We start from the raw sequence: 57,671 nt of genomic DNA, 5'->3' as shown, positions 1-57,671 counted from the left end.
ACATCAGCGACCGCTCCGGCGAGGTTTCCGTGCATGTGCAGAGCAAGGCAAAGCAGCTCGGCACTTGGCGGATTTCCAACTACACACCGGAATACAGAGAGACCAGCGGCGTCGGCAAGCGAAAGCTGCTGACGATGGATGAGGTCTTGCGGCTGCCGATCAGCAAGGCGCTCATCATTATTCGAGGCCGCAAGCTATTGCAGGTAGACAAATGCGATTACACAGAGCACCCGGAAAGCAAAAAGATGATCTCCTGCAAGGCTTCTGCACATATACCTGAGTGGCAAAAACAGCAACCGAAGGAGGTGGAAGAAGTATCGCCTGCGCCGATCAAAAAACCGGGCAGAAAGAAAAAAACGCCGGCATCCAATGTGGTGCCGACCGACAAAGACAGTATCATGTCCAAAAACTAAAGGAGGAACAACCTATGCCTAAGAAAAAAGAAGAGCCGGAAGTTGCCGCTGCGGTGGAAACGACCGAAAGCGCTGCGGAGGTGACCGATATTGAGCCCGTTCCCGTCGAACCTGCCGCCGAAGTATCTGCCGAGCCGATCGAGCCGGCAGCTGAAGAGCCACCGAAGCCCAAACGCACCCGCAAAAAGAAAACGGATGCCGTGGATGAGGAAGCTTTACCCGAGCCTCAACCGGCTGCCCCCAAGGAGACCGCCGCAAAGAAAAAAGAAACCGCCGCAGCGGATCGGCAGAATAAGCCGAAGGCAGATCCTATTCTGACGCTGGAAGTCGGCGGTGAAGTTACGACCGAGACACATGAGATGGACGCCGCATGGCACGAGATCCTGACTTCCAACCGCTCGCACCGCATCCTGACCGGAATGCTCGGCGGCGTGGAAGAAACGGAAGCCGGGAAAACGCTCGCCGTTGTAGATTACAAGGGCTTTCGTGTAGTCATCCCGCTAAAGGAAATGCTTGTGAAGCTGGAAAAGAACCTCAAAGGCACAGAGTATACCGAAATGATCCGCCGCCAGAACAAGCTGCTCAGCAATATGTTGGGCTGCGAGATCGACTTCATTGTAAAGGGCGTGGATCAGAAGACACGCACCGTTGTGGCAAGCCGCAAGGAAGCGATGCTCAAAAAGCGGCAGGTCTTTTACATGAATCAGGATACCTCCGGCGCATACCGCATCTATGAGGGACGCACCGTGCAGGCCCGTGTGATTGCCGTGGCGGAAAAGGCAGTACGCATCGAAGCCTTCGGCGTGGAGTGCTCGATCATGGCACGGGACCTGTCCTGGGATTGGATCGGGGATGCCAACGACCGTTTTTCTGTCGGGGATCAGATCCTCGTCCGTATTCTGGAGGTCAACCGTGATAGCTTGGAGGAGCTTTCCATCCGTGCCGATGTAAAAAGTGTATCCGAGAACACCAACCGCACCTATCTGAAGCAGTGTCGGGTGCAAAGCAAGTATGCCGGCAAGGTGACAGATGTGCATAAGGGCGTGGTGTATGTCCGACTGAATAACGGAGCCAACGCCATTGCTCACACCTGCCTCGACCGGCGCACGCCCGGCAAGAAAGACGATGTTTCTTTTGCCGTGACGCACATTGATGAAGACCGTGGCGTGGCGGTCGGAATCATCACCCGTATTATCAAGCAGCATCTGTAGTCTGTTGAAAAACGGTGAGCGCAGGTCGTATAAAAAGAGCAAGGCGGAAATTTCCGAACAAGGAGGGGCTTTTTATGCGTAAAATCATCTTCGTCTTGCTCGCTTTGCTGCTGACTCTTGCAGGCTGCGGCAAAGAGGCTTTGCCGGAAACATCCTCTGTACCTTCGGAGGATACTCATATCACATCTCCCACTGAGGAAAAAACGGAACAAAGCACGGTGCCCTCTTCCGAGCCTGCCAAAACTACCGAAGTGCCGGAAGAAACCGCTGTATCCAAGGCGGAAAGCGGTACTTCCGACAGTTCCGTAAAGGAGCCGAAACAAAACACACCTTCCGGCGGACCGACTGAGCCTACTGAAAAGACGGCTCCGGCAGAAAACACATCGCCAACAGAGCCGACGGAAACGACACCGACCGTGCCCAATGCTTCGGCTTCCGATGCCGGAGCAATCGCAGAGCTGGTCGCACAGTATCTGAACGACTACCGCACGGCGCAAGGCACTGCTGCCGTCACCCGGCTGTCCGGTCTCACAGGATATGCCGAATACCGCAGCCGCCAGATTATCTCGGACTTCTCACACAACACCATGGATGAACGGGCGGCGGCAACGGCACTGTCCTACGGGTTGTATGTGGATCCTTCTGCATACGGAATGGATGGAGAACCATATTATACCGCCTGCGCGGGCGAAGCGATCGCCAAGGCCGGATATGCGGGCACTGTCGATTATGTAGCAAGCTCTTTGGCTCGCCTGATACGAAACAGCCCCGATCACTGGTCTTACATAGGAAGCGGCGAATATCGGTATATCGGTGTCGGCATCACCTACGAAAGCGGAATGTGGTACTGCGATGTGGCGCTCACCAAAGACAACTACGGATAAAACAGAATAATCAAAGCCAAAAGACTTCATTGCCTATGCGATGGAGTCTTTTCTCTTTCAAGAAAGGAAAGAACCATCATGACAAAGAAAAAGCTTAGCTTCAAAAAATGGCTGTCCATGCTTTTGACCGCCGTAATGCTGGTGGCCGCTTTGCCCATCAGTGCCTTTGCGGCGCCCGCTTCGGGAATCCCGGCGAATATGCTGGATAATGTCTATCTGGATGCCCTCGCCTATACCGGCTACAATGTTCAGGCCCAAAAGGACGATGGCACGATCTTTATAAAGACCGGCAGCTCGGTGTCCGCCTCAATTCGTTCGGGTATCGGCTACGGCACAGGCCCGTCCGGCTTTGAAACCAATTCCGGCGGCGTACCGGATATTGCCAGATTCCGTTCACACGGACTCTGCTGTGCCTCCTATGTCAGCTATGTTTATTACAACTATATGCCGAATGTGGCGCATATCAATACCGCCACTGTGCCTTGCCCATCCAACCCGAGATCGGCAACCGCCTATAACACTGCGGCGAACGGCTGGGTAGACAGCGGCAAGGCCAGACGCATCAGCTTTACGCAAAGCTCGGACGGAAGTAACTTCAATCCTTCCGAGGAAATCCCCATCGGGTCGTTGATCGTCTTCAAGCATATCCCGACGGGCAGCATTGCCCATGTGGCAATCTATGCAGGCTATTATAACGGCAAACACTTCGTCACCCATGTCGGCAATGACCGAGGCCCTGAATTTTCTACCATCGTCGGTATGAGCAAGGGCGATTACCCCGAGGCGGTCGTGCAGGTCGTCGTACCGGAATTTGTAGAGGCCTACGGGTCCATTGAAGTGCAGAAAAACGATACCAACGGCAAAGGCCTTGCCGGAGCCTACTTCGTTGCAACATCACAGAAAGACGGCACACAGTATCTGATCGGCCCGACCGACGCCGGCGGTCACGGCTCCAGCATCGAGCGCATCCCCTATGGGCAGTACACGGTAAAGGAAACGGTATTCCCGGCAAACTACCGTGCCTACGGGCAGACCGAGTGGACAGTCACTGTCAGCGCCGCCAATAACGGCGTTGTCAAATTTACCGCTGTGAATGAGGAAATTCCCGGAAATGTGAAGATCGTCAAGGAGTCCGAGGACGGCAAGATCAGCGGTATCCGGCTGAATATCTCCGGCAATGGCGTGAACGAGGATGTTGTCACCGGCTCTGACGGCGGCATTACCGTAAAGAACCTGAAGCCTGGCACCTATACCGTGTCCGAATACGAATATGAGGGCTATGTGCCGCAGCCGCCGCAGGCCGTCACCGTCGTTTCCGGCGGCACTTCCATCGTAACCTTCAGCAATCTTCTGCAGCGTGGCAATCTTGTTGTGACGAAAACATCCGAGGATGGCTTGGTCGAGGGCCATGAGTTCCGCTTGTACGGGACTTCTACTACGGGACAGCAGGTGGATATGTACGCTGTTTCTGACAGCAGCGGAAAGGCAACCTTCAAGGATGTGCCCGTAGGTACCTACACACTTTCCGAAGAAAACACGGCTGCCCGCTATGTTATTCCGGAGGATCAGACCGTAACGGTCACATGGAAAGAAACAGCCGAAGCCGCCGTAGACAACACCTTGAAAAAATGGCGTGCGGATATTTACAAGCTGGATGCCGAACACGCTGACTGCAACGACCAATCGGCAATGCCGAAGCTGATGGCAGCCGATGATTACGAATACAAAAGCGCGGAAGATCTCGGCTATCCCTACGGTTACACCCGCGGAGACGCTACGCTTGAGGGCGCTGTTTACGGCGTGTATCAAAACGGCGAGCTGGTGAAGACCTACACGACCGATAAAGACGGATATATCCTGACCGACTATTTCCCCTGCGGAGACGGCTGGACGATCCGTGAGATCACACCGAGCGAAGGCTATTTGCTGGATGATACGATCTACCCGGTGGGCGCCTATCCCGAAAAGTATTCCGTCGAGTATAACACGCTGACGATGGATTTGTATGAAACACCCATTAAAAGCAATATCGTGCTTGTGAAGCATTCGGACAATGGCGACACGCAGATCGAAACGCCGGAAGCGGGCGCACAGTTTAAGATCTGGCTCAAATCGTCCGGCTCCTATGATGCCGCCGATGAAACGGAGCGTGATCTCATTACCATTGACGCGCACGGCTTCGGCGTATCCAGGGACCTGCCCTACGGCACCTATATCGTAGAACAGATCTCCGGCAAAGAAGGTGCGGAGCTGCTGCCCGCCTTTGAAGTCTACATCAAGACTCATGCGGATATTTACAGCTATATCATCAACAACGCACCCATCACCGCCCTGATCGATGTGGTGAAAAAGGACGCCACGACCGGCAAGGTGATCCCCGCCGCCGGTATCGGCTTTAAGCTCCGTGACCTGCAAAGCGGTGATTTCATCACCCAGCGGATCAACTACCCCACGCCGATGGATATTGATGTCTTCTATACGGATAACACGGGACGCCTGCGCCTGCCCGAACCCCTTAGCTACGGCGAATATGAGCTGATCGAGCAGACCGTCGGCGGCGCGGAAGGCTATGTGCTGGACAGCACACCCGTGAAATTCAAGGTGGACGGCTCCGCCGAAGTAGTCGTTGTGGAAAAATACAACCAGCCGCAGATGGGAACGATCACGATTCTGAAGCGCGGCGAGGTGTTCTCCACAGTCACCGAGCAGGACGGCATTTATACTCCGCATTATGAAATGCAGGGCTTGACCGGCGCTGTGTTCGGCGTATATGCAGTGGAGGATACCTATACCTTAGACGGCACAAAGCGTTATTCCGCCGGAGAAAAGGTGGCGACTCTCACCACTGCGGCAGACGGCACGGCAACGAGTGAGCCGCTGTTCCTCGGAAAGTTTGAGCTGCGTGAGGAAAAGGCGCCTTACGGTATGGTGCTCTTAAAGGAGCCGGTACAAACGGAGCTTACCTATGCCGGTGAACAGGTTAAGATCACGACTGTTTCCGAAACCGCCGTCAATGAACGGCAGAAGGTCGTGATCAGCCTGCTTAAAAAGCTGGAATCCGATGATACCTACGGTGTCGGACTCGGTGAGGAATACAAGAACATTCGCTTCGGATTGTATGCTGTCGAAACCCTGACCGCTGCGGACGGCACGGAGATCCCGCAGGACGGATTGCTTGAGATCGTGGGCATCGACGAAAACGGACTTGCCGTATTTACGGTGGATGTTCCGGCCGGTGCCAAGCTCTATGTCAAGGAAGTGGCTACAGACGCACACTATCTTCTGTCGGATGCGGTCTATCCCGTTGCCTTTGATTACGAAGACGCTTCCGTTGCGGTCATTCAGTTGGTTATCAACAACGGTGAGGTGATCGAAAATACCATCATCCGAGGCAGCATTCACGGCTTAAAGGTGGATGAGGATCATACGCCCGTGTCCGGAGCTGTGTTCGGACTCTTCAAGGCGAATGAGACCGAGTTCACAGAGGAAAATGCGCTGGCAACGGCAACATCCGGTGAGGACGGTGTGTTCGTCTTTGAAAATATCCCCTATGGCGATTGGATCGTCCGTGAGCTGTCCTGCCCGGCGCATCTGGTGCTTTCAGAGGAAGCTTACAAGGTAACGGTATCCGAGATGGATCAGATCATCGAGATCACGGTCGTCAACAAATTCTTGACCGGCAAGGTGCAGGTCAGGAAGGTCAGCAGCAAGGATCACGATAAGCTGCTCAGCAGCGCAGAATTTGTGCTCTATCTGGATGTAAACGGCAACAAGGCCTATGATCCGGACATTGACACACTGTACGGCGAGCTTTCCGAGGCTGATACCGGCGTATATGAGATTGGCGGTCTGAAGCACGGCGGCTATCTGCTGCTCGAAACGAAGGCCCCCGACGGCTTTACAAAGGATGACCGCTACTTCTATTTCCGGATCCAAAAAGACGGTGAAACGGTCATCGTGGAAAATGAAATCGGCGTGGGCTTTACCAATGAACCGATTCCGACTCCGACACCCGAATACCCTGACTCTCCCAAAACCGGCGACGATTCAAAGCTTTGGCTTTGGATCCTGCTGGCAAGCGGGTCTTTGACCGTGCTCATTACCGTGAGCATTGTAAGCAGAAAAAAGCGGAAAGCGCTTTGACTTAACCGGCGGCAGACATCCTAAGCGGTGTCTGCCGCTTTTGCTTTATCTACCCTCCAGGGGGATCTTTATTGGAAAGTAGTATATTGAAAGCGAGGACACAAATATGCAGAATTCAAAAACACTATATCAGTTCCTGCAATCAACGCAGGGCTCATGGCGAAATGCCTTTTATGTAGATTGTATCGAGTGCCCCTATGGCCGAACCGATTGCGGCGGTCATCTGCTCACTGCCGATGCCGAGGGAACTCCGCTTCTTTTGCCGGTCTTGCTCTTTGAAAAGATGACCGGCGACAAGGTAGATAAGTTTGAGTGCGCTGCCATCATCGCAAAAGAGGCATTTGAAAAGCTGTTTCATAGCTGGCTGGTCTGGAATGTGACTGACCCGAACACCTGCAGCATTTTACAGACCATTCCGGAGGATCAGGGTACCTAATGCGTGTTATGTCCGCAAAAAGAAAGTATTGGAGGTTGAACCGAATGAAAAAGAAACAAATCCACTGTCCCTATTGCGGTGCCAAAGCATCGCTTCGCCCTGCTTCCGCAGTTTACGGCACGGCAACAAAGGTGCCGGACAGCTACCTGTATGTATGCGACCGCTATCCCCGCTGCGATTCCTATGTAGGCGCCCATAAGCGCACAAAGGAGCCGATGGGGACGCTCGCCAACGGTGATCTGCGCAACAAACGGATCCAGGCACACAAAGCGTTCGACTGGATGTGGAAGTCCGGGCTTATGACAAAGTGGCAGGCTTACAAGTGGATGCAGGGCAAGCTGGCACTGACGGATGAGCAGGCGCATATCGCTAAATTCAGCGAGTATATGTGTGACCGCCTGATCATTGAGTGCAACAGGGCACTGGAAAACCAAAGAATCGCCGCTTGAAAGGAGTGAGAGTCCAAATGAAAAACCTGACTCTAAACAGCCGACAGCAACGGCTTGTGGAGGAAAATCTAAGCGTCGTCCGGCACGCTATCCACAAAAACATCATCGTCAACGACAGCCTTTACGGCTTTGAATATGACGATCTGTACCAGGAGGGCTGCATCTGGCTGTGCAAGGCGGCCATCAGCTTTGATGAAACACGCAACATCAAATTTGCGACCTACGCCGAAAAGGTCGTTACCAACGGACTTCGTACATACTGCCGCCTGATGTGCGGCAAGCAAAAGCATCATATTTCACTTCCGGTCCAAAGTGAGCCGGAGGAGGACGGGCTTTCCATGGAGCAGTTGTCGAGTGCGGACGATACGCTGGACAGGTTGCTTGAGGAGCAGGACATCTGTATGCTGCTGCAAAACTGCAAGCGGCAGTATGCCGGCACTGCCCGCCTCGGTATTGAAGCGATCGAATGGAAGGTCAAGGGCTTGTCCGGTGCAGAGATCGCCAAAATGTATGGGGTCAAGCCGAATCTTGTGGGTGCGTGGATCTCCAGAGCTGCCGGACGGTTAAAGCAAAACCGTGATTTCATGCAGTATTTTGACCGCCCTGTTGAAATGGACAGCTCGTAAGTCGTATAAGAAGAATAAACGGAAAAATGAGGTGGTTTCATGAAGAAATTATATACCGCAGTCGGACGGATGCAGTTCAAAGGAAGAAACCGGGATATGCGCTGCCCGATGGTGCTTCTGAATAACAAGGAATACATTCTGGACATCCAGGAAATGATGATTTGGTCAATTCTGAACTGGCGTATCCTCTCTGATGATGAGATCAAAACGCTGTATGAAAACAAAGCACAGGAAACCGGCTATATGACGCACCGTTCTGCTGCGGAATGTATGCAGCGGCTGGTACGGCGCGGCCTGGTTGCCGAGGGCGAAGGCGAGCTCGGTGCGGACGCACTGTTCAATTTGCTTTCCGGCCTGTATGTTGTGCCGATTTCGGAAAGCCCGATCCTGCGGCTGATCTCCTTTATTCGACTGACGGTGTTTGAGCATATCCCGTATGCTGTCACCAAGCAGATCTTCCGCAGAGATAAGCGGAACAGTGATGAACAGAAGGTCATGCTGCTTGCAAACCAAGCGATGCTTTCCACGGCGGAAATGATCAAGTGTGCGGAGTTAAACACCTTTGCGTTCGACAGCGAGGATGAATTGATCGATACGCTTTATCACGACGAATACACGACAAGCGAAAACATCGCCCACAGCGTTCGCTTCCTGCCCCAGTGCCGTCCAGTCATCACTTCCGTAGCCAACCTGTACCTGCGAAAACAAATCATTTTTGAAAGGATGTAAGTCATGGGTCAAATAAAAGGCGCACCGGCGCCGCTCAAGCGGAAGCTGTTCCTTACCGGGATCATCGGAGCCGGATGCCTGCTGATTGGTGTTTCAATGTGTTTCATACTGAAGGACCGGATCATGCTGTTTCTGAGCCTTGCGGTATTTGTGGCCAGCGCCGGCAGGGCGCTGAGCTATTACCGCATCATCACCGATAAAAGCTACGAGACCGTCGAGGGCGTCTGCGTTTCGGTCGTCCCTAAGCCGCTGCGCAAATACCGTAAGATCAAAATTATGGACGGCGACGGTAACGAGTCTACTATGCTGCTCGGTAAGCAATCAAAGGTGAAGATCGGCTATCGATATCGGTTCTATTTCAAGGAAACGCAGCATATTTCTCTCGGCAGCGAGTATCTCAATTCCGCTATGTCCTCAGATCATTTCCTCGGGTATGAGGAGTTGGGTGAGTTTACGGCCGAAGCAACTGAATAATACCACGGAGGCGCTTCTGTAATAGCATTGACACATTTAGAAGCGCCTCATTTGAATGTTATATTAAAACCGCAAATTCGACTCAAAATATCAAGTTTCGCACCGATTGTATTGTTCTTTTTATCTTGACATCTACTTTGATCTCTGCTATAATGTTGACATGATATAGTAGGAACGGAGGAATCTTTTGTGAGCTATATGGATGTTAAGACTGCAGCTGACCGTTGGGAATTGACCGAAAGAAGAATTACCACGCTCTGCAGAGACGGACGCATTGCGGGTGCGAAAAAGGAAGGAGGCTTATGGCTTATTCCTGACGACGCTGAAAAACCAGCGGACGGCCGCAGAAATAAGTCTTCACGAGCTATGAAAACAACCGCCAAATTACCTTTACCCATTGGTGTGTCCGATTTCAAGGAATTGGTTTCGGGATACTATTATGTGGATAAGACCCTGATGCTCAAGGAGTTTATCGATTCCAAGCCCAAGGTTTCTCTTTTTACCCGTCCAAGACGCTTCGGAAAAACATTGGCAATGGATATGCTGAAAACCTTCTTCGAGGTTAGCGACACGGATACCTCCAAGTATTTCAAGAATAAAAAGATTTGGAGCTGCGGCGAGGAGTACCGTCGTGAGCAAGGAAAATACCCGGTCATCTTCGTTACCTTTAAGGATATTAAGTTTGCAACATGGGAACAGACCTATACGGCGATTCGTGAGATCATTGCAAATGAGTATCTGCGCCACGATGTTTTGCTGACGAGTGACAAGTGCAATGATTTTGAAAAGGACTATTTCCGTAAGGTCGTTGACGGAACGATCACGGAAGTCAGTATGGCAAGAGCTTTCCTGGAGCTTTCGCACATGCTCAATAAGCATTATGGCCGTCCCGCTGTCATTATCATTGATGAATATGATACGCCTATCCAGCAGGGCTACACGGAAGGATACTACGAACAGATCACCGGCTTTATGCGTAATCTTCTGTCCGGCGCCTTCAAAGATAACTCGAACCTTTCCTATGGATTCCTAACTGGCATTCTTCGTGTGGCAAAGGAAAGCATTTTCAGCGGTCTCAACAACTTGAAGGTAAACTCCATTCTCGAAGACCGCTACAGTGAATATTTCGGCTTTACCAAAGACGAGATCCGAGACATCATGGAGTATTACGGCCGAACGGATAAGTATGAGGAGATCTGCGAGTGGTATGACGGCTATCGCTTTGGCGATACGGACATTTTCAATCCCTGGTCCGTTCTCAATTATATGGATGAGAATTGCTCGGCAAAAGCCTATTGGCAATCCACGGGAGATAACAGCATCATCCGACAGATCGTTGCGGAGGCAGACGATGAGACTGCAGACAATCTCCGCAAATTGATGCAGGGACAAATGGTTTCCTCTTATGTGGACACCTCTGTTATCTATCCCGAAATCAGGAATAATCCGACAACGATCTACAGCTTCCTGCTTTCTGCCGGCTATCTGAAGGTCGTAAAAAAGGATGAACTGCACGATGGAAATGCCATCTGCGACATTGCCATACCGAATAAAGAGATTTTCTATGTCTATGAAAAGGAGATCCTTTCTGCACTGACGAATGTGATCTCCCAGTCAACCGCTATTGCGATCCAGCAGGCCATTATAAAGCAGGATGTTCCGAAACTGCAGGATAATCTGCAGAAGCTGCTGCTGAATTCCATCAGTTCCTTTGACTATGCCCATGAGAATTTCTATCACGGACTTATCCTCGGGATCTGTGCAATCATGAATAACCTCTATCGTGTGGACTCCAACAGAGAATCTGGCCACGGCAGATACGACATTCAGCTAAGACCTTACGACAAGAAAATGCCGGGTATTATCATAGAACTCAAGGTGTTAAAGGACGGCGTTGCCGAATCTCGCATTGACAGTGAGCTTGAAGCTTCCGCCAAGGAGGCCCTGGCACAGATTGAAAGACAGCAATATGTTACGGCGATGAAGCAGCAAGGCATTACCCATTTCTTCAAGGTTGGTGTTTCCTTCTACAAGAAGCATGTCAAATTGCTGAGCGACACCGAATAAGCTACGCGATTGACTTCCATGCTTAATTTATCTTTCAGAATAAGCGTGGAAGTCAATTTTGCGTATAAAGAATACTTCGGTGTGCCCCGACGCATGGGAATAACCGGTAGTTTCAAGCATATCAAAACCCGAAATATCTATATATAGACTTTACAGACTTGACAATCACAATATATAGTGGTATAATACCCTTGTAATTGATTTTTGTGCGTTTCTCCGTAAGGAGTATCGTGGTACAGTGCCACATTGCACAGAGCGTTAAGTTTGTAATTCAGTGCCGACAGTACGGTTCTGCCCTTATGGGCGAAGGAATCGTTTGCCGGCACTTTTTTATATAGATATTTCAGCCGTAAGGCAGAAAGGAGAAGAATGGCACAGGTAAATGTTATCGGTCGGATAACTGCCGATCTGGAGCTGAAGACCAGTGAAAAGAGCAACCCGTATGTACGCTTTGACATTGCCGAGAATATCGGCAGCCGTCAGGCCCTGCATACACAATATTTTCAGGTTTGTGCATGGGGTGAGGACGCCAACAGGCTGATGAAAGCCCATGCAAAAAAAGGAAGCCTTATCTGGGTGACAGGCTCGCTGGAGCTTGAGCCGTACACCAAGCGTGACGGTATTTCCATAGATAAGCGTATGAAAATATTGCTCGATAACTGGGGCTTTGTTCCCGTCGGCAGAGCCGGATCCTCAAAGCAGGAGCCGACACCGCCCGAGCCGAAAATACCGCCAAAACAGGAATATGACGGTATTGACGGAGAAAGAGACGCATTGCCGGGATAATTTCCGGCGCCGAGAGGAATCGTTGTGTTTTTAGGAAGAAAATGCAGCGGTTCCTCTTTTTTTATTTTCAGAGAGAACAACAAAGAAAGGATGAACCGAATGAGAAAAAAGAAAAACCTATGGTCCGGCGTTTCGATACTTATTGTCGCAGTGCTGGTCATCACAGCCTTTATCCGTGGAAATGCGCAGGCGTGGCTTCTTGCCGCAGCCTTTGTCATTTGGGCGGTATGGGCAACCTGCTATTTCCTTGTTCCGTATATCAAGGAGGAGTTCCACAGGCGGGAGGCAAAGCGCATCCGCAGAAAATGCGAAAAGCAGGATGCGGCCTTCGACCGATTCATTATCCCCGAAGTGTCCGACCCTGTGGAGCAGGTACTGCTTCGCCATGCCAATTATCGCATTTCAGCCTATCTGCAATCGGTATACCCCAACGCAACCTGGGAGTGGCGTGAGGAATTCCCGGAACGGATCATAGCAAAGGGCGGCACCGGACGAGTCAAGCTGTTCGGGGTGGACGGTTATAATTTTGCTGATGTGACATTTGACCAGAATGGCGGTATCAACTGTGCGCTTGTGAATATCGTACCGTTGAAGCAGCCGAATGCCCCACACCCCTCTGTGTCCGATACTGAGGATACCGCTGAAGCTCCGGCAGCTATGCCGAAGCAGCCGGATCCGGTCGATCCGCAGGTGTGGTATGAGGTACAGGGCCGCAAGGTGCTGGAAGCCTTGATTACCGACCTTCATTCCCGGGGATATAACAGCCTGACCATTCGTGAAAACGGCGATATTGCGATTCAGCAGGCCGACAGCGAAAAGGTCAGGACTGCCTTTGAAAGCGTCCCGGAAAAGCCCTATTGGGCAAGGCTTTGCAAGGTCTTTGAGCGTGAAGGTATGGCGGCAAATATTACAGATGGCGGCATCCTGCTTTCTTGGTAATGCAGGATACAGCCACGGAAAGGAGTGAATGAGCATGAAAGCGGGATTGACGATCGAAGAATTGGCAACCGAGGTCATGCGTCAGAAAGATGCCAAAGCAGACTACATCGTAAACACTTCCATGCTTGCAATGGAGCATTGCGGTACGGAGCTTGTTCTGCGTGTGCTGGATGACAGTCATATTGACCGCATTGAGCCGCTGGATATTGCAGATACTGCCCATCGCCAGATCGGCACCCGTCTCGGTATCCCGGCGAAATACTACGGAAAAATGCTGACCGAGCATCCCGACCTGCTGGTAACCAATGTGAACGCATGGTTTGAACGGGAGCCGACCGAGCGTATGCTGAGAGTCCTTGACGGGAAGGTGCGTGCCTATCTGAGCAACAGCTATATGCGAATGGATCACTATGAAATATTCGCCTCTGTGCTTCCCGTTATCGGTGAGATACCCGATGTACAATTCGTCAGCTGCCACATTACGGACAACCGTATGTATATCAAAGCAGTTGATCCGCATTTGACGGCAGAGGTCGCACCAGGCGACACCGTGAAAGCGGGTGTTGTGATCAGCAACAGCGAAGTGGGACTCGGCTCTGTCAGTGTGCAGCCGCTGATTTATCGTGAGCTTGACGGCAACGGTATCGCAGTGGCCGGAGCAACGACAAAACGGATTCATCGAGGAAGAGTCAATTCTGCGGAAGAACATTTTATGTTGGCTTCACAAGAAGTCTTGACCGAAGCAGACCGCACTTTTCTGACCGAACTGCAGGAAACTGTCCGTTCGGCAACCGATGAAGAACAGTTCTCGCAGATCGTCACACTGATGCAAAGCGCAAAGCATCAAGCGATGAACACCGCCGATATTCCGGCTGTCGTACATACGGCAGGCCGCGACTTCGGTATCACCGATACCGAGCAAAACGGTGTTTTGCAGCGCCTCATTGAAAGTGACGATTTGAGTCTTTACGGGCTCGCAAATGCAGTGACACGGCACAGTCAGGATGTTGAAAGCTATGACCGTGCCACAGACTTGGAGGGCATCGGATTTAACATCTTATCCATGCCGCCGAGACAATGGACCAGGATCAACCAGATAGCCGCATAAGGCTGTCCGGCTCCGCATATCAAAAAAATTTAGGAGGAACGAATTTATGACTTACAACAATGAAAACGCCATGATGGAGACCAAAAAGGATTTCATTCTGCCCGCTATGGTCGAGGACGACTGTATCTCCGTGGATGTATCCGAGGATTACGAGGGGCTTCGTTTGAGCTTCCCACGTGTGAAGATTCCTGGAGGCGGCAGCCTGCAGTTTGAGATCCCCAGCGATGACCCGGAGAACCCCGACTATACCAAGTATATCGAGGGCGTGATCCTCTACAATCATGACACCTGCGCCTACTGGCCGGAGGGATCGGAGTATGACGACAATGTAACGCCACTTTGTTCGTCCGTTGACGGCAAGACGGGTTACGGTGCCCCCGGCGGTGTTTGTGCGACCTGTGCGCTCAACCAGTACGGCTCCGTGGAGAAAGGAAAAGGCAAGGCCTGCAAGAATATGCGCAATCTGTATATTCTTCGCAGCGGTGAGCACATGCCTATGCTGCTCTCTCTTCCGCCTACGAGCCTTCGCCCCTATTCCGATTTCATCACGGCTGCCTTTGCGACCCGCCGCCGTCCGATTTACAGCGGTGTGGTGCAGATCGGCCTCAAGCGTGTGGACAACGGAAGCAACACCTACAGTGTGGCTACCTTCCGCCTGGTGCAGAGATTTGAGGGCAACGACCTTCTGCAGATCAAACAGTATGCGGACGGTTTCCGTGAGCAGATCAAAGCCATGAATCAACAGCGTGCAATGGAAGCAGAGCTCGGCAACAACGAGCCGATCTGCGATGCGGTGGACAGCAGCTATCACTCGACCGATGACGGCGAGCATTTCTGTATCACCGAAGCACCTATTGACGGCGATCACGAGGATCTGCCGATGTAAGAATGACGCCCACGGCCTGCCGTGAGCCAAGAGTTTAGGGATACTGTCGGCAAAACGCCGGCGGTATCCCTCTTTTTTGCGAAAGGAGGATCGTATGAAATGGATATACGACCATTAACGAAAGAACAACGCCGATTTGCAGAGGAAAACCATCACCTGGTCTTTACATTTTTGAATCAAAAGGATCTGCCGGAGTCGGCGTTTTATGATGTTGTGATCTTCGGCTACCTGAAGGCCGTGCAGGAATACTGCGAGGTGCAGGCTCTGCACCGCTTTAAGTTCTCCACGCTTGCTTTTCAGCGTATGCGCAGCTCACTGTCAAACTACTATAAGTGTCTTTCCAGACCCAAACGAAACGCCCCAGTTGTCAGCTTTAGCGAGCTGATCGGAGACGAGGGCGGTCTGTACTGGGAGGAGGTTATCAGCCGACAGGATGAGTTGTTTCAGCGTTTGGAGGCAGAGATGTGCCTGCACGCTTTGACGGCTCGACTGCCACGCCGTGAAATGCGGATCATTCGTATGAAGGTCCGAGGCGACCGTATGCACGACATTGCAAAGCGTGAGCGAATGACCTTCCGCCAGATCAATCAGGCGCTGGAGCGCTGCTATCCGACGGTCATCAGCGTATTATGGGGGTAATTCTTATGGCTTGTAAAAATGATTTTGAACGCTATCTGGAATGTAAGGGTGACGAGATCGACAACGCAGCCTATGCCCTCGCTGTGGCGCTTCTGCGCACACATCCCGATCAGACCGATGAAGAGGTCTTGCCCTGGGATATGGCAATCATTGCGCCGATTATTGAGTCGGCACAAGAAGAATTGGAGCGCAGCGGCAAACAGACCTGTTGGCCTTATTTATTATGAGGAAGAGGCTCAGTGCAACCGCACAAGAAGCTGTAAAAACAAGCGATGCTATTTTTCGGAAGACAAAGGAGGATCAGATACCGTATGAAAAAAGAAGTGAGCATAAACGGTCGGATCGTGTTTCCGCTGGAGGAAGGCTACCGAGCCGTTATTTTAACCGACAACAGACTCATCTATACTTCGCTTGTCGTTGAGATTATGGAAGAAAGAACGGATTACGCCTGCTTTGAGACATTGAACTCGGTTTATAAGGTGCGCCTTCAACCGGTTCCTGCCCGTGTAACGCTCCCGACCTTTCTAAAAATGTGTGCATAAGATTTTTGGGACATCGTAGCGGTTTGCTGCGGTGTCCCTGTTTACAGGAGGAATGTTTTATGGAACGAAGCTGCGTAAACTGCGCTGTAAAAAGCACCTGTTTGAAACGCTCTATGAGCATATTCGTGCGCTATATCCAAACCGGTCGTTCAAATGAACTGACTGCGGAAATAAAAGAGAATTTCAACTGTGCAGGCGACTCCACTAATTGGAAACGAAAAAAGGAGGATGATTAAATGGCAATACAATTTCTTACCGCTGACCAGGTGGCTGAAGCGATTGGCGTTTCCCGCTCAACAGCGTATCGAATCATTAAACGGCTGAATCAGGAACTTGAAAACAAAGGCTATATTACCGTATCGGGAAAGGTCAGCAAGAAATATTTTGCGGATCGTTTTTATGGCGGTGCGGAGCTGATGAAGCCGCAACCGTATGTATTGAACGAACGGAGGGTTGCGTAGTGCAGCTTTTTAGAAATGCCGTGCTGGTCACGAATCGCCAGCCAATCGCATTCAAGTGCCGTGCTTGCGGCGTCTGCTGCAAAAATGTACGGGACAGTATCGTGCTGGAGCCGTTGGATGCTTACCGCATTGTTCGGGATAAGCAGAAAAACGGCTGCACCGATTCTGCCGATGATATTCTTTGGAATATGGCTGAGCTGAAGGAACTATCTCCCGGCTTCCATGTATTCGTGCTGAGAACAGTCAATGACAGCGGTATGTGCGGTATGCTGCGGGATGATCGGTGTACGATCTATTCCGTGCGCCCGCACACCTGCAGACTGTACCCATTTACGGCGGAGCCTTGCCCGGAGGAGCATCGTATCAAGTGGTATTTGTGTACGGAGCAGCCCCATCACTTTGGCTTAGGCTCCGTCACTGCACGGGAATGGCAAAGAAAAAATATGTCCGATGAAGATGAGGCTTTCTGGTTTGACGAATGCCGTATATTGCCGGAGCTCGGCAAGCTGCTGCGAAGTGTGCCGGAAAACAATTTTCAGCGTGCCGAACAGCTGATTGTGGCGTATCGTTATCTGGCCTACGACTTTGATCAGCCGTTTCTGCCGCAGTACAGGGACAATATGCTGTTTTTGAAGGCAATGCTGGAAAAGCTGGCTTAGCAAATCACCCGCATCGCTGCGATCAGCAAAGACCATACATAGGAAAGGAAGAACAGAATGGCAAATATCACAGAAAAGATTGAACGCCAAATCACTGCCCTGGAAGGCAAAATAGACGCCCTCAGCGGGAATTATCTGACAAACACATGGAAGCGCCAGCGTGAACAGCAGGAACGAGACAGAAAAAAGGAAATGTATCACTCGCAGATTCAGGTATTGCAGTTTTTGAAACAGAAATCGGAAACCGATACGCTGACGCTGCTTGAGCAGAACCTGACAGTTGCTGCCTTTTATGAGGATATGCGCTGTTTTTCTGCCTCTAAGAAATATTGCAAGGACAATCCCTACTGCAAATTTCAGTATCCCAAGCCCGATGATGTCCGCACGAAGCGTTTGCAAAAGGCAGGCATCACCGATACCGACGAACTGGCCGCAGCGGTCGAGTGCTTTGATACGCTCCTGCAATCGGCTGTTATACCGCCGGATCCGAATGCGATCCGTTTACGGGATATGCTTTATCGGGCGAAGATGTATCAAAAGGGAGATATTCAGTTCACGCCCCCGGAGCTGGCAAAAGAGCTTGTGGCGCTGGCCGGTGTCCGTAAAGACAGCCGTGTGCTGGAGCCGGAGGCCGGGATCGGCAACATTGCCGACGTCGCAAAGGAAGTAACGGACCATGTGGACTGCATTGAGCGTATGACAGACTTTTGCGAGATCCTGAAGCTGAAAAAGCACAATGTGATCGGAAACGATTTGTTGACGGCTGAAACAGCACCGATCTATGACGCTGTTGTGATGAATCCGCCGTTCAGCGAAGAATGTGAGCATATTAAAAGGGCATTTGACTTCCTTCGCCCCGGCGGCAGTCTTGTGGCGGTCTGTTCAAGCAGTATTCAGTGGAAAAGCACACGCAAGTATGAGCAATTCCGTGATTGGCTGTCAGAACATACCCACTCCATTGACGAATGCGGTGCCAAATTTGAAATGACCGGTGTACATACGGTTGTCCTGGTTGTGGATAAAGCGGCCTGACAGAATCAGAATATTCTGAAGAAAGGAGTGACTTGCACATGATGAAGAAAAGTAATATTGAATGGTGCGATTTCACTTGGGACCCGGTTACCGGATGCAGAAATGATTGCTCATTTTGCGAGAGCAGAAAGCGGCTTTCTCATTTCAAGGGGGATATACGCTTTCATCTCAGCGATGAGCGTATTCATATAGATGAAGAACGCAGCCTGTATGTGATAACAACGCCGCTTGCCAAAAACGGCTCATCTGTTCCTGCACCCACAGGTTTTTATCCCACATTACATCCGTACCGTTTGCAGCAGGTCATACAGAAGATCAAGCCGGCAAATATTTGGGTCTGCCATTCCGGTGACTTGTTTGGCGAATGGATACCGACCGAGTGGATCTTGCAGGTGTTTGAAGCGGCAAAGCAGGCACCGTGGCACAATTATATGTTTTTGACGATGAATCCTAACCGTTATGAAGAACTGCTTGAAACAGGAGTGCTGATGCCGACGGATAACTTCTGGTATGGCACTCGCCTGACCGAGCGGGGCAATGTGTTTACTGCTGACGGGTATCATACATTTCTTTGCATTGAACCAATGCGGTTATTTGCAGAGAGAATGGAGATTCCAAATGTGGAATGGATCCTACTCGGCGGGTACGGTAAACTAAAACGCAGTTGGATTGAAAGTGTTATGGAACGAAAAGGAAACATCCCTGTATTTATGATCGGAAGCAAACTATTCAAGGATGTTTGGCGTGCTCCGCTCATACAGGAATATCCGCCGTTGCTTTACCGCCCTGCAGAAAAGACGCTGCCGCATTGCAGCGAATGCAAGTATTGCTATTCGGTGCGGCAAGGAAAACGAGGACTGTGGAGAGCTTGCCGACATTATAAAATTGTTCGTCAGGATAAGGATTCCGGCGGACGGCATATACCAGGACGCTATGCCGCAGTTTCGCCGCAGTGGTGTCCAAAGCGACCGGAAACGAATTGGAGGTTCACGAAGCGTGTATAAGTGCCTTTACACTAATCCGGAAACTCACGGCTATCTGACAGAGGCAAAAATCTGCCATTCAGACTCAAATCGTTAAAAGGGAAAGACAGCCGGAATGGATCAGATCCATTCCGGCTGTTGTTATGTTATTATGCTATTATGCTATTCTACTTTGCACTCCGTGTTTACCGATAATCGAACTATGAGCCATTATCGGCATGAGTAAAACCCACACCGGGTCATTCCTGTGCAAGCAGTAGAAAACTTCGCAGAAGTATGCTATAATATCCTAAAATCAGAACTTTAAACTGGAGATAATCGGAATATTATGAACAGCACAAAGCGAGCAATACAAACCACTTTTATTGATCTCTACCGTAAAAAAAGCTATGACCAAATGAATGTTAAGGAGCTGTGTGTGCAGACACCGGTAGCTCGGACAACATTTTATGAATACTATGACAATCTCGGTACGCTGAAAGCGGAAATCGAGGACGAGTTGATTGGTGGCATTCTAAAAATTGCAAAAGCAACCGCCGGAGGCAGTTTTGTGGAGATGAATCTGAATGTGTTCTTCGCTCAGACATTGGACTATATCAAGTCCCATTGGGAGGAAAACTATGCCTTTCTGGTGGCACAGCCGAATCTTGCCTATATCGCCAAATGGAAGGATGCCATCAAATATCACTTCAGGCTCCGGTTCCCAGAGAAAGATGCTGTGCCAAACCGCGGGCTTATCATGGAAGTCATCGCCTCGGCAGTTATTGGTGCGTATACCTATGTGTTGGTGGGCGACTACTATGTGCCGGACTTGAAGCTGCCGGAGGAACGCCGACCTATTGGGCATTGGGGACGCTTGCACCAGTCCTATCTGAAATTGCACCGTCCCATGCTTTACAACGAGCTAATTTTGTCCGGCAGCCTCCACACCGTCGTTGCCGATCTGAACGAGCAGGCGGCAGACAGGCTGGACTTGATTATCCGGCAGATGATGAAAGCCGAGGGCGTGACCGAAGCCATGAAAGCGGAAAATCAGATGTTATGGGTGCAGTCAATGAACTCCATCCGCTGCCGGGCAGAGGAAATCATCAAGACGGAACTAATCTACTGTTGAGAGAGGTAAAGCTATGATTTTGGAAGCCATGTATAATGGGGAGTTTTATCCCTGCGAGACAGTTGTACCTACATCACCGGAATACCGAAAGGCAGTCATAGCCTGTGAAAAGCTCATGGAGCAGTTGTCCCAGCGGCTCAGCAAAGAGGACTATGAGCTGGTGCAGGAACTCCGGGCGCAGACAGCAATCGCCCAATGTGAAGAAAGTGAAAGTCACTTCAAGTATGGCTTTTCCGCTGGGCTGATGTTCAGCAGGAAGCCCATGAACAAGTGCAGCAGAAGAAAGAAAAATAGATGAAGAAAGCCGCCTGAGCAGAAAGAAACTGTTCGGGCGGTTTCAGCATTCGCCAGTAGATTTATTCACACTCTTGTGATAAAATTTACTACAATAAAGAGCGTGATAGCACTAATTTTATGGGGGGATGCTTAATGAATAGAATTTTGAAAAAATTTTTACAGCGGGGTGTCGATTTAAGTCCTGTGGGAGTTGAACTCCGTGAGGATAATACAAATTATTTTTGTACCCCAAAAGGGGCATCGGTTTTTGGATGGGCAGGGATAGATGGTATCCACTTCTGTTTCATTCGTGGATTTGGAGAGATGGTTTTCTCTGTCAGCCCCATGAATACTTCTCCTGATTATGTTCATCCAGTAGCTGAAAATTTTACCGACTTTCTGCGGCTTATACTGGCTTGTGGTGATGTGGCGGCAGTGGAACAAGCGTGGATGTGGAACGAAGCACAGTTTGAAGCCTTTCTCAATGAAAACCCTACAACCCAGGAACAACAGCAAACTTTATCGGAAATTTCAGAGAAGATGAATTTGTTGCCTATGGAACAACCGTGGACATATATCAAAAACCTGCAATCTTCCTTTGATTACAGTCAGATTAAATACACAGAAGATTATTACGATAATGATATGACTTCAGAAGCAGAATTGGTTGCCCCTGAATGGAAGGTCTATTTTGATGGAGATTTCTGGGGACATCGAGGTAAAGACCGTGCCGGAAAAGAGATCAAGCTGGATAAACAATTCGATTGGGCTGGATATCATTGGGTAATTCCGGCAGCTTATTCATGTAGCAAAGGACTTGTCGTTGATTTTTGTATGCGAGTTGATTCAGAAAGCATCCGTGACTTCATGAAAAAATGGAATCTGGACTGGGAAAATGACTCATGTGAAAATTTTACCCGTGAGCAACAGATGCAGATGGAATGGGAAAACCCACTTTGTTTTAACTTCAAACCTTGCTTGAAGTTAAACGAGAAAATATTACAGACAACCCATGGCTGCGCTGTGAGCTTTAATCCTTGTCTGCCAGATGGCGTTATCAATGAGTTGGAAGCAAAATGGGCAATCGACCATTATGGGCTGGATAGTACTTATGGCTGGGTCATATGCAGAGACGTATTTCCTTGGGGAACCAAGCATCACCCTGAAATCAATAAACTTTTTCTTACAATGGAGCAGCAACCAGGACAAGTTCCAGGCTCACATTTCAAAGTTCACGCACCCGGAGATTCATTTATGTTTTCCCATCCTGTTAGCGGAATAACCCATACACTGACCGTGCAGGAAATAGAACAGCAGACAGTTCCTCAAAATAGTTTTGGTTCTGATCGCTGGATTTATCCGACACATTATATTGCCATGAGTTATACACTTACCCCTGAACCGATGGAGAACATTTCGGTTTTTGACTGTGATGAAGGCGATAGACCGATAGAAGTTACACCAGACGATCATTCGTTCCGTCCAGTTGGCAGTAGTTCCTGTTTTGTTGTTGGTGTTATTGGTGGTGCAGATGGTCCGACAGCAGTTATATATGGAACAAATTCACAAGAAAAACTTCATGCTGCTTGTTCTGCTCTGCACTTTGAACCGGTTGGTGATGATGTCGAGTGGCGTATCGTGTTCAATGTTACGCAGTTTGACAAAGAAACATTCCCAATTATCTAAAAATACCCTTAGAACTCTAAGGGCGCACTTCTATACTCTCCTATCGGGAGTATCGTGCGTCCTGCGGAGCTTCATTCTCCGTCAGCAGAAGAAAACTGCTTGACCGAGAATGTTGCGTCACTTCGTTCCGTCAAGGTGGCTACACCCCCTTGCGCCGCTAAAGCGGCTATCCCTTGTGGACTTGCCGTCCGCAAACAGCATAAAATGCTGTTCGCCGCCAGCAAGTTTGAAAAACTGAATACCGAAAAACTGACCGTTGACTGGTCGCACTATGCGAAAAGTTGACGGTCTTTTTTTATCCCAAAAATCAAAAAAGGAGGTCAATCACAATGACAAAACCGAAAACCCTTGAACAGCTCCGAGCCGAAAAGGAACGAGCCGAGACGCAGCTTGCACAGGAGAAGCACAAGCTCAACCGTCTTGAGAACAGAAAGAAATATCTGGAGAAAGGCGAAAGGCAGAAACGCACCCATCGTCTTTGCAATCTGGGCGGCACGATTGAGAGCCTTGCCCCGGAGGTCAAAGATCTCACACGCACCGAAATGACAGAGCTGATGGAGTACATCTTTTCTCTGTCCGAAGTCCAGCGAGCCGTCCGTCACATGGCGATTACTCACACCAACCAAGCGAACAGAGAAAAGGAGTTGAAAGCCGATGGCACTATTTCATCTGAGCGTCACGCAGACTAAGCGAAGCGCAGGACAGTCCGCTATTGCTTCTGCCGCCTACCGTGCCGGGGAGCGATTGTATAGCGAGTATTACGGCGAATACAGCGACTACACCCGCAAGGGCGGCGTGATCTGCTCTGACATTCTCTTGCCGTCCCATGCACCGCCAGAATACGCAGACCGCCAGACCCTATGGAACGCCGTGGAAAAAGCCGAGCGTGGAAAGAACGCCCAGCTTGCATACAGCTTTGACATTGCCTTGCAGAATGAATTTTCCCTTGAGGAAAACATCGCTCTTGCAAGGCGATTTTTATTGGAGAACTTTGTGAGCCGTGGCATGGTGGTTGACTTCGCCGTACACCAGCCAGACCGGGAGGACGGCGGCATACCAAACCCACACTTCCATGTGCTTTGTCCCATCCGCCCCATCGAGCAGGACGGTAAATGGGGGCTAAAGCAACGACGAGTGTACGAGCTGGACGAGGACGGAAATCGTATCAGAGACCAGAACGGCGAGTATGTTTTCAATGCCGTTCCCACTACCGACTGGGGCAGTCCCGAAACGCTGGAACATTGGCGGCAGACATGGGCGGAACTATGCAACGCCAAGTTTGCGGAGAAAGGGCTTGATGTTCGTATCGACCACCGAAGCTATGAGCGTCAGGGCGTGGAGCTTCTTCCCACCGTCCATGAGGGCGCAACCGTCCGGGCAATGGAGAAGAAAGGCATACGCACCGAGAAAGGCGAGTTCAACCGCTGGATCAGAGCAACCAATGCCGTTATCCGGGACATCAAGAAGAAAATCGCTCTCCTGTTTGATTGGATTGCCGTACTGGATGGAGCATCCTGATGAGGTGGACACGCAAAAGCTGGCGGACATCAGTGTGCAGATGCTCTCCTCCGTAGAACAGATCATCTAAAAAAGCTGCGGCAGTGCCGCAGCTTTTTTGCGTCCAAGCCCGGACACTTTTTGAAAATGTGTCGTTCCATCTATCCGCTGTCTCTTGTATGATGGAATCAAATCAGAGACAAGGAGAGATGTATGATGGCAGAGATCAAAATTCATGTGTTCCACACCGGCGAGGCATGCGTAGCACCGGATCTGCCCTTTGGCGGCGAGCATTGCAGCACGATCAAGGCATCCGGCGCGTTTGCAAAGAAATCGGAACGGTTGTGGCTGCCTGTGTCAGCCTATCTTATTGAGTGCAGCCACGGGAAGATAATCTTTGACTGCGGATGGCATCGGAATATGAGCCCCGATGGTGTGTTTGATAAAAAAGCGCAGATCAAGTCCCTCGGTTCGCTGCCGCTGTATGTAACAAATCAAGGACGAATTGAAAAAGGCTTAGCCATCGACGAGCAGTTGGCGGCGCTGGGCATTCATCCTGCCGACTTGGATTTGGTGCTGCTGTCCCATCTGGATTGCGACCACACCAACGGTCTGAATCTGGTGGCCGACGCAAAGCAGATCCTTGTGTCGAAAGACGAGCTGCTTTTTGCGGAGAACAAAACGCCCGTCAACCGCATCCGCTACAATGCGGATTGGTGGCGCAGCACGAAAATGCAGACCTTCGACTGGAACGGTACGGAAGGCCTTGCGGGAAAATCCTACGATGTATTTGGGGATGAAAGCCTCGTTATGGTCAATATCCCTGGTCATTCCAAAGGGCTATGTGCGCTAAAGATTACTGGTTCTGACGGGCGGTTCATACTACTTCTACGCCGATGGCGGTTACGCCCGAAAATCGTGGGAGCAGCTGATCACATCCGGCATTGCAGATGACAAGGCGGCACAGAAAAAGTCACTGGAATGGATACGAGAGCAAAGCCTAAACGCAAACTGCGTAGAGTCTCTTGCCAACCACGACCCCGATGTGCAGCCGCACATCATCGAATTGTGAGGTGGCTAATATGAGAAAAACAGTACTTATCACCGGCGCATCCGGCGGACTGGGTTTGGAGTTTGCCAGAATATACGCAAGAGAGGGTTTTGATCTTGTTGTAGTTGCCCGCAGCGAGGGGAAGCTCTATAAGCTGAAAAGCGAGCTGGAGACGCAGTATGACTGTCATGTATGGGTGCTGGCGCAGGACTTGTCTCAGCCAGACGCCGCCTATGAAGTATTCAATTACACCTTAGAGAAGAATATCACCATTGATGCACTGGTCAACAACGCCGGGTTCGGTGACTTCGGCAACTTCTGGGAGGTGGACGCCCAGCGGCAGACCGATCTCCTGCAAGTCAACATCATGACGCTGGTGCAGCTTACGCGGTATTTTCTGCCCGGTATGGTGGAGCGCAGACATGGCAGTGTGCTGAATCTATCTTCGGTCGCAGCATTCAGTGCCGGGCCGAGGATGTGCCTATACTATGCCTCTAAGGAATTTGTACGCAGCTTCAGCGAAGCCGTTGCCGAGGAGGTGCGCAGTACGGGCGTTACAGTGACTGCGCTTTGCCCCGGCCCAACTGCCACGGGATTTGAACAGGCCGCACAGATGAAAAACTCCCATATGTTCTCCATGTTTAAGCCTGCCAGCGCAGCGGCTGTTGCAGAGGCAGGTTTCCGTGCTGCACAGAAGGGAAAAACTCTTCGCTATTGTGGCTGGCCAACTCACACGGTGAGCATCGCTGCACGGCTGCTGCCAAGAAGTGTGTGCAGAAGATTTATGATGAAGGTCAATGGATAATGAGTGCAATCGCTGTTTGCTCTAATCAGTAGCTTAATCATCTATCAACCACCAGGGAGCAATCCCCGGTGGTATTTTTATGCTCGTAGAAGGAAACAGCCGGAATATTCCGGCTGTTGTTATATAGCAATATCACATATTCTGCTGTTTCGGTAGCACAACAGTAAAGGTCGTTGTTCCGCTTTCGCTTTTTGCCGATACCGCACCGCCGTGCAACTCACATACTTTTTTCACGACGGCAAGACCAATGCCGTTTCCTTCCGACGAATGTGACTCATCCGCCTGATAGAACTTATTGAAGATATGGGCAATACGGTCCTTTGGGATGTCTTTGCCGTGGTTGGAAACAGAGATTGAAAGGCATTCGCTCCCGTCGGAAATATCGACAGATACCGTGCCGTTCGGATCCGAAAACTTGATTGCATTATCCAGCAGATTGATCCATACCTGCTTCAGCAGTTCTTCATTTGCACATATCATATGCTCACCGAACTGCATATCCATATACAGGTTCTTGGGCGTCCATTTTTCTGCAAGCAGCAGGACGGCTCCACGAATCTGTTCAGAAAGGTTAAATCTTGTAACCTCTGTCAGGATCGTCTGGTTTTCCACCCGAGTCAAATTCAATACATTGTTTGCCATGGCAGAAAGCCGAAGCGATTCCTCTTCAATGACTTCAAGGTATTCTTCTTTTTGTTCGTCCGTAAGGTTTCCGCGACGCAAAAGCTTTGCAAAGCCTGCGATAGAAACGATCGGTGTCTTAAATTCATGAGAGAAGTTGTTGATAAAATCACTGCGCAGCATTTCTGTGTAATCCAGTTCTTCTGCCGCCCGATTGAAACTTTTTTCTACCTGCTTGAAGGTGGGATGGTCGGCAATAGGCTTGCCGAAATGCAGTCTCGTCTTGAAGTCGCCGCTTGCCAGCCGGTCAAGCTGATCGATAATACGCTTGATTGGTTTTAGAATGATTTTTCCTGTCAAAGAGGCGAGAAGAAATCCAATAACCAGACTGGTGTAAAAGAAGAACCTCAAAAGCTCCGGTAATCCTACCTGTCCTCCGGTCGTTTCAATGACTCCGAGTCGGGCCAGTCCATAGATAGCTACGATCGTCAGCAGCATAGCGATCGTGTTGGTAAGAAAAACAATGCCGGAGATCAGCAGTGCCAAAGCGATCCGCCCTGTTCGCTTCCTTTTATTCATACCTTCTTCACCGCCTTATAACCAAGCCCACGAACAGCAACGATCTCAAATTCATTCCATCCTTCAAAGCGTTTGCGTAAGCGCCCGACATGAACGGTGACGGTTTCCCAACCGGTTTCGCTATCCGTCCCCCATATCTCATCCATCAGCTGAATACGGGTGAAAATTTGACCGGGATAAGAAAGCAGCTTATACAGGAGCATAAATTCCTTCTGCGGTAGCTCCTGCGTTTCACCATTTTTTGTGACCGTAAAGGCATTGTAGTCCAAAACAACATCACCAATCGTGATTTTCTGTTCGCTGACGATCTGCGCACGCCGAAGCAATGCTTTGATACGCAAAAGCAGCTTTTCCTCGTCGATCGGTTTTGTGATATAATCGTCGGTTCCCACAAGGAATCCCTTTTTCTCATCTGCCGGTAAATGCTTTGCCGTTACCATCAATATAGGCAGCGCATTATCTGTTTCCCGAACAAACCGTGTAAATTCATATCCGTCCATTTTCGGCATCATAATGTCCAGTACAACCAGATCAATATGCTCTTTGTCCAGAGCCTCCAGCGCTTCTTCTCCGTTGGTTGCCGTTGTTACGGTGTAATGGGCATTTTCCAACACGGCACGGAGCAGCTTCCTGGTATGCTTATCGTCATCTACAACGAGAATGTGAAACATAAATATCCTCCTCGGCTAAATTATCTCCCATAGAATAATGCTGCAAAATCAACTGAAAATAAACTTATTCCTTTTTCGCAGGTTTGTTGATGCTGTATCTAAGATCGACAGGCCTTTTCAAATCCTTCGGAATCATATAAGAATGTCCGAAACGCAGCACCCCGTCTATCCGGTTTTCCTTACAGAGCTTTTGCACCCAGCGCTGCGAAACCTGCCACTGCTCGGCAGCTTCCTTTACAGAGATATAATCCATACATTTCCTCCGCTTGTATTCGTTTCTGCGAACTATATATATTTTACAGTATCACGCCCGACGTGTCAATGCCGGCTGAAATGTTCCTCGCATAATGAAAAAAGCGGCTGCCGACGCTTTTTGTGCATCGGCAGCCGCCCATTGGTTCTGTATTTTTTACTCGATGAGTCCGCTTTCTCTCAGCAGGATCTCGATATCTGTGCCCTTAACCTTTTTCAGGACCACCTTGAGCATTTCCTTCTCCTTGAAGGACAGCGGTGCCTCACTGATCGGCTTCTTGTCGATGGCGTAGTAGCAGGCACGCAGGATCTCACGCACATCGTACTTGCTGCCCCAGACCTCCGGCACGCCGCGGTCGATGTCAAGCAGCGTGTAGACCGACTCCATACCGGTACGCATGGAATACTCGGTGGTGAAGATGGTGTCACGGGGCGTCTCGGCAAATTGACCGATGAAGGCGAAGTTCACAGCGCCATCGGGCACGACCTTCGGACGGTCAGACTCCTTACGAGGCTGGAAGAAGGAATTGATATACGGCATAAAGCAGGTGGTGGTGTTGCAGGCATCGTGTGCCAGCGCATCGATCTTTTCGGTCGGCATGCCGATGTGGTACAGCCACTCACGGCAGACCTCCTCGCCAGTGCAGTCCCGCATGGCCTTCTTTACATAGTTGCCTTCCTTATTGGTGTTCAGAGAATACAACCACACAAGCACCATGTTCTTATCTTGGGACTTGAACTGCGGCTGGCGGTTAATGGTCCAGGAGAGATACCAGTTGTCGGTGCTGTCCTTGACGGTGACAATGCCGCCGGTGGTTACCTTGCCGGAGCGCGGGTCACGCTTGCAAACATTCATAATGTGCTGAATGATCTCTTCATTGGAAGTGGCGACGGTAGCGCTCATCCAGTTGGTGGCATCCACATCGGAGCAGAATTTGTCCGGGTTGCCGTACTCGCCGTGCTCGGCCTGAGCAGCGATAGCTTTCCACATATCCCAGGAATCGCCCTTGCCGTTTTCAATGCCGGACAGATCGGGTGCATGAGTCTGGTCGCCATAGCAGGAGGTATCGGTGCAGCAGCCGTTGGTGATGAACACCAGATCGTCCTCGATGAGGTCGATAGAGATTTTTCCCTTTCCGTGTTTCATAGTACCATTATCGTATATTCAAATTCTAAACTGAAACGAAACTTTTGAAAATCCGGGCAGTTTCGTTTCAGTTTAGAATTGCTTGCTACACTCTCCGCAGAAAATGTCGAAATAACGGTTTTTAAGGGAGTGACAGACTTGAACTATGAAATAGCCTATTACAGTTTATCAGGCAATACAGAAAAGCTGGCATACGGCATTGCAAAGCGTCTTCCGGAAAATCAAGCTTTTTTGACGAACCTGCAAGAGGAAGAAGTTACCCTTGCGGCCGATGTGTATTTAGTAGGATTCGGCATAAACAACGGTACAGTCCCGCTAAAAGTCATGGACGCATTGGACCGGCTGGCCGGAAAGAAGATATTCCTGTTTGTGACCTGCGGCATAGAGCCAAGTGAGGAATACAAGCGGCTTATCGAGCGCAAGATCGAACCTTTTCTGCCGGACGAATGCGACTATTGCGGCATTTTGCTGTGTCGAGGTCAGATAGCGGAGGAGGTGCTGAGCAAAATCCAAAGACAGTTCGCACAGCAACCAGACGATCCTGCCATCAAAAAAATGATCTCCGAGGCAAAATTGTCCGAGGGGCATCCCGATGAAACGGATGCGGAAAACGCAGTGAGGTTTATCCGGGAAAAGCTTGATTCTTTCTAACCGGCAAGCAGCATTTCAAAGATTCATTACATAAAAAGGAGTTTTTACCATGAGAAAAGTTAAGATCATCACCGATTCCTGCGCAGACCTGAGCGCAGAGCAACTCGAAAAATACGACATCGACTACGCCAGAATGTCCACGATCGAGGATGGCAAAGAGTCTCCGGCGCTTCTCACATGGACACCCGCAGAAGCACACAGACTTTACGAGACGATCCGTGGCGGAAAGCGTATCACGACAGCGCAGGTTTCCGTTGAAGAATTCAAAAGCTGTTTGAAAAATATCTGGGGCTTTATCAGTTAGGGGCTGTCTATACAGGCCTTTTTGCTGTTCTTGGACATGCCTATCCGATCTGGTACGGCTTCAAAGGCGGCAAAGGATTTCTCGTCAGTCTTTCAACGATTTGGGTAACAGACTGGCGGGTCGGTCTGATCGTGACCGGAATGATGGTTGTACTGCTGCTTACCACAAAATATATGTCGCTTGCTACTGTTGCTGCGACGCTCTGCAGCCCATTGCTTCTGCTGCTGTTCAAAGCACCTGTATCCGTAATTTTGATAGACGCTGCAATCGTTATTTTTGTGGCGCTGCGGCATAAGGAAAACTTCAGGCGCTTGAAAGCCGGAACAGAATCAAAGTTTACATTAAGCACGCACTGATAAATTTACAGAACAGGGACGATGCTTCGAGGAGGTAATGAACTTATGTCTGAAAAATATATTCTTTATAATCCCTGTGCAGGCGGTCCGGAGACCGAGAAAGCCGTAAAAGCCTTGCAGGATGCCAATGAAGGGGCTGTGGCGATCAATATTTGCCGCATCATCAGTTATAAGACTTTTTTTAACGGATTAGACCCGAATGACACTGTGATCTTATGCGGCGGAGACGGCACCCTGAATCGTTTTGTCAACGATGTTAACGGAATGAACATTCCCAATAAGCTCTACTACTACCCCACGGGAACCGGCAACGATTTTGCGAGGGATGTCGGGCAAAAACCGTTTTCGGATCCAACGGTTTGCCTCAACCCATATTTTGAACGGCTACCTCGTGTAAGCGTTAAAGGAAAGTCTGAATTGTTCCTGAACAATGTCGGTTTCGGCATTGACGGTTATTGTTGTGAGGTTGGAGAAAAGCTCCGAGAGGAAAACAAGAAGAGGAAAAAGCCCAAGCCGGTAAATTATACGAAGATCGCCATCACCGGGTTGCTGTTTCACTATAAGCCCAAGAATGTGACCGTCGTTGTTGACGGCAAACGCTATCAATATAAAAAAGTGTGGCTTGCCTCTGTCATGAACGGCAGGTTCTATGGCGGGGGTATGATGCCGACGCCGGAGCAGTACAGATTACGTGAAGACGGAAAGGTATCCATTCTGATATTCCACGATGTCGGCAAACTGCGTGGACTAATGATCTTTCCGTCGATTTTCAGCGGCAAGCATCTGAAGTATACGAATCAGATGACGATTCTGGAAGGAAAGACCATTCAAGTGAAATATAATGAGCCGGCACCGCTTCAGATCGACGGCGAAGTTGTACCGGAAGTCATGGAATATACGGTTCGGTCATGCGTTTCACCGGCAGAAAAAGCAAAACAGGACAGTGAAATGGCAGCTGTATAAATGCGAAGATAAACGATATTATAATGGCGACAGGCCGATGGGAGATATTACATATGCATAGGATATTCAGAAAAGATCAGGTATTGACGATACCGAATTTATTAAGTGTGATACGCTTGGCGCTGATTCCGCTGATCGTGTGGCTATATATAGGAAAGCAGGAATATTCTGCTGCAGTGGCTGTGATTTTAATCTCCGGTGCAACGGATATTATTGACGGATTCATCGCCCGCAAATTCAATATGGTGTCAGACCTCGGAAAGATTTTGGATCCCGTGGCAGACAAGCTGACGCAGGCTACGGTGATCCTCTGCTTGACGGTGAAATATCGCTGGATGCGCGGATTGATTGTTCTCTTTGTGGTCAAGGAGATCATTATGGCCGTGCTCGGGTATATGGCAATTCAAAAGAAAGATGTTGTTAACAGCGCAAAATGGTATGGCAAGCTCAACACCGTGGTTCTGTATCTGGTTATGACGTGCCTTATCTTGTTCCCGAGTATATCGGAAACGGTGGCAAATGTTCTGATCGGAATTTGCATTTGCGTTATGCTTATGTCCCTTACGCTGTACATACGGTTTTACCTGAATCTGTTCCGCACGAACTGAATCAGCAAACCACAGATCCAAGGAGGGATAAAATGGTTGTTGTTTACATACTGCTTGGCATTCTCGCCGTCCTGCTGCTCTATATTTGCTTCCTTGCAATTTGCAGCCTATGCGTCGATCCGAAAAAAGAATATGAGAAAAACAGCCGTTTTTACCGCACACTGCTTACAGCGCTTCTGCCGCTGCTTTGAAGGTGCTGCGAATCAGAGTATATACAAGCGGACTGGAGAAGATACCTAAGAATCAAAAGCTGATGTTTGTCGGAAACCATCGCTCCAATTTTGACCCGATCATTGAGTGGCTTGTGCTGAAACCGTGGGATATTGCGTTTATCTCAAAAGGCGAGAATTTTAAGATTCCGTTTTTCGGACGAATTATTCGGAAATGCTGCTTTATGCCGATCGACCGGGAGAACCCGCGAAAGGCATTGAGGACGATCAATAAAGCTTCTGATCTGCTTCAGAGCGGCGAGGTCTCTATCGGTGTATATCCGGAGGGCACCCGAAGCAAAACCGGAGAATTGCTCCCGTTTCACGACGGTGTTTTCCACATTGCCAAAAAGGCCGGCACACCGATTGTCGTTATGTCCATCAGGGGAACGGAACAGATCCATAAGAATGTCCTACGCCGGCATTCCGATGTATATTTGGACATCGTGCAGGTGATTCCTGCAAGCGATGTGGAAAACGGAACCACACATACGATCGGCGCAGAAATACGGAATATGTTGCTCGATAGTATAAAAGATAAATAATACAGTAGTTTTATTACGAGGGGTCACAACCATACTCAAGCGAACGATAACCGGTGCGTTTATAACAGCCGCCGTTTACTTAATCCTATTCTATTCTTACATACCGGCGGTCATTTTGGTGGCTACCGCCATCCTTTGCGCCTTTTCGGTGTATGAAATATACCGCGCAACCGGCACAATCGAAAATGAAGTGATGTTTACTGTTTCTATGCTCATTGCCGTTTTGGCTGCTTTCGTACACATTCCCCGTTCCGAGATCGTACTGACGGTGGCATTTATTTTTGCAACTGTAGCATCCATTTGGCTGATGATACGGCAAAAACATTGCAGCTTGGACTCTCCCGTCAAGGCATTTTTCATTGTGCTCCTGATCATTGTGCTCTTTAAAGCCATTCCGGAGCTGAGAAGCCTGAATAGCGGACTGTATTATCTGATTTTTGCTGTCACATTGTGCTTTGTCACGGATGTCGCCGCCTATCTGATCGGGCGAGGTTTGGGACGGCATAAGCTAATGCCGAAGGTAAGCCCAAATAAGACCATAGAAGGCTCCCTTGGCGGCCTATTGTTCGGGGTGCTATTGGCACTGCTTGGCGGGATCGTTGTTGAGAAATTTGTAAAGATTGAAGTAAATTACGGAACGCTGGCACTTTGGGCGCTTATGACCTCCGTTGTCGGCCAGTTCGGTGATCTGTCTATGTCAGTGATCAAACGTATTTGCGGCATCAAAGACTATGGCAATCTGCTGCCGGGACACGGCGGTATACTGGACAGGTTTGACAGTCATTTATTTGCCGTTCCGTTTACTTATCTTTTCTGCACATACGCAGGCGGCTTCTTTTTATAAGCGCAGGAGGAATCATCTATGAAAAAATACCGTGCCGGGATCGACATCGGCTCCACGACCGTAAAGCTTGTGGTACTTGATGACGCCGATGAGATCCTTTACGGAGAATACAGACGGCATCAGGCCCACACGCAGGAAACCCTATCCACTTTGTTGGAAGAAGCCAAGAAATCTGTTGGGGAATGTGAACTGCAGGTTTGCATTACCGGCTCCGGTGCGATCAATCTGGGGAAAGCGTTGGATATTTCCTTTGTCCAGGAGGTCGTTGCCGTCGCTACAGCCCTGAAAAAATGTGCGCCGCAGACGGATGTGGCGATTGAACTTGGCGGCGAGGATGCTAAGATCATATACTTTACCGGCGGATTAGAGGAGCGAATGAACGGTGTCTGCGCCGGCGGAACCGGCTCTTTCATCGATCAAATGGCATCGCTGCTGCAAACGGATGCCGCCGGACTGAATAGAGAGGCTGAGCAGTACAAGCAGATCTACCCGATCGCAGCACGCTGCGGCGTATTTGCGAAAACAGATATTCAGCCCTTGATCAATGAAGGGGCAACCAAAGCGGACCTTGCAGCATCTATTTTTCAGGCAGTCGTGAACCAGACGATCTCCGGTCTTGCCTGCGGAAAGCCGATCCGGGGATGCGTGGCATTTCTCGGAGGTCCGCTGCATTTTCTGCCGGAACTGAAAAAGGCATTTGTACGGACTCTTGGTTTGACAGCGGAAACGACTGTTGATCCGGATCACTCCCATCTGTTTGCCGCCATGGGCGCTGCAATGGAAAGCACGGAAAAAGACACTGTCCCAATCGACACCCTGATCGAGCGTCTGAAAAACGGCGTCTCGATCTCTTTTGAAATGCCCCGGCTTCCGGCTCTATTTGAAAGTCACGCAGAATATGAGCAGTTCTGCTGCAGACACGCTCGGGCTTCCGTTGCCCGTGGTGAGCTTTCCGCCTATCGAGGGAACTGCTATCTGGGAATCGACGCTGGTTCTACGACAACCAAGATGGCGCTGATCGGGGAAAACGGTGAACTGCTGTATTCTTACTACACGAACAACAACGGCAACCCAATCGAGGCGGCAAAAAAGGGTATCCACGAACTGCAAACGCTAATGCCGGGGAATGCAAAAATCGTCCGGGCGTGCTCTACCGGCTACGGAGAGGCACTGCTGCAGGCTGCCTTTTCTCTGGATGACGGAGAAGTGGAAACGATTGCTCACTGTACGGCCGCTTCTTTCTTCGATCCAAAAGTGGACTGTGTGCTGGACATTGGCGGTCAGGATATGAAATGTATCCGTCTGAAAAACGGTGCTGTGGACAGTATCATGCTTAACGAAGCCTGCTCCTCTGGCTGCGGTTCCTTTATTGAAAACTTTGCAAACTCTTTAGGATATACTGCAGAAGAGTTCGCACAAACCGCACTATTTGCCGAACACCCGGTTGACCTCGGTACCCGGTGCACGGTTTTCATGAATTCCAATGTCAAGCAGGCACAAAAAGAAGGTGCCTCGGTTTCGGATATTTCCGCCGGCCTTGCCTATTCCGTGATCAAAAACGCTTTGTATAAGGTCATCAAGCTGTCCTCGGCGGAGGAGCTTGGCAGCCATATCGTCGTGCAGGGCGGTACTTTTCATAACAAGGCTGTCTTGCGGGCGTTTGAAGAAATTGCCGGTGCAGGAGTGATTTGCCCGGATATTTCCGGCGTGATGGGTGCTTTCGGTGCCGCATTGATCGCCAGACGCAATTACACCGGAGCACCGACACCGACTAAGATGCTTTCACTGGAGCAGATCGAGGCGCTGACCTATTCCTCTTTCACAAGACGCTGCGGCGGCTGTGCCAACCATTGTATGCTGACGGTAAATGTTTTTGACGGAGAGCGCCGCCACATCACAGGAAATCGCTGTGAAAAGATGGTCGGCAATGCCGAGCGGAAAAAAGCTGCACCCAATATGGTTGAATTCAAGCGCCGATGCATATTTGGCTATGAGCCGCTTGCAGAGTCAGCTGCCGCACGGGGGACGATCGGTATTCCCCGGGTGCTGAACCTATATGAAAACTACCCGTTTTGGGCAACCTTTTTCAAACAGCTGCATTTCCGGGTCATCTTATCCCCCTTTTCAAGCCGAAAGATCTACGAGCTTGGGATGGAGTCAATCCCATCCGAATCGGAATGTTACCCCGCAAAGCTGGCGCACGGCCATGTACAGTGGCTCATCAACCAAGGCATCAAAACGATCTTTCACCCCTGCGTATTCTACGAACACCAGGAAACGCTGGGAGCACAGAACCATTTTAATTGCCCCATTGTTGTTTCATATCCTGAAAACATCAAAAACAATGTGGAAGCCGTTACCAATGGAGCCGTGCGCTACATACGCCCATTTATGGCGTTTACCGATGAAAAGACGGTTGCTGACCGCATGGTAAAGCTCTGCCGTGAGGAATGGAATATTCCCGCACCGGAGGTGCATGCGGCAGTAAAAGCGGCATGGGCAGAACAGCAGCGGGTCAAGGCAGATATTCGTACGGAAGGCAAGCGCCTGCTCAATCAGATGAAGCATAACGGCGAGTGCGGAATCGTGCTGGCGGGGCGGCCGTATCATATCGACCCCGAAATCAACCACGGGATCCCGGAACTGATTGCCTCCTACGGTCTGACGGTTTTTACTGAGGATAGTCTTCCCATCGATTTTGAGCCGTCCCGGCCCTTGCGTGTTGTGGATCAGTGGGTATATCATTCCCGGCTGTACAATGCAGCGGAATTTGTCTGCCAACATGATAAATTGGAGATGATTCAGCTCAATTCTTTCGGATGCGGACTTGATGCCGTAACGACAGATCAGGTAAGCGAGATTCTGGAGGCTTCCGGCAAGCTGTATACGCTTTTGAAGATCGACGAGGTCGCCAATCTCGGCGCTGTCCGTATCCGAATCCGCAGCTTGCTCTCTGCTATGGCTATGCGAAAGCAGGATCAAAGCAGGGCGACGGCAAAGCCTGTGGCGTATCACCGAACAGAGTTCACCAAAGAAATGCGGGAAAAGGGGTATACCATTCTTGCGCCGCAAATGAGTCCGATCCATTTTGATATTTTGGAGCCCGTGTTCCGCAAGCACGGATATAACCTGGTTGTTCTGGACAATGACAATCGCAGTGCTGTGAATATGGGACTCAAATATGTCAATAACGATGCCTGCTATCCTTCTATTACGGTGGTCGGACAATTTATGGATGCCGTACTTTCCGGCAAATATGATACCGACCGTTTGGCAATCGTTATGACACAGACCGGCGGATGCTGTCGTGCCAGCAACTATGTATCCTTCATTCGCCGCGCCTTGGATAAGGCCGGATACTCCCATATTCCGGTCATTTCCCTGAACGCCAACGGGATGGAGAAAAATGAGGGTTTCAGCCTGTCCGCCGGTTTAGTCACGGATGCCGCAAAAACGATCGTCTACGGAGATCTTTTTATGCGCTGCCTGTACCGTGTGCGACCGTATGAGGTCATACCCGGTTCTGCCGATGCGCTCCATAAAAAGTGGCAGGATATTTGCATCGACTCACTCATAAATTCAAAAACGCAGTACACCTATAAGGAAGTATGCCGTGGAATCGTCAATGCGTTTGACAGCTTCACCATCGATGAAACGATCCGTAAGCCGAGGGTCGGCATTGTCGGTGAGATCCTTGTGAAGTATATGCCGCTGGCAAACAACCACTTGGTGGAACTGCTGGAACGGGAAGGTGCCGAGGTTGTTGTTCCGGATCTGCTGGACTTCTTCAATTACTGTGTTTTCGGCTCCCAATACAAGGCGGAATACCTCGGCACCAAAAAATCTTCGGTCATCGTATCCAAGGCGGCAATAAGGCTGATTGCCGCTCTGCGCAAACCGGCAACTGATGCGCTGAACGAAAGCAAACGGTTTGAGGCCCCATTGTCTGTTTACCGGATTGCTGAAATGACAAAACCCTTTTTGTCTTTGGGCAATCAATACGGTGAGGGGTGGTTCTTAGCCGGAGAAATGATCGAACTGATCACACATGGCACGCCGAATGTAGTTTGTATTCAGCCGTTTGCGTGTCTTCCAAACCATGTTGTAGGCAAGGGCGTGATCAAAGCGCTGAAAAAAGCATACCCGCAAAGCAATATTGCTGCGGTGGATTATGACCCCGGTGCCAGCGAGGTCAATCAGCTGAACCGCATCAAGCTTATGCTGTCCACAGCAAAGAAAAACATAGGTCTCGATGGCTGACGAAATGAAGCAAAACGGAGTTTTTTCTCCGGTTTGTTTCGTTTCAGTTTAGAAATGGACAGTATACTCACCACAATGAACGAAAAGGAGTCGGGTAAGTATGAAAGAAGTTAAGTCACCGAGAAAACCCCTGATCTATTATTACGGCATTGTTTTGTTGGTCATTCTGGTTTTCAACATGGTCATCTCTCCGTTGCTTGCAAATGCCAGAGTGAAAGAGGTTGATTACGGTACCTTTATGAAGATGATCGAGGATAAAGATATCGGCAGCGTAGAGGTTGCCGATTCCGAGATCGTATTCACAGACAAGGACAATACCCAGATCTACAAGACTGGCGAAATGAACGACCCCACCCTGACCGAGCGGCTGTATGCATCGGGAGCTAAATTCACACGGAATATTGAAAAAGGCATGTCTCCGCTGCTCAGCTTTTTCCTGACATTTATTCTGCCGATCCTGATCTTTGCTGCCCTCGGACAGTATATGGCGAAGAAAATGATGTCCCAGGCAGGCGGCCCAAATGCGATGGCGTTCGGTATGGGAAAAAGCAATGCCAAGGTCTACGTTCCGTCCACGGACGGCATCCGTTTTGCCGATGTCGCTGGTGAGGATGAAGCAAAGGAAAATCTTGCCGAAATCGTCGATTACCTACATAATCCCAAGAAGTATTCCGATGTCGGCGCATCTATGCCCAAGGGCGTATTGCTTGTAGGCCCTCCGGGTACCGGCAAAACGATGCTGGCTAAGGCTGTTGCAGGCGAAGCCGGTGTTCCGTTTTTCTCCATGTCCGGCTCGGAATTTGTGGAGATGTTCGTCGGTATGGGTGCATCAAAAGTGCGTGACCTGTTCAAGCAGGCCAAGGAAAAAGCGCCCTGTATCGTCTTTATCGATGAGATCGATGCCATCGGTAAAAAGCGCGATGGTCAGATAGGCGGCAACGATGAGCGTGAACAGACGCTTAACCAGCTTCTGACCGAGATGGACGGCTTTGAAGGCAACAACGGCGTCATCATACTGGCGGCGACCAACCGCCCGGAGTCCCTTGACCCGGCGCTGACCCGCCCCGGCCGCTTTGACCGCCGTGTTCCCGTGGAGCTGCCTGACCTCGCAGGTCGTGAAGCCATCCTCAAGGTCCATGCGAAGAAGATCAAAACGGCGGACAATGTGGACTTCCATACCATCGCCCGTATGGCCTCCGGAACCTCCGGCGCAGAGCTTGCGAACATCATCAACGAAGCTGCCCTCCGTGCGGTGCGCAGTGGGCGCACAGTCGTAGAGCAGGCAGACCTGGAGGAAAGCATTGAGGTCGTCATCGCCGGCTATCAGAAGAAAAACGCCATCATGACCGATGATGAAAAGAAGGTCGTCGCCTACCATGAGATTGGCCATGCGCTGGTCGCTGCTTTGCAGACGGCTTCCGCACCGGTGCAGAAGATCACGATCATCCCCAGAACCTCCGGCGCACTGGGCTACACCATGCAGGTCGAGCAGAACGATAAGGTTCTGATGACCAAGGAAGAACTGGAAAACAAAATTGCCACGCTGACCGGTGGCCGTGCGGCGGAGGAGATCGTATTCGGGCAGATTACAACCGGTGCCTCTAATGACATCGAGCAAGCAACCAAACTTGCCCGTGCGATGATTACCCGCTACGGTATGACCGATGAATTCGATATGGTTGCGATGGAGACGGTCAGCAACCAGTACCTCGGCGGCGATACCTCGCTTGCCTGCTCGGCGGATACACAAAAAGAAATCGATCAGAAGGTCGTGGAGACTGTCAAAAAGCAGCATGAAAAGGCTCGCCGTCTGCTGGCAGACAATCGCAAGAAGTTGGATGAACTTGCAAGCTATCTTTACGAGAAAGAGACCATTACGGGCAGCGAATTCATGACGATTTTGAACAGAAAGGATGGGAATGCGGTATGAAAAGAAAAAACGGCTTTGGATGGAGCGAATTGATCGTCGGCGTGCTCCTGATCCTGCTTGGCATCTTTGCCTTTATCCGCCCGGAAAGCATGCTGACGGGAGCGGTCGTTATTTACGGCGTGATCGCCATTGTGATGGGCATTGAAGATCTCGTGGTATATGCCCGGCTTTCCCGCTTTATCAGCTTCGGTCCGATGCTGTCGTTGATCTCTGGGATTTTAAGCGTTATGTGCGGCGTGATGCTGATCGCCAATCCCAATGTCGGGAAATGGGCACTGACGATTCTTCTCCCGATTTGGTTTATCGCCCACTGCATATCCGAGCTGACAAGGACAAACCTGATTCGTTTGATTGGAAATCCGTTTTATTACTATTTCTCACTGATTCTGAACATTCTCGGGCTTGTGCTCGGATTTGTGATGATCTTTAGTCCGGCGCTTTCCTTTGTAACGCTCAGAGCGATCTGCTATATGGTGGCAATCTATCTGATCCTGTTCGGCATCGAAAGCATTATTGCGGCTTTTGCCCGCAGAAACTCCGACTGGTAATACAGGAGATGCAGTATGGAAGAAATGAAAAAGGAGCAGATCCCTCAGATCGGCAGCCGTTTGCGGCAGCATATTCTGAAGATCCCGGAGGCGGTTTTCCAAGCCAGCGGAATTATCATCAACGGACGCAGGATCAAAAGCTTTGTCTTTACCACCGATCTTGCAATTATTCGGAATTGTGACGCCGATGCCGTGTTTGCGGTCTATCCCTTTACTCCGCAGCAAGCGATCAGCGATGCAATCATTCGCTCCTCTTATATCCCGGTGTTCTGCGGCGTTGGTGGCGGGACGACCAAGGGAATAAGGACGGTATCCTTGGCGAAGGACGTGGAGTCGCAAGGTGCTATGGGAGTTGTGCTGAATGCACCGATTTCCGATCTGAATCTTCTGGCTGTAAGCAACGCCGTAGATATTCCGGTGATTATCACGGTGACGCATGAGGGCACGGACATTGCCAGCCGTTTGCAGCATGGCGCTGCGATCTTAAATATCGCCTGCGGAAAAGAGACTCCGAATGTTGTACGAAAAATCCGCTCGGAGTTTCCGAATGTTCCGCTGGTTGCATCCGGTGGGAAAACCAACGAAAGCATCTATGAGACAATCGTGGCCGGGGCCAACGCTATTACCTATACGCCGCCCTCGACGCAGGAATTGTTTAAGGAACTGATGGCAAAGTATCGAACTTAACGGTATTATAAACAACAAAGATTATGGGAGCAAACCAATATGTTTGAGCTATTAAAGAAAATGAAACGCAAGGAGTGGCTGACTGCCGGGCTTTGCGCCATTCTGGTATTGGGTCAGATCTATTTTGATCTGCGCCTGCCGGACTATATGAGCGACCTGACAGTACTTATCAAGACCCCTGGCAGCGCAATGAGTGACATCTGGCAAACAGGGCTTGAAATGCTCGGCTGCACGCTCGCAAGCGCTCTGCTTGCGGTAATTTGCGGATACTTGGCAGCGCAGACTGCCGCAGGCTTCAGCTATACAATCCGTGAAAAGGTGTTTAATCAGGTGGCGGATTTCGGTCAGTATGAAATGCAGCAGTTTTCTGTTCCGAGCCTGATCAACCGCACGACGAATGACATCACGCAGATCCAGATGCTTGTGGCAATGGGCCTGCAAATTATGATCAAATCTCCGATCATGGCGATTTGGGCGGTCATAAAGATCATCAACAAAAGCTGGACGCTGTCTGTTATCACCGCCGGCTTTGTCGTGGCGCTGCTTGCCATGATGGCAATCGTCATTGCGGTGATCGTGCCGCGTGTCCGCCGTGTGCAGAAATTGACGGATAACATCAACCGTGTATCCCGTGAAAATCTGACGGGCATCAATGTGGTGCACGCTTATAATGCCGAGAAATATCAAGCGGAAAAATTTGAGCAGGCCAACGACGAATTGATGAGAACGCAGCTGTTCAATCAGCACGGATTTGCGATGCTTATGCCGGCTGTCTCGTTCGCTATGAATACTTTGGCATTGACCGTCTATTGGGTAGGCGCATCTATCGTGGAAAAGGTCGCACTTACAGATGTCGCAGCGAGGATCGCAACATTCGGTGACATTATGGTATTCGGCACCTATGCAACCTATGTCATCATGTCCATTATGATGATGGTCATGATTGTAATGTTCTTCCCTTCGGCCCAGGTTTCTGCCGGGCGTATCAATGAGGTGCTGAATGCAAAAATCACCTTACGGGAAGGAAAATCGGACAACGCTCCCGAAGTGGGCACAGTCGAGTTCAAGGATGTTTCCTTCCACTATCCCACCTCGGATAAGGATGTATTGGAAAACATCAGCTTTAAGGTGAATAAAGGTGAAACCATTGCATTTATCGGTGCGACCGGCAGCGGTAAAACAACGCTCATCAGCCTGGCAGCTCGCTTTTACGACACGACCTCCGGCACGGTCCTGATCGACGGAAAGGATATAAAAGAATACACCTTCGACGCCCTTTACGACCGTATCGGATATGTAACGCAGAAAGCGGTTCTGTTTGCCGGTGACATCCGGGATAATGTGCTGTTCGGTGAAAGCGCCGCAGTTCCTACCGACGAAAACGCACAGAAAGCCTTGGAACTTGCCCAGGCAAGTGAATTTGTCGAAAAACTGCCCGGCAAATTAGATGCACCGATTTCACAGGGCGGATCCAATGTTTCCGGCGGACAGAAGCAGCGTTTGGCAATCGCCCGTGCGTTGGCGAGAAATCCCGAGATTTTGATTTTCGATGACTCCTTCTCCGCATTGGACTACAAAACCGATGCAGCGCTGCGAAAAGGTCTTGCCGAAAAGCTCGGCGGCGTTACCTGCATGATCGTTGCCCAGAGAATCGGTACGATCCGCAACGCCGATAAGATCGTCGTTCTGGATGAAGGCAAGGCCGTTGGGATCGGTACGCATGAGGAACTGATAAAGAATTGTGCTGTCTATCGAGAAATTGCCATGTCGCAGTTGTCCGCCGAAGAACTGGGCGCATAAGGAGGTGCTCTGTAAATGAACGGAAATCAAATGATGGGGCGCCGAACAGGCGTGCCCGAAAAAAGTAAACGAGGAATAAAGGGCGTTCTGAAAGAACTGTTTACCTATTCTTCAAAATTGCGGCTGCCAATGATCATTGCGTTTGTGTTTTCCATGATCGGCGCTGTCTTGACGATCATCGGGCCAAACCAGCTTAGTCGTATCACGGATCTGATCTCAGACGGACTGATGACCGGCATTGACCTTTCTGCCGTTGCAAAGGTGGGAGGCGTCCTGCTGGCGATCTATCTGATCGGTGAAGTGTGCGGATATATTGAGCAATATATCATGGCTACCGTTACGCTGGATCTGTCCAAGAAAATGCGGCGGGATCTTTCCGATAAAATCAATAAGGTCCCTATGAAGTGCTTTGGGAAAATCTCGCACGGCGATATTCTGAGCCGTGTGACAAATGATGTCAGCACGCTTCAGCAGGCACTTTCCAACAGCCTTCCGTCGATGATCAGTGCAGTTGCCCAATTCGTAGGCTGCCTGATTATGATGCTTGTGACGGAGTGGCGAATGGCGCTTGCAGCGATCGCCATTACGCTGATTGGATTCGTTGTAATGGCGGTAATCATGTCCCGTTCTCAAAAATACTTCGTCGCCCGTCAGCAGAGTCTCGGTAAGCTCAACGGCTATGTGGAGGAAATGTACTCCGGCCATGATGTTGTACGCATTTCCCGTGCCAACAACGAGATCAAAAAGAACTTTGCCGGGATGAACCGTGCGGTTTACGATGCAAACCGGAAAAGTCAGTTTCTATCCGGCGTTATGCAGCCGCTGATGAATGTGATCGGCAATCTCGGTTATGTAGCGGTCTGTGTGATCGGTGCGGCTTTGGTTATGGATGGGCAGATCACCTTTGGCGTAATCACGGCATTTATCATGTTTGTCCGCTTGTTTACCTCCCCGCTCAGCACACTGGCACAGGGTATGACGCAGATGCAGACGGCAGCTGCCGCCGGAGATCGGATATTCGACTTCCTGCAGGAGGAAGAACTTTCGGATGAAAGCTATAAGACCGAGAAATTGACCGAGGTGCATGGCGAGGTCGAATTCGACCATGTTCGCTTCAGCTATCCGGATAATCCGGACAAAATCATTATCAAAGATTTTTCTGCTCACATCAAGCCGGGGCAGAAAGTCGCTATCGTCGGTCCTACAGGTGCCGGTAAGACAACAATGGTCAACCTTTTGATGCGGTTCTTTGATCTGGTCGGCGGCGATATCCGCATTGACGGTATTTCTACCTCCGATTTGACACGAGAAAACATCCACGAGCTGTTTGGCATGGTGCTGCAGGACACCTGGCTGTTTGACGGAACCGTGCGTGAAAATCTCGTTTACAACAAAACAGGGGTTACGGACGAAGAACTTGAAAAGGCCTGCCGTGCGTGTGGGATCTATCACTTTATCGAGACGCTTCCGAATGGCTTTGATACCGTGCTTGGAGAAAATGTGGTCATTTCCGCAGGGCAAAAGCAGCTCTTTACCATTGCTCGTGCCATGATCAAAAACAGCCCAATGATGATCCTGGACGAAGCGACCAGCTCGGTCGATACACGGACGGAGCTGATGACGCAGAAGGCTATGGATACGCTGACAGAGCACAGAACCAGCTTCGTGATCGCTCATCGGCTTTCTACCATTAAAAACGCTGACCTGATCCTTGTGATGAAGGAAGGCGACATCATCGAACAGGGCACGCATGAGGAACTGCTGGCACAGGGCGGTTTCTATGCTGACCTATACAACAGCCAGTTTGACAAAGCATCTTAATCAGAAGGGAGAGACAACCATGAAATCCTTGGCAATCGAAAGAGAATTCGGAAGCGGCGGCCGTGAGATCGGTATGCGTGTTGCCGAATTGGCAGGAATACCTTACTATGACGGTGAGTTGCTGATCAAAGCCGCTGAAGCCCAGGGTGTATCTATCGAACTGCTGAAAACCTACGACGAGCAGCGTACAGGTAGCTTTCTGTATGACATTGCTGCTTTTTCGGACTACGCACGTAACCGGAAGAACACAGTCTATGAGCTGTTCGAGGGAATTCGTCGGACAATGGTAAACATCGAGCTGAAAGGCCCTGCTGTTTTTATTGGCAGATGCTCCACGGTGATCCTCGGGGAAAGCCCTCGTGTTCTGAAATCATTTATTTATTCATCCGATACCGAGAAAAGGGTGGAACGCATTATCCGAACGGAAAATGTTTCGGAGACTGACGCAAAATATCTGATGCAGAAAAAGGATAGGGATCGGAAAAACTATTTCCACTTCTGGACACAGAAGGAGTGGGCAGATAAGAGCAATTACGATATTCTGCTGAATACATCCGGCGTGTCCACGGAGGCATGTGCCCAAATGCTTCTTGCTGCGATAAGCGGCCAGCCACAGAAGTAATTCAGCATTTCCAACGGCCGCTATGCAAATCAAAGAGGTATCAAACTTATGAAACATTTTTTGCGTTGCTTGCTTTACATAGCGGCCTTGGGTGTTGTGTTTTTTGTAGTCGGACGGTTAGTACCAAAGTCTTGGTTCAAAGCGGATCATTTCCCGTGGCGGTGCTATTCATATGAACAAGCAATATGGAAAGCGCTGCGTGTGAAGCAGTGGCAGGCAAAGGTGCCGGATATGAGCCGTATTTTTACAAATATCATGCCGGCAAAAAAGCTAAAGCGACAAACGCTTTCCGATTTGCCCAGAATGATCCAAGAAACCTGTGTTGCAGAGTGGACACACGGTATCTTATCGATTGCAGGGCTTGCAATGCTATGGTTCTGGCCTGGTATAGGAGGTATTTGCATGACGGCCGTTTACATTTTGCTCGGCAATTTGCCATTTATTGTGGTACAGCGTTTCAACCGGCCTCGCTTACAAAAATTACTCTTAAAGCAACAGCGCAATATGCAAATTCGGAACTTACCACGATATGAGGAGCAGCTACTAACGACGATAGCACCGTAAACCCTTATCTCGCTTTTGCCGCACGTTACGAATGGATGGAATGTTATGCAAAGAAGCACGAAAAAAATCAAACCGGAGGTGGACTACCGCCAGTTTCGTTTCAAAAAAATGAATACGCCGGAGTTTTCACATGTTAAGTTGCTGCTGTTTTGGCCGTTTTTCGGATTGATGTTTATGTTTCTTGAACGGTTTCAGCCGGAAAGACATTATTACGTTGTACACTGTGCGCTGGACGACTTGATCCCATTCTGGGAATGGGCGCTGATCCCGTATCTTCTGTGGTTTGTTTTTCTCATCGGAGCACTTATCTATACCTTTTTCTTTGACACAAGAGCCTTCCGAAGAATGATGCACTTTGTTATCGTTACATACGGCATCACATTGCTTATTTACATCGTATTTCCGACCTGCCAGGAATTACGACCGGAGCATTTCGATGAACCCAATATACTTACTGATTTTATAACGGGGTTTTATTCATTTGACACCAACACGAATGTCTGTCCTTCTCTCCATGTTATCGGCTCGTTTGCCGCTATGTTTGCCCTGTGGGATTGCAAACGCTTTCAAAATGTTGCATGGAAGATCGTGTTCGGCATCATCGCAGTATGCATCAGCCTTTCGACTGTTTTTATGAAACAACATTCTGCTGTGGATGTCATAGCTGCATTGCCTGTGTGCGCTTTGGGCTGGTGGCTGGGTTACGGAAAGAAAGAAGCATCAGCTCAGACCTCTGCAGTGGAGAAATAGATATGGATAAAAAATTTAAGCAACAGCTTGGCTTGATTGCTTTCGGCGTTGCTCTATTCACAGCATTAAACAACTTGAACTATATTTCGGACTTTTTACATGTGTGTGCGGAATTGCTCACCCCTGTATTTGCAGGGTTGCTCATGGCGTTTATCCTGAGCGTTCCGATGCGCGGGATCGGCAAGCGTCTTTCTCGCCTTATGCCCAAAGCAAGCGAGCGCACAATCAATGTTTTAAGTTTGATTATTACATTGTTGCTTTTAGTCGCTATTATCGTGCTACTATGTGTCATTGCGATTCCTCAGCTCATAGCCTCCGTAAAAAGTATCATTTCTCTTATTAAAGAAAAGTGGCCCGACTGGGCAGCGGTGCTGCGCAATTATGGCTTTGATACCGCTGAGATCAGCGCATATCTCAACAAGTTGGATTGGAAAACCATTGCCGAGAAGGCAATGAACGGAGCAGGCGTAGTAATAGGCTCCGTTGTCAGTGTTGCCGGCTCTACAATATCTACTGTTGTCAACGCAGCCGTTTCGCTCGTGATCATGTTTTATGTTCTGGTTGGAAAGCAGGAACTTGGCAAACAAACAAGACGGGCGCTGTACGCTTATTGCAAAGAATCTGTCGCAGATAAGGTCTGCCATATCGCAAAGCTGTCTCACGATACCTATGCCAAATTTCTTTCAGGTCAATGTGTAGAGGTGCTGATACTTGGTACGCTGATTTTCCTTTCGTTTTCTATATTCCGGATCCCTTATGCCGGGCTGACGGCGGTTTTGACCGCAGCTTTTGCCTTTGTACCATACATTGGAGCGTTCTTGTCCTGTGCAATCGGTATGTTGCTGACTTTGCTGGCTGAGCCAAACAAGGTGATCCTATGCCTGATCGTCTATCAGGCGGCACAGTTCGTTGAAAACCAATTTATTTACCCTCATGTTGTGGGAAGCAGTGTCGGGCTATCTCCGTTTTGGACCTTGCTCGCCGTCCTTTTGGGCGGGAAGATGTTTGGCGTTTTAGGTATCATCTTCTTTATCCCGTTGATGGCGGTGATCTCACAATTACTGCATGAGAATATTGAACACCGTTTGGCTGTGCGGAAGCTAAAGAAAAACGACCTCATCCAAAAATCTGACTGAGCACTTCAACAAATGATATGGTTACGGCGCAGCCGAAAAAAGGCTGCGCCGTTCTTTTATTATGCTCGTTCTCTCAGATCCAAACGGGAATACTATGATCCTGAGCAAATTCCCTTTTGTTTCGTTTCAGTTTAGAAAAGGACATTATAATTTCTGCAAATCTGGATAAAAGGAAAGGTGCTGATGAAAAACGTTATCTTTAAGGGTATAAAGGCCTTGGCTATTCTGTTTGTGCTTTACATACTGATCAGCCTGATCGTCCCGCCGATATTCCAAAAAGAACCGATAGAGCTCGAAGGAGCCGAGTTCGCCGGTACAGGTGTGACAGAACGGGTTCTGTGTATTGACGATAACCGTGAAGCGCTTATCTGGCGTCTTCGACTGATAGACAGGGCCGAAAACGAGATCATTCTGTCAACATTCGATTTTCGGGTGGATAACAGCGGGAAAGATATGATAGCGGCCTTGAATGAGGCTGCCGAGCGTGGGGTGAATATCAAAATACTCGTTGACGGAATTTCCGGAGATATGTATTTGCGCTGCAACAGGCTGATCGGTGCATTGGCGGCTAATACGAATGTACAAATCAAGCTGTATAACCCCATCAATCTTATGACTCCTTGGAAAATCAATTACCGCCTGCACGACAAATACCTGATCGTGGATGGAAAGCAATACCTATTAGGCGGAAGAAACACAAACGATTTGTTCCTCGGAGAATATAAGGACAAGGAAGACCGCAACATTGACAGAGAAGTTTTGGTCTGCTCTGATGGGACGAACAGCTCGACCGAGGCCTTGACAGCATATTTTGCGAAGATATGGGATTTGCCCTGTAACAAGGAAATCTCCGGCAACCGGAGAAACCTCCAAAAGGCACAGGAAACGCTCCGAACGCATTATACAGAACTACAGGGATCGTATGCCGAGGCTTATTTGCCGGTGGATTTGGAAAGAGAGACGCTGGAAGCCAAAAGTATCACACTTCTCTCCAACCCAACCTCGCCGGAAAACAAAGCACCTGTACTCTGGGAGCAATTGAGCGGCATCATGAAGAACGGCGAAAGCATTTTGATTGAGACTCCTTATATTATCTGCAATAACGGTATGTATGAAACACTGGCAGGCTTCTGTGAGGGCGGTCGCCGGGTCCAAATCATGACCAATGCCATTGAAAGCGGAGCAAACCCCTTTGGCTGCACAGACTACCTGAACGAGAAGAAAAACATTCTTGCAACCGGCAGTGAGGTCTTTGAAGTGTCCTGCGGGCAGTCCCTGCATACCAAAACGATTTTGGTGGACGATCACATCAGTATGATCGGCTCCTATAATCTTGACCTGAGAAGCACCTATCTGGACACGGAGCTCATGCTGGTGATCGACTGCCCGGAGCTGAATCAATGCCTACGGGAAAACGCATCTGTCAAGGCAGAGCAAAGCAGACATGTGCTGCCCGATGGAACAGAGAACGAAGGGCCGGATTTTCAAGGAGAAATGCCGTTTTATAAGAAAGCCGGTTATTTCCTTTTACGACTCCTCACCGGCCTCTTCCGGTATCTGTTGTGAATGATCCGAATCCGGAGGTGCGTCTGTCTTAATCGGCGCACTAAAGATATCCCTTAGCAGAAAGGAAGTTGTAGTATGAAAAAGAATACAAAGAAAATCGTAACAGCGGCAGGAATCGCAGCCGGAACAGCTGCCGTTGCATCGCTGTACGCATATGTCACAATAAAAGCCCTGATCGATACAGCACTTGATCGGGAAATGCCAAAGGTGATGGAAAAAGCAGATAAGCGTATCTCCGGAGAGAAAAGCAGCGACGAGTTCACAAACCGGATGGAGAGTGCCTCTGAAAGCCTTGCCGTACAGCCGAATGAAACGGTTGAAATCATTGCTCATGACGGAGAAAAGCTCGTCGGACATTATTTTCCCTGCGAAAAGCCGGAAAGAGTGATTATTGCTTTCCACGGATGGCGTTCATCGTGGCATCGGGATTTTGGGATGATCTCCGATTTCTGGTACAAAAACAACTGCAGCGTGCTCTATGTTGAGCAGCGTGGGCAGAATAACAGCAGTGGCGAATATATGGGCTTCGGCCTTACCGAACGCTTTGACTGTCTGGACTGGCTGAATTGGGAGATTGAACGCTGCGGAAGCGATATTCCTGTTTACCTTGCCGGTGTTTCCATGGGGGCTACCACCGTACTGATGGCTGCCGGACTGCAGCTGCCGCCCAACGTACATGGGATCATGGCGGATTGCGGTTTTACATCGGCCAATGCGATATGGGAGCATATTGCTAAGGATAACCTCCACATTCGATTCGGCATACGCAGTGCGATTGCCGACAGGATGTGTCGTCGGAAAATACAGGTCGGCTCAAAGGAGCATTCGACGGTAGAAGCTCTTAAACATACCCATGTTCCCGTTATTCTTGTCCACGGCGCCGATGACCATTTTGTTCCGGTAGAGATGACCTACGAGAACTACACTGCCTGTACGGCACCGAAGGATTTGCTGATTGTTCCGGGTGCCGATCACGGTATGAGCTACTTTATGGAACCGGAAAAGTATGAAAATGCCGTAAAGGCGTTCTGGGCAAAATATGATAGACCGAGGTGCGAAGCATGAAATTCAATGATAAGCTGATTACTGCAATCGCAGCAATCGTTGTGGGTGTCCTGTTTATTGCGCTGAAAGGGGACGTGCTGAGTATTGCATTTACTGTTCTCGGCGCAGCGTTGATCGTTATGGGTATTCTGGACGCCGCAAAAAAAGACAGTAAAAGTGGCACTGTGAAAATTGTCGCCGGCCTTGTGACCGTGCTGCTCGGATGGACGCTTGTCAGTATCACGCTCTATATTGTGGCGGCATTGATGATCCTCTATTGCCTGATGAATTTGGTTTCCTCTTTGAAAACAGATGGCTATTCCATGAGTACTGTGCAAAAGCTTCGCACCTATGCAAAGCCGGTCATCGGTCTTGCTGCCGGCATCTGTCTCCTGCTGAACCAAGGCGGTACCGTCTCCTGGGTGTTCATCTTTACCGGTATTGTTTTCATCGCTGAGGGCATTATGATGCTTGCGGAATGCAAAAAATAACTCTCTGTTAAAAGGAGAGCACAAAATTGAATCTGAAACTGAAAGAAAAAATCAAAGAGTCACTCTCCGCCGTTCTTCCAATCACCGGAATTGTTCTGATGCTCAGTATTTTCTTGGTTCCGATGGAGCTTGGCAGCATTGTTATGTTCCTTACCGGAGCGGTCATGCTGATCGTCGGAATGGGATTTTTCCAGCTCGGCGCAGAGATGGCGATGACGCCGATCGGAGAAGGCGTCGGCGTGCAGATCTCGAAAATGAAAAAGCTTATAACGGTTTTGCTGACCGGCTTTGTTATGGGCGTCATCATTACCGTATCCGAGCCGGATCTGCAGGTCCTTGCCGGTCAGGTGCCCTCCGTTCCCAATGCCGTGCTGATTATGACGGTAGCAATCGGCGTCGGCTTGTTTCTTGCGCTGGCAATCGTCCGTATCCGCTATAAGATCAGCTTGCCCCTGCTGCTGATCATCTGCTATGCGGCGCTCATCCTTATATCGCTGTTCGTGCCGAAGGAGTTTCTGGCTGTGGCATTTGATTCGGGCGGCGTTACCACCGGTCCTATGACCGTACCGTTCATTATGGCAATGGGCGTCGGGCTTGCCTCTGTGCGGAGCGATAAAAATGCAGCCAGCGACAGCTTCGGATTGGTTGCGCTTTCCAGTGTCGGGCCGATTCTCGCCGTTTTGATCCTCGGTTGTTTCTACAAACCGACTGAGGCTGCGTATACGCTCACCGATGTGGCGACTGTCGTCACCACCCAGGATGTTGCCCGTGTGTTTGCACAAGGTCTACCGCTGTATGCCAAAGAAGTCCTTGTATCGCTGCTGCCGATCATTGCGGTGTTTCTGATTTTCCAAATGATGACCCGCCGTTACCAAAAGCGGCAGATCAAGCGCATTGCCGTTGGCTTTGCGTATACATACATCGGTCTGGTGCTGTTCCTTTGCGGAGCCAATGTCGGCTTTGCACCGCTCGGCTCCTATCTCGGCAAAGAGCTGACCGGGGTGTCCTTCCGTTGGATTTTGATCCCCATCGGTATGCTGATCGGTTATTATATCGTAAAGGCCGAACCTGCCATCCAAGTGCTGAACCATCAGGTAGAGACTGTTACAAACGGCGCTATCTCCGTAAAAATGATGAACCGCTGCATGTCGATCGGTGTAGCCGTGAGCGTGGGGCTGGCAATGCTTCGTGTTCTTACCGGGATCTCTATTCAATGGTTTGTGATCCCAGGATACCTCATCGCTCTGGTGCTGTCCCGTTTTGTTCCGGATATTTTTATCGGTATTGCATTTGACTCCGGCGGCGTCGCCAGCGGCCCGATGACCTCGACATTTCTGCTGCCTCTCAGCATCGGCGTTTGTGAGGCGCTTGGCGGAAATCTGATGACTGATGCGTTCGGCGTGGTTGCGCTGGTTGCTTTGACACCGCTGATCGCCATTCAGCTTATGGGTCTTGTATATAAACTGAAGACTGAAAAGAGGACATCGACGGGAACGGCTGAAATTGCCGACGATTGCGATGCGATCGTTGACCTTGAGGAGGGTGAGTAAAATGGATTATGAGAAAAAAGTATCTTTTCAGCTATTAACGCTGATCACCACGCCAAAGCTTGCCGAGAAGGCAGCGGAAATGTTCAAAAAGGGTGCACTGCCGCTGCAATATCGCTTCAATGCCGAAGGCACCGCCTCCAGCGAGATCATGGACATGCTCGGTCTCGGCAGCATCGATAAAAGCGTTTTGATCAGCATGATCCCGAAAGAACTATCCGATGTCCTGATGGATAAGTTGCGCTCGGAGCTGCAGTTAAACATGGCAAACAGCGGTATTGCATTTACGATCCCGCTGAACGGAGCAAACAACCTGATTTTGCGTATCCTTGCCCAGAATACGGGAAAGGAAGTATTGAATATCGGAGGAAAGGAAGAAAACAGTATGTCTGAAACAAAATACTCTCTTGTTGCGGCAATCGTGAACCGGGGCTTCAGCGGTGATGTGATGGAAACCGTTCGTGGTGCCGGTGCCAAAGGTGGCACTGTGATTCACAGTCGGCGCATCGGAAATGAGGATGTGACCAACTTTTGGGGCTTGAGCGTCCAGGACGAAAAGGAAATCGTTCTGATTCTGACGGAGTCCGCAAACAAGGTGGCGCTTATGAAGTGTATCGGAGAAAGCTGCGGTATGCACAGTGAGGCGCAGGGGATTGTCATGTCCATGCCGATAGATTCCGTCGCCGGCATTTAAGTACGCAGATCGGAGAAATGCTATGTACTGGAATGATTATATATGGTTTATAACCGCTATGCTGTTTTGCACCTTATTTTCTGCGATTGCAAGCGGAAAGGTTCATTCGGCATTTTCAAAATACTCTAAAGTCCGGTGCCGTTCGGGAAAGACCGGATATGATACCGTCGCCCAATTATTGTGGTCGAATCGGGTAAACGGAATATCCGTCGGGCGTGTAAAAGGAAACCTGAGCGACCACTATGACCCGAGAAGAGGCGTTGTCAATCTTTCCGAAAGCACTTACGGCAACAGCTCGGTGGCATCCGTAGCTGTTGCTGCCCACGAAATGGGACATGTCATGCAGAAACAGGAAGGCTATTGGTTTTACAGATTCCGCACAGCACTGGTTTCTGTAGTGAATTTCGGATCAAGGCTGGCATTGCCATTGGTGTTGATCGGGCTTTTGCTTGACGCCTTTGTGATCAGTGCCGATCCTGAGATGGGATTTCACATCGCAATGATCGGCGTGATTTTGTACGGAACATCCTTCCTTTTTACTTTAGTTACGCTGCCGGTAGAGATCAATGCAAGCCGCCGTGCAGGAAAAATGCTTTTGCAGGAAGGAATACTGACGACAGATGAGATGCCGGGAGCAAAGAAAGTACTGTCCGCTGCTGCTCTCACTTACCTGGCTTCACTTATGACTTCTCTCGTTTATTTTCTGCGCTTTTTCCTCTATGTTTTAACCTTATTCGGCAGACGCAACGACAGGATGTAACCGGCGGAGGAAAGCGTGATTATAGAATGAGCAATATTTTGCTGTTGGATAGAAATATAGACGAGGCAGAGAGGATAAGCAGCTATTTTGAAGCGAGAAGTTATGCAGTCATATGGCCGAAAACCATAGCGGATTTACTTTATCATGTTGTACACAGGGATTTTTGCTTAGCCATTTTAGATGTCGCTCTTTCAGCAGAGGACGACCACCGGTTTCTGGATGCTCTACGCAAAGTAAAGGGCGTTCCCATTTTAGTTTTAGGGTCCGATACGGCGGATGCGGAAGAACGCCTCAATTCTCTGCGGGCAGGTGCGCACGCATATCTGTGTCGGCCGTATTCGATGGAAGAATGCTTTGCGCAAGCGCAAGCCCTCATACAGGCGTATTCGCCACACATGCAAACACGGAAAGAGGAAAATAGCTCATGCAAAATGACAGTGGCCGGAAGGCTGCGTATTTCTCCGGAGAGTCGGCAAGCGTTCCTTGGCGAAAAGGAAATTATGCTGACACGAAAGGAATTTGACCTGCTGCTTCTGTTTGCCGAGAATCCAAACAAAGTATTTACCTGTGATCAGCTTTATGATCTCTTGTGGAGTGAGCAGACTGCATATAATGTTGATGAGGTGGTTAAAGCTCATATAAAATCACTCCGGCAGAAACTGTCCGATGACGATTCGGTCCAGATAAAAAATGTTTGGGGTGTCGGCTACCGATTTTGTTACAACAGAAAATAAAACTACCGAATTCTTCCCGATATATTCCCTAAAAAATCCCTATGTTTTGCTATCCTTAGAATAGCAGGAACATAGGGATTTTTGTTGTGGCAGGTCAAAAGACAAACAATATATCGAAAAAAGAAGCAACCGCTTATCTTTGTAAACGGCTGCTCATTTATCAGTTTTCAGCTTATCTGCTTGTTGACACAAGGACACATACTTTTGAACCTCTGCCTCACTCTTTCCGGCGAAGAAATCCATAGCGGTTTTTGAAATATGCCCTCGCACAATATTGGGAAACAGGATCGCATCAATACTGATATCCAATTCTCTCGCAATAAGCAAGATGGTTTCGGCTTTTGGATTGCTGATTCCGTGTTCCAGATCCTGAATAGTACGGATGCTCATATGGAGCTTATCCGCCAGCTGCCTCTGTGTGTAGCCAATCGCCTTGCGCTTTCGGAGCACTTCCGCAGCGAAGGTATCTAATACATTTTGCACTGTAGTTCACCTCATATATATTTTAGTGTGAGCTACAGTTCGTATAAATATCCTTACGGCTCGCATTTAGTGAGTTGTGGTTCGCTTTTTATGTGTGAAAGGAGCACTATGGTACATATGAGGAGGTTCATTTAAGCTAACGGCGGAAGACGAAGTCTATTTTTACTTCTCTTAGAGCATAATACTTGGACACCTAAAACGAGTTGCACTCACGAATATGAGTTGCAGCTCGTTTCTTATGTATTGCAACTGCTTTTCTCAATTATTTGGGACACACCGCCCGGCACATATTATCATAACGACACTTGTATATACGCAGAGGAAAGCGCATTTTCGGATTTTCATGTCCGTCAATGCGCTTTCTTTTGTTTTAACTGTCATTGCCCCGGGTGCCGTTCTCCTCCGTGTTTGTCTGCTCCCATACGCCAGACAAGAAACACGGAGGGTTTTATATGTATAAAAAGAATAATGGCTCAACTGAGCAGGAAATATTGCAAAACCAGTTTTCGGCCTATGTGAAAAAGGCAGTCCATAATCGGAGAATTCAATTTTTGACCGAGAAAAGCCGCAAGTTTCGCTTTGAAACACCGCTTTTTGACCTGGACTATCTCCTGTTCGATACAACGGACATCATTCAGGAGATCACGGATCATGAGACCGTGCGGCAAGCGCTTCGGTCAATCAAGGAAAACGAACGGCGGATCGTCCTTGAAAGAATCATTGAGGAAAAAAGCTTCGGGCAATTATCGGATGAACTCGGTATGTCCTATAAGACTGTAGCCTCACTGTATTACCGTGCAATAAAGAAGCTCCGCCGATTTATGGAAGAAGGTGAATCAAAATGAATTTCAAAGAGTTACTGTTGCAAGCAAAATTCGGAGACAGAACAGCCACAACAGAATTACTGATGCTATATCAGCCCTTGCTACTGAAAGAATCAATTATAGACGGAATTCTTGACGAGGATCTGTACCAGGAGCTTTGCATTGTGTTTATGCGCTGCATAGACCGTTTTGACCCATAAAATAAAAGGGCGGCAGGAGTTTTGCTCCTGCCGCCCTTACTCATCTTCTGAAACTTGCCATAGTATTTTTGATTGCCGCCATACCATCCTCTCCCAGCAGTTCGGCAGCGTCATCAAAGGCGATCTCTTCGGATTTGACCGTCTTTTTCTCCGGCGCCTGTCCGACATCTTTTGGGGTGGGCTTTTCTGAGTATTCCTCCATAATGCGCCGCACGATTGCTTCAATGGCGTCGGTATTAACTGGTGACGGCTGAGGAATATCGGGCGTTTCGGAGCAATGAATGTAGTGCAGAACTGTGTTTACAAGAAACTGTGCTTTCCGGCGCCCCTGCTGATTGAGTATTTCCGCAACCTGCTGATGCTGCGGATCTCCGCCGCTGAATTGAATAGTGAACTTGTAAATATCTTTCTTCGCCATTCACATCACCCCATACAAGCGGCCTTGAACAACAGCTCGTAGCCCTTTGTATTGGCGGAAATCTCATCGACAAAAATCGGTGCGCCGACCTTGCCGGACGCTTCGATTTGTTTCTTCAGTAGGATAGAACCGCCGCCGACAAACACAGCCTTGCCGGAGCGCAAATCAATCATCCGCTCTCTGAGCTTGCCGAAAAGATCGTTGATAAACTGTTGCGCCTGCTCCTGCACGATACGGATCACACTTTCGTCAAAATCGGTAGGCGTATCCTTCAAGATAGCATCAATGTCCGACTCGTCCAGGAGGATGTCAAAATCCGCATTGACCTTGGATTTGATTCCATTGTAAAGAGTGATGACGCCGTTATCCAGTGAGTCGCAGGCAGACAGATCCGCCTCGCCGTTTTTCACCAGCAGATAGTCGGCAGTAAAACCGCCAATGTCCAGCACTGCAACCTTTGAATACGAATGGATCCGCTGATAGATCGGCATAATGGCAGCGTAAGCCTGCGGAAAGCAAATCGCCGTGCTGATGAATACAGAGTACGGTCTGCCGTCGAGCTGGAAGTCAATAATATCCCGGTTCAGAAAATAGTTTTCAAACCGTTCGTATTGCGCTCCGTAATGGGCAGGCGGCAGGCCTACCGCAAGCTGCACATCTACGATCTCGTCCTTGCGGTACTCGGTTCCGGCAAGCTCAAAGGCAACGGCAAACAGCGTGAGGATAAAATACCGTTCGTCAGCCGTCTTGTCCCGCATATACGGGATGCGCTGATCGGTGAGGGTATAATACTTGCCCTTGTAGAACAGAACATCCTTTCCGAAGGGCGGCTTTGTGTCGCTTTCCCGAAGCCCGGACACAAAGGTCCTGTGGTTGGTTTTGATTTGTTTATTCCCGTGGTCGATACTGATTAGCATGGTAAAATCTCCTTTGTTTTTGGTTTATACTCTTTAATTACGACTTTAATGCGTGTTATTTCAACAGATTTCCGCAAAGGGGCAAAATAGTCCCGCAAGTAAAAAATAGTGATAAGACAAAGCACCTCACGGGGAAAAATCCCGTGAGGTGCTATTCGCTCATATACGATTATGGTCGTTTCGTGCTGAAGTCCTTGAAAGTAATTTGAAGGATGACTTCTTCTCGTGT

64 protein-coding genes and 1 pseudogene (2 of these 65 only partly in view) are annotated in these 57,671 nt (G+C 49.5%); 57 read left to right on the top strand and 8 right to left on the bottom strand.

The window, feature by feature from the left end; translation table 11 throughout:
* From KJS28_RS07580 to KJS28_RS07435, 30 genes and pseudogenes are all read left to right on the top strand, one after another.
* A protein-coding gene (locus KJS28_RS07580) for a VirD4-like conjugal transfer protein, CD1115 family (protein ID WP_407701742.1) crosses the window boundary here: on the top strand, positions 1-413 show its final stretch. It extends 1,471 nt beyond the left edge of the window; the window shows 413 of its 1,884 coding nt (coding positions 1,472-1,884); its start codon lies beyond the left edge, outside the window; it ends in the stop codon at positions 411-413.
* The gene (locus KJS28_RS07575; protein ID WP_228298475.1) at positions 317-1,624 is read left to right on the top strand and encodes a S1 RNA-binding domain-containing protein; all 1,308 of its coding nucleotides are present in this window, start codon (positions 317-319) and stop codon (positions 1,622-1,624) included. The genes KJS28_RS07580 and KJS28_RS07575 overlap by 97 nt, the downstream gene beginning before the upstream one ends.
* 74 nt (positions 1,625-1,698) lie before the next feature.
* Positions 1,699-2,508, top strand: coding sequence for a CAP domain-containing protein (locus KJS28_RS07570; protein WP_212819594.1), 810 nt, complete (start codon positions 1,699-1,701; stop codon positions 2,506-2,508).
* Between the two features lie 78 nt (positions 2,509-2,586).
* Positions 2,587-6,651 carry an MSCRAMM family protein gene (locus tag KJS28_RS07565; RefSeq protein ID WP_213540425.1) on the top strand — a complete coding sequence of 1,355 codons (4,065 nt, stop codon included), beginning with the start codon at positions 2,587-2,589 and terminating at the stop codon, positions 6,649-6,651.
* 106 nt (positions 6,652-6,757) lie between these two features.
* Positions 6,758-7,087 carry a hypothetical protein gene (locus KJS28_RS07560; protein WP_212819590.1) on the top strand — a complete coding sequence of 110 codons (330 nt, stop codon included), beginning with the start codon at positions 6,758-6,760 and terminating at the stop codon, positions 7,085-7,087.
* A gap of 44 nt (positions 7,088-7,131) precedes the next feature.
* Positions 7,132-7,536 (top strand): zinc-finger-containing protein, encoded by a 405-nt coding sequence (locus KJS28_RS07555; protein ID WP_212819588.1) that lies wholly within the window; start codon positions 7,132-7,134, stop codon positions 7,534-7,536.
* A gap of 17 nt (positions 7,537-7,553) precedes the next feature.
* Positions 7,554-8,162, top strand: coding sequence for a sigma-70 family RNA polymerase sigma factor (locus KJS28_RS07550; protein WP_212819586.1), 609 nt, complete (start codon positions 7,554-7,556; stop codon positions 8,160-8,162).
* A gap of 39 nt (positions 8,163-8,201) precedes the next feature.
* Positions 8,202-8,891 (top strand): hypothetical protein, encoded by a 690-nt coding sequence (locus KJS28_RS07545; RefSeq protein ID WP_212819583.1) that lies wholly within the window; start codon positions 8,202-8,204, stop codon positions 8,889-8,891.
* Between the two features lie 3 nt (positions 8,892-8,894).
* Positions 8,895-9,365, top strand: coding sequence for a hypothetical protein (locus KJS28_RS07540; protein ID WP_213540424.1), 471 nt, complete (start codon positions 8,895-8,897; stop codon positions 9,363-9,365).
* A gap of 198 nt (positions 9,366-9,563) precedes the next feature.
* Positions 9,564-11,432 (top strand): AAA family ATPase, encoded by a 1,869-nt coding sequence (locus tag KJS28_RS07535; protein WP_212820641.1) that lies wholly within the window; start codon positions 9,564-9,566, stop codon positions 11,430-11,432.
* Between the two features lie 369 nt (positions 11,433-11,801).
* Positions 11,802-12,218 (top strand): single-stranded DNA-binding protein, encoded by a 417-nt coding sequence (locus KJS28_RS07530; protein WP_213540423.1) that lies wholly within the window; start codon positions 11,802-11,804, stop codon positions 12,216-12,218.
* A gap of 99 nt (positions 12,219-12,317) precedes the next feature.
* Positions 12,318-13,157, top strand: coding sequence for a hypothetical protein (locus KJS28_RS07525; RefSeq protein WP_212819572.1), 840 nt, complete (start codon positions 12,318-12,320; stop codon positions 13,155-13,157).
* Positions 13,158-13,191: 34 nt separating this feature from the next.
* Complete coding sequence (locus KJS28_RS07520) at positions 13,192-14,265, top strand: DUF932 domain-containing protein (RefSeq protein ID WP_212819570.1); 1,074 nt, start codon at positions 13,192-13,194, stop codon at positions 14,263-14,265.
* A gap of 46 nt (positions 14,266-14,311) precedes the next feature.
* Positions 14,312-15,151 (top strand): hypothetical protein, encoded by an 840-nt coding sequence (locus tag KJS28_RS07515; RefSeq protein WP_212819568.1) that lies wholly within the window; start codon positions 14,312-14,314, stop codon positions 15,149-15,151.
* 99 nt (positions 15,152-15,250) lie between these two features.
* On the top strand, positions 15,251-15,790 hold the full coding sequence (locus KJS28_RS07510) for a sigma-70 RNA polymerase sigma factor region 4 domain-containing protein (protein WP_212819566.1): 540 nt from the start codon (positions 15,251-15,253) through the stop codon (positions 15,788-15,790).
* A 5-nt stretch (positions 15,791-15,795) separates the two neighbouring features.
* Entirely contained in the window at positions 15,796-16,017 is a 222-nt protein-coding gene (locus KJS28_RS07505) for a hypothetical protein (protein WP_212819564.1), read from the top strand.
* A gap of 84 nt (positions 16,018-16,101) precedes the next feature.
* Complete coding sequence (locus KJS28_RS07500) at positions 16,102-16,332, top strand: hypothetical protein (RefSeq protein WP_212819562.1); 231 nt, start codon at positions 16,102-16,104, stop codon at positions 16,330-16,332.
* 59 nt (positions 16,333-16,391) lie between these two features.
* Positions 16,392-16,568 carry a hypothetical protein gene (locus tag KJS28_RS07495; RefSeq protein ID WP_212819560.1) on the top strand — a complete coding sequence of 59 codons (177 nt, stop codon included), beginning with the start codon at positions 16,392-16,394 and terminating at the stop codon, positions 16,566-16,568.
* Positions 16,569-16,793 carry a helix-turn-helix domain-containing protein gene (locus KJS28_RS07490; protein ID WP_212819558.1) on the top strand — a complete coding sequence of 75 codons (225 nt, stop codon included), beginning with the start codon at positions 16,569-16,571 and terminating at the stop codon, positions 16,791-16,793.
* Positions 16,793-17,452 carry a YkgJ family cysteine cluster protein gene (locus tag KJS28_RS07485; protein WP_212819556.1) on the top strand — a complete coding sequence of 220 codons (660 nt, stop codon included), beginning with the start codon at positions 16,793-16,795 and terminating at the stop codon, positions 17,450-17,452. Before KJS28_RS07490 ends, KJS28_RS07485 begins: the two co-directional genes overlap by 1 nt.
* Positions 17,453-17,509: 57 nt before the next feature.
* Positions 17,510-18,484, top strand: coding sequence for a methyltransferase (locus tag KJS28_RS07480; protein ID WP_212819554.1), 975 nt, complete (start codon positions 17,510-17,512; stop codon positions 18,482-18,484).
* A gap of 38 nt (positions 18,485-18,522) precedes the next feature.
* Positions 18,523-19,488, top strand: a complete 966-nt coding sequence (locus KJS28_RS07475) for a DUF5131 family protein (RefSeq protein WP_213540422.1) — start codon at positions 18,523-18,525, stop codon at positions 19,486-19,488.
* 718 nt (positions 19,489-20,206) lie between these two features.
* Positions 20,207-20,581, top strand: coding sequence for a TnpV protein (locus KJS28_RS07470; RefSeq protein ID WP_213542236.1), 375 nt, complete (start codon positions 20,207-20,209; stop codon positions 20,579-20,581).
* A gap of 13 nt (positions 20,582-20,594) precedes the next feature.
* Complete coding sequence (locus KJS28_RS07465; protein ID WP_005944778.1) at positions 20,595-20,879, top strand: DUF6809 family protein; 285 nt, start codon at positions 20,595-20,597, stop codon at positions 20,877-20,879.
* A 131-nt stretch (positions 20,880-21,010) separates the two neighbouring features.
* Positions 21,011-22,543, top strand: a complete 1,533-nt coding sequence (locus tag KJS28_RS07460; protein WP_015573038.1) for a hypothetical protein — start codon at positions 21,011-21,013, stop codon at positions 22,541-22,543.
* A gap of 99 nt (positions 22,544-22,642) precedes the next feature.
* A complete protein-coding gene (locus KJS28_RS07455; protein WP_005944784.1) occupies positions 22,643-22,828 on the top strand; it encodes a hypothetical protein in 186 nt (61 codons plus the stop codon).
* A 44-nt stretch (positions 22,829-22,872) separates the two neighbouring features.
* Positions 22,873-23,232, top strand: a complete 360-nt coding sequence (locus KJS28_RS07450) for a DUF3847 domain-containing protein (RefSeq protein ID WP_015524579.1) — start codon at positions 22,873-22,875, stop codon at positions 23,230-23,232.
* Positions 23,198-24,040, top strand: a pseudogene (mobQ, locus tag KJS28_RS07445) (MobQ family relaxase); the annotation flags it as partial. The gene KJS28_RS07450 and the pseudogene mobQ, both read left to right, overlap by 35 nt.
* A 216-nt stretch (positions 24,041-24,256) precedes the next feature.
* On the top strand, positions 24,257-24,994 hold the full coding sequence (locus KJS28_RS07440) for an MBL fold metallo-hydrolase (RefSeq protein WP_213540421.1): 738 nt from the start codon (positions 24,257-24,259) through the stop codon (positions 24,992-24,994).
* 128 nt (positions 24,995-25,122) lie between these two features.
* Positions 25,123-25,896 (top strand): SDR family NAD(P)-dependent oxidoreductase, encoded by a 774-nt coding sequence (locus KJS28_RS07435; protein WP_212819547.1) that lies wholly within the window; start codon positions 25,123-25,125, stop codon positions 25,894-25,896.
* A 132-nt stretch (positions 25,897-26,028) separates the two neighbouring features.
* Here the strand turns inward: KJS28_RS07435 and KJS28_RS07430 are convergent, their stop codons facing one another.
* From KJS28_RS07430 to KJS28_RS07415, 4 genes are all read right to left on the bottom strand, one after another.
* Complete coding sequence (locus KJS28_RS07430; protein WP_228298353.1) at positions 26,029-27,063, bottom strand: sensor histidine kinase; 1,035 nt, start codon at positions 27,061-27,063, stop codon at positions 26,029-26,031.
* Between the two features lie 29 nt (positions 27,064-27,092).
* Positions 27,093-27,767 (bottom strand): response regulator transcription factor, encoded by a 675-nt coding sequence (locus tag KJS28_RS07425; RefSeq protein WP_212819543.1) that lies wholly within the window; start codon positions 27,765-27,767, stop codon positions 27,093-27,095.
* Between the two features lie 64 nt (positions 27,768-27,831).
* Positions 27,832-28,020, bottom strand: a complete 189-nt coding sequence (locus KJS28_RS07420) for a helix-turn-helix domain-containing protein (RefSeq protein ID WP_212819541.1) — start codon at positions 28,018-28,020, stop codon at positions 27,832-27,834.
* 156 nt (positions 28,021-28,176) lie between these two features.
* Positions 28,177-29,166, bottom strand: a complete 990-nt coding sequence (locus KJS28_RS07415; RefSeq protein WP_407701741.1) for an oleate hydratase — start codon at positions 29,164-29,166, stop codon at positions 28,177-28,179.
* A 138-nt stretch (positions 29,167-29,304) separates the two neighbouring features.
* On the opposite strand from KJS28_RS07415, the gene KJS28_RS07410 reads away from it, so the two are divergent.
* The 25 genes from KJS28_RS07410 (at position 29,305) to KJS28_RS07290 (ending at position 54,600) form a co-directional block, all read left to right on the top strand.
* Entirely contained in the window at positions 29,305-29,817 is a 513-nt protein-coding gene (locus tag KJS28_RS07410; RefSeq protein WP_022177396.1) for a flavodoxin family protein, read from the top strand.
* A gap of 49 nt (positions 29,818-29,866) precedes the next feature.
* Positions 29,867-30,121 carry a DegV family protein gene (locus KJS28_RS07405; RefSeq protein ID WP_022177397.1) on the top strand — a complete coding sequence of 85 codons (255 nt, stop codon included), beginning with the start codon at positions 29,867-29,869 and terminating at the stop codon, positions 30,119-30,121.
* Positions 30,079-30,477, top strand: a complete 399-nt coding sequence (locus tag KJS28_RS07400; protein ID WP_212820637.1) for a glycerol-3-phosphate acyltransferase — start codon at positions 30,079-30,081, stop codon at positions 30,475-30,477. Before KJS28_RS07405 ends, KJS28_RS07400 begins: the two co-directional genes overlap by 43 nt.
* 45 nt (positions 30,478-30,522) lie before the next feature.
* The gene (locus tag KJS28_RS07395; RefSeq protein WP_022177398.1) at positions 30,523-31,440 is read left to right on the top strand and encodes a diacylglycerol/lipid kinase family protein; all 918 of its coding nucleotides are present in this window, start codon (positions 30,523-30,525) and stop codon (positions 31,438-31,440) included.
* A gap of 53 nt (positions 31,441-31,493) precedes the next feature.
* The gene (locus KJS28_RS07390; RefSeq protein ID WP_022177399.1) at positions 31,494-32,048 is read left to right on the top strand and encodes a CDP-alcohol phosphatidyltransferase family protein; all 555 of its coding nucleotides are present in this window, start codon (positions 31,494-31,496) and stop codon (positions 32,046-32,048) included.
* 32 nt (positions 32,049-32,080) lie between these two features.
* Entirely contained in the window at positions 32,081-32,239 is a 159-nt protein-coding gene (locus KJS28_RS07385) for a hypothetical protein (RefSeq protein WP_022177400.1), read from the top strand.
* Between the two features lie 2 nt (positions 32,240-32,241).
* Entirely contained in the window at positions 32,242-32,802 is a 561-nt protein-coding gene (locus tag KJS28_RS07380) for a lysophospholipid acyltransferase family protein (protein ID WP_212819537.1), read from the top strand.
* Positions 32,795-33,646 carry a phosphatidate cytidylyltransferase gene (locus KJS28_RS07375; protein WP_212820635.1) on the top strand — a complete coding sequence of 284 codons (852 nt, stop codon included), beginning with the start codon at positions 32,795-32,797 and terminating at the stop codon, positions 33,644-33,646. Before KJS28_RS07380 ends, KJS28_RS07375 begins: the two co-directional genes overlap by 8 nt.
* An 18-nt stretch (positions 33,647-33,664) precedes the next feature.
* Complete coding sequence (locus tag KJS28_RS07370) at positions 33,665-37,906, top strand: 2-hydroxyacyl-CoA dehydratase (RefSeq protein WP_213540420.1); 4,242 nt, start codon at positions 33,665-33,667, stop codon at positions 37,904-37,906.
* 100 nt (positions 37,907-38,006) lie between these two features.
* Positions 38,007-39,836, top strand: a complete 1,830-nt coding sequence (ftsH, locus tag KJS28_RS07365) for an ATP-dependent zinc metalloprotease FtsH (RefSeq protein WP_212819533.1) — start codon at positions 38,007-38,009, stop codon at positions 39,834-39,836.
* A complete protein-coding gene (locus KJS28_RS07360) occupies positions 39,833-40,384 on the top strand; it encodes an HdeD family acid-resistance protein (RefSeq protein WP_212819531.1) in 552 nt (183 codons plus the stop codon). Before ftsH ends, KJS28_RS07360 begins: the two co-directional genes overlap by 4 nt.
* Positions 40,385-40,408: 24 nt before the next feature.
* The gene (locus KJS28_RS07355) at positions 40,409-41,071 is read left to right on the top strand and encodes a beta/alpha barrel domain-containing protein (RefSeq protein WP_212820633.1); all 663 of its coding nucleotides are present in this window, start codon (positions 40,409-40,411) and stop codon (positions 41,069-41,071) included.
* 39 nt (positions 41,072-41,110) lie between these two features.
* Complete coding sequence (locus KJS28_RS07350) at positions 41,111-42,871, top strand: ABC transporter ATP-binding protein (RefSeq protein WP_212819529.1); 1,761 nt, start codon at positions 41,111-41,113, stop codon at positions 42,869-42,871.
* A 15-nt stretch (positions 42,872-42,886) separates the two neighbouring features.
* Positions 42,887-44,692: an ABC transporter ATP-binding protein gene (locus tag KJS28_RS07345; protein ID WP_022177408.1), complete on the top strand. Its 1,806-nt coding sequence runs from the start codon at positions 42,887-42,889 to the stop codon at positions 44,690-44,692.
* Positions 44,693-44,711: 19 nt separating this feature from the next.
* Positions 44,712-45,314 (top strand): cytidylate kinase-like family protein, encoded by a 603-nt coding sequence (locus KJS28_RS07340; protein WP_212819527.1) that lies wholly within the window; start codon positions 44,712-44,714, stop codon positions 45,312-45,314.
* A gap of 48 nt (positions 45,315-45,362) precedes the next feature.
* On the top strand, positions 45,363-45,878 hold the full coding sequence (locus KJS28_RS07335) for a glycosyl-4,4'-diaponeurosporenoate acyltransferase CrtO family protein (protein ID WP_212819525.1): 516 nt from the start codon (positions 45,363-45,365) through the stop codon (positions 45,876-45,878).
* A 45-nt stretch (positions 45,879-45,923) separates the two neighbouring features.
* A complete protein-coding gene (locus tag KJS28_RS07330) occupies positions 45,924-46,628 on the top strand; it encodes a phosphatase PAP2 family protein (protein WP_022177410.1) in 705 nt (234 codons plus the stop codon).
* Positions 46,629-46,630: 2 nt separating this feature from the next.
* The gene (locus KJS28_RS07325) at positions 46,631-47,764 is read left to right on the top strand and encodes an AI-2E family transporter (protein ID WP_212819523.1); all 1,134 of its coding nucleotides are present in this window, start codon (positions 46,631-46,633) and stop codon (positions 47,762-47,764) included.
* A 183-nt stretch (positions 47,765-47,947) separates the two neighbouring features.
* On the top strand, positions 47,948-49,330 hold the full coding sequence (locus KJS28_RS07320) for a phospholipase D-like domain-containing protein (protein WP_022177412.1): 1,383 nt from the start codon (positions 47,948-47,950) through the stop codon (positions 49,328-49,330).
* Positions 49,331-49,405: 75 nt separating this feature from the next.
* Positions 49,406-50,395: an alpha/beta hydrolase gene (locus KJS28_RS07315; RefSeq protein WP_212819521.1), complete on the top strand. Its 990-nt coding sequence runs from the start codon at positions 49,406-49,408 to the stop codon at positions 50,393-50,395.
* Complete coding sequence (locus tag KJS28_RS07310; RefSeq protein ID WP_022177414.1) at positions 50,392-50,865, top strand: DUF308 domain-containing protein; 474 nt, start codon at positions 50,392-50,394, stop codon at positions 50,863-50,865. Before KJS28_RS07315 ends, KJS28_RS07310 begins: the two co-directional genes overlap by 4 nt.
* A 26-nt stretch (positions 50,866-50,891) precedes the next feature.
* The gene (locus KJS28_RS07305) at positions 50,892-52,415 is read left to right on the top strand and encodes a DUF1538 domain-containing protein (RefSeq protein ID WP_022177415.1); all 1,524 of its coding nucleotides are present in this window, start codon (positions 50,892-50,894) and stop codon (positions 52,413-52,415) included.
* Position 52,416: 1 nt separating this feature from the next.
* Complete coding sequence (locus KJS28_RS07300; RefSeq protein ID WP_212819518.1) at positions 52,417-53,106, top strand: hypothetical protein; 690 nt, start codon at positions 52,417-52,419, stop codon at positions 53,104-53,106.
* Positions 53,107-53,128: 22 nt separating this feature from the next.
* The gene (locus KJS28_RS07295) at positions 53,129-53,866 is read left to right on the top strand and encodes a zinc metallopeptidase (RefSeq protein WP_212819517.1); all 738 of its coding nucleotides are present in this window, start codon (positions 53,129-53,131) and stop codon (positions 53,864-53,866) included.
* A 26-nt stretch (positions 53,867-53,892) separates the two neighbouring features.
* Positions 53,893-54,600: a response regulator transcription factor gene (locus KJS28_RS07290; protein ID WP_022177418.1), complete on the top strand. Its 708-nt coding sequence runs from the start codon at positions 53,893-53,895 to the stop codon at positions 54,598-54,600.
* Positions 54,601-54,753: 153 nt separating this feature from the next.
* On the opposite strand, the gene KJS28_RS07285 is transcribed toward KJS28_RS07290, so the two are convergent.
* The gene (locus KJS28_RS07285; protein ID WP_022177419.1) at positions 54,754-55,083 is read right to left on the bottom strand and encodes a helix-turn-helix domain-containing protein; all 330 of its coding nucleotides are present in this window, start codon (positions 55,081-55,083) and stop codon (positions 54,754-54,756) included.
* Between the two features lie 452 nt (positions 55,084-55,535).
* Here KJS28_RS07285 and KJS28_RS07280 point away from each other — a divergent pair, with 452 nt between their 5' ends.
* Entirely contained in the window at positions 55,536-55,928 is a 393-nt protein-coding gene (locus KJS28_RS07280) for an RNA polymerase sigma factor (RefSeq protein WP_022177420.1), read from the top strand.
* A complete protein-coding gene (locus tag KJS28_RS07275) occupies positions 55,925-56,107 on the top strand; it encodes a helix-turn-helix domain-containing protein (RefSeq protein WP_022177421.1) in 183 nt (60 codons plus the stop codon). The genes KJS28_RS07280 and KJS28_RS07275 overlap by 4 nt, the downstream gene beginning before the upstream one ends.
* Before the next feature lie 40 nt (positions 56,108-56,147).
* Here KJS28_RS07275 and KJS28_RS07270 read toward each other — a convergent pair whose 3' ends face one another.
* The 3 genes from KJS28_RS07270 to KJS28_RS07260 form a co-directional block, all read right to left on the bottom strand.
* The gene (locus KJS28_RS07270; RefSeq protein ID WP_212819515.1) at positions 56,148-56,525 is read right to left on the bottom strand and encodes a hypothetical protein; all 378 of its coding nucleotides are present in this window, start codon (positions 56,523-56,525) and stop codon (positions 56,148-56,150) included.
* Between the two features lie 5 nt (positions 56,526-56,530).
* Positions 56,531-57,442, bottom strand: a complete 912-nt coding sequence (locus KJS28_RS07265) for a ParM/StbA family protein (protein ID WP_022177422.1) — start codon at positions 57,440-57,442, stop codon at positions 56,531-56,533.
* Between the two features lie 169 nt (positions 57,443-57,611).
* Positions 57,612-57,671, bottom strand: partial view of a hypothetical protein gene (locus KJS28_RS07260; protein ID WP_022177423.1) — the final stretch only. 174 nt of this gene lie beyond the right edge of the window; only the last 60 of its 234 coding nucleotides appear in the window; the start codon falls outside the window, past its right edge — the gene reads right to left on this strand; the stop codon is at positions 57,612-57,614.

Source organism: Vescimonas coprocola (assembly GCF_018408575.1).
GTDB classification, from domain to species: Bacteria; Bacillota; Clostridia; order Oscillospirales; family Oscillospiraceae; genus Vescimonas; species Vescimonas coprocola.
Note: the sequence above shows the minus strand (reverse complement) of the source record. Positions and strands in the feature narration are given on the sequence as shown.

Coding starts and splice junctions, on each gene's coding strand:
- KJS28_RS07570 (WP_212819594.1), top strand. CDS start 1,699: ATGCGTAAAATCATCTTCGTCTTGCTCGCTTTGCTGCTGACTCTTGCA.
- KJS28_RS07565 (WP_213540425.1), top strand. CDS start 2,587: ATGACAAAGAAAAAGCTTAGCTTCAAAAAATGGCTGTCCATGCTTTTG.
- KJS28_RS07560 (WP_212819590.1), top strand. CDS start 6,758: ATGCAGAATTCAAAAACACTATATCAGTTCCTGCAATCAACGCAGGGC.
- KJS28_RS07555 (WP_212819588.1), top strand. CDS start 7,132: ATGAAAAAGAAACAAATCCACTGTCCCTATTGCGGTGCCAAAGCATCG.
- KJS28_RS07550 (WP_212819586.1), top strand. CDS start 7,554: ATGAAAAACCTGACTCTAAACAGCCGACAGCAACGGCTTGTGGAGGAA.
- KJS28_RS07545 (WP_212819583.1), top strand. CDS start 8,202: ATGAAGAAATTATATACCGCAGTCGGACGGATGCAGTTCAAAGGAAGA.
- KJS28_RS07540 (WP_213540424.1), top strand. CDS start 8,895: ATGGGTCAAATAAAAGGCGCACCGGCGCCGCTCAAGCGGAAGCTGTTC.
- KJS28_RS07535 (WP_212820641.1), top strand. CDS start 9,564: ATGGATGTTAAGACTGCAGCTGACCGTTGGGAATTGACCGAAAGAAGA.
- KJS28_RS07530 (WP_213540423.1), top strand. CDS start 11,802: ATGGCACAGGTAAATGTTATCGGTCGGATAACTGCCGATCTGGAGCTG.
- KJS28_RS07525 (WP_212819572.1), top strand. CDS start 12,318: ATGAGAAAAAAGAAAAACCTATGGTCCGGCGTTTCGATACTTATTGTC.
- KJS28_RS07520 (WP_212819570.1), top strand. CDS start 13,192: ATGAAAGCGGGATTGACGATCGAAGAATTGGCAACCGAGGTCATGCGT.
- KJS28_RS07515 (WP_212819568.1), top strand. CDS start 14,312: ATGACTTACAACAATGAAAACGCCATGATGGAGACCAAAAAGGATTTC.
- KJS28_RS07510 (WP_212819566.1), top strand. CDS start 15,251: ATGGATATACGACCATTAACGAAAGAACAACGCCGATTTGCAGAGGAA.
- KJS28_RS07505 (WP_212819564.1), top strand. CDS start 15,796: ATGGCTTGTAAAAATGATTTTGAACGCTATCTGGAATGTAAGGGTGAC.
- KJS28_RS07500 (WP_212819562.1), top strand. CDS start 16,102: ATGAAAAAAGAAGTGAGCATAAACGGTCGGATCGTGTTTCCGCTGGAG.
- KJS28_RS07495 (WP_212819560.1), top strand. CDS start 16,392: ATGGAACGAAGCTGCGTAAACTGCGCTGTAAAAAGCACCTGTTTGAAA.
- KJS28_RS07490 (WP_212819558.1), top strand. CDS start 16,569: ATGGCAATACAATTTCTTACCGCTGACCAGGTGGCTGAAGCGATTGGC.
- KJS28_RS07480 (WP_212819554.1), top strand. CDS start 17,510: ATGGCAAATATCACAGAAAAGATTGAACGCCAAATCACTGCCCTGGAA.
- KJS28_RS07475 (WP_213540422.1), top strand. CDS start 18,523: ATGATGAAGAAAAGTAATATTGAATGGTGCGATTTCACTTGGGACCCG.
- KJS28_RS07470 (WP_213542236.1), top strand. CDS start 20,207: ATGGAAGTCATCGCCTCGGCAGTTATTGGTGCGTATACCTATGTGTTG.
- KJS28_RS07465 (WP_005944778.1), top strand. CDS start 20,595: ATGATTTTGGAAGCCATGTATAATGGGGAGTTTTATCCCTGCGAGACA.
- KJS28_RS07460 (WP_015573038.1), top strand. CDS start 21,011: ATGAATAGAATTTTGAAAAAATTTTTACAGCGGGGTGTCGATTTAAGT.
- KJS28_RS07450 (WP_015524579.1), top strand. CDS start 22,873: ATGACAAAACCGAAAACCCTTGAACAGCTCCGAGCCGAAAAGGAACGA.
- KJS28_RS07440 (WP_213540421.1), top strand. CDS start 24,257: ATGGCAGAGATCAAAATTCATGTGTTCCACACCGGCGAGGCATGCGTA.
- KJS28_RS07435 (WP_212819547.1), top strand. CDS start 25,123: ATGAGAAAAACAGTACTTATCACCGGCGCATCCGGCGGACTGGGTTTG.
- KJS28_RS07425 (WP_212819543.1), bottom strand. CDS start 27,767: ATGTTTCACATTCTCGTTGTAGATGACGATAAGCATACCAGGAAGCTG.
- KJS28_RS07420 (WP_212819541.1), bottom strand. CDS start 28,020: ATGGATTATATCTCTGTAAAGGAAGCTGCCGAGCAGTGGCAGGTTTCG.
- KJS28_RS07415 (WP_407701741.1), bottom strand. CDS start 29,166: ATGAAACACGGAAAGGGAAAAATCTCTATCGACCTCATCGAGGACGAT.
- KJS28_RS07405 (WP_022177397.1), top strand. CDS start 29,867: ATGAGAAAAGTTAAGATCATCACCGATTCCTGCGCAGACCTGAGCGCA.
- KJS28_RS07395 (WP_022177398.1), top strand. CDS start 30,523: ATGTCTGAAAAATATATTCTTTATAATCCCTGTGCAGGCGGTCCGGAG.
- KJS28_RS07390 (WP_022177399.1), top strand. CDS start 31,494: ATGCATAGGATATTCAGAAAAGATCAGGTATTGACGATACCGAATTTA.
- KJS28_RS07385 (WP_022177400.1), top strand. CDS start 32,081: ATGGTTGTTGTTTACATACTGCTTGGCATTCTCGCCGTCCTGCTGCTC.
- KJS28_RS07370 (WP_213540420.1), top strand. CDS start 33,665: ATGAAAAAATACCGTGCCGGGATCGACATCGGCTCCACGACCGTAAAG.
- ftsH (WP_212819533.1), top strand. CDS start 38,007: ATGAAAGAAGTTAAGTCACCGAGAAAACCCCTGATCTATTATTACGGC.
- KJS28_RS07360 (WP_212819531.1), top strand. CDS start 39,833: ATGAAAAGAAAAAACGGCTTTGGATGGAGCGAATTGATCGTCGGCGTG.
- KJS28_RS07355 (WP_212820633.1), top strand. CDS start 40,409: ATGAAAAAGGAGCAGATCCCTCAGATCGGCAGCCGTTTGCGGCAGCAT.
- KJS28_RS07350 (WP_212819529.1), top strand. CDS start 41,111: ATGTTTGAGCTATTAAAGAAAATGAAACGCAAGGAGTGGCTGACTGCC.
- KJS28_RS07345 (WP_022177408.1), top strand. CDS start 42,887: ATGAACGGAAATCAAATGATGGGGCGCCGAACAGGCGTGCCCGAAAAA.
- KJS28_RS07340 (WP_212819527.1), top strand. CDS start 44,712: ATGAAATCCTTGGCAATCGAAAGAGAATTCGGAAGCGGCGGCCGTGAG.
- KJS28_RS07335 (WP_212819525.1), top strand. CDS start 45,363: ATGAAACATTTTTTGCGTTGCTTGCTTTACATAGCGGCCTTGGGTGTT.
- KJS28_RS07330 (WP_022177410.1), top strand. CDS start 45,924: ATGCAAAGAAGCACGAAAAAAATCAAACCGGAGGTGGACTACCGCCAG.
- KJS28_RS07325 (WP_212819523.1), top strand. CDS start 46,631: ATGGATAAAAAATTTAAGCAACAGCTTGGCTTGATTGCTTTCGGCGTT.
- KJS28_RS07320 (WP_022177412.1), top strand. CDS start 47,948: ATGAAAAACGTTATCTTTAAGGGTATAAAGGCCTTGGCTATTCTGTTT.
- KJS28_RS07315 (WP_212819521.1), top strand. CDS start 49,406: ATGAAAAAGAATACAAAGAAAATCGTAACAGCGGCAGGAATCGCAGCC.
- KJS28_RS07310 (WP_022177414.1), top strand. CDS start 50,392: ATGAAATTCAATGATAAGCTGATTACTGCAATCGCAGCAATCGTTGTG.
- KJS28_RS07300 (WP_212819518.1), top strand. CDS start 52,417: ATGGATTATGAGAAAAAAGTATCTTTTCAGCTATTAACGCTGATCACC.
- KJS28_RS07295 (WP_212819517.1), top strand. CDS start 53,129: ATGTACTGGAATGATTATATATGGTTTATAACCGCTATGCTGTTTTGC.
- KJS28_RS07290 (WP_022177418.1), top strand. CDS start 53,893: ATGAGCAATATTTTGCTGTTGGATAGAAATATAGACGAGGCAGAGAGG.
- KJS28_RS07280 (WP_022177420.1), top strand. CDS start 55,536: ATGTATAAAAAGAATAATGGCTCAACTGAGCAGGAAATATTGCAAAAC.
- KJS28_RS07275 (WP_022177421.1), top strand. CDS start 55,925: ATGAATTTCAAAGAGTTACTGTTGCAAGCAAAATTCGGAGACAGAACA.
- KJS28_RS07270 (WP_212819515.1), bottom strand. CDS start 56,525: ATGGCGAAGAAAGATATTTACAAGTTCACTATTCAATTCAGCGGCGGA.
- KJS28_RS07265 (WP_022177422.1), bottom strand. CDS start 57,442: ATGCTAATCAGTATCGACCACGGGAATAAACAAATCAAAACCAACCAC.